Source organism: Pantoea sp. C2G6, assembly GCF_051336815.1.
Classification (GTDB): domain Bacteria; phylum Pseudomonadota; class Gammaproteobacteria; order Enterobacterales; family Enterobacteriaceae; genus Pantoea.
In genome coordinates this window covers 169,411-225,142 of record NZ_JBGMNJ010000006.1, presented here as the reverse complement: position 1 = coordinate 225,142, position 55,732 = coordinate 169,411, and the positions used below count along the sequence as shown (strand labels likewise).

Annotated in this window: 57 protein-coding genes and 1 CRISPR repeat array (2 of these 58 running past the window's edge); of the genes, 37 read left to right on the top strand and 20 right to left on the bottom strand. The window is 58.2% G+C overall.

From position 1 onward, the window contains the following. Positions 1 to 888, bottom strand: the 5' portion of a protein-coding gene (locus ACCW71_RS10990; RefSeq protein ID WP_436371287.1) for a pyridoxal phosphate-dependent aminotransferase. 258 nt of this gene lie to the left of the window's left edge; only the first 888 of its 1,146 coding nucleotides appear in the window; the start codon lies at positions 886 to 888; its stop codon lies beyond the left edge, outside the window. Positions 889 to 1,300: 412 nt separating this feature from the next. On the opposite strand from ACCW71_RS10990, the gene ACCW71_RS10985 reads away from it, so the two are divergent. The 3 genes from ACCW71_RS10985 to ACCW71_RS10975 are packed head-to-tail and all read left to right on the top strand — an operon-like array spanning position 1,301 to position 3,139. Continuing rightward, positions 1,301 to 1,915 (top strand): methylthioribulose 1-phosphate dehydratase, encoded by a 615-nt coding sequence (locus ACCW71_RS10985; RefSeq protein WP_436371240.1) that lies wholly within the window; start codon positions 1,301 to 1,303, stop codon positions 1,913 to 1,915. Next, entirely contained in the window at positions 1,912 to 2,595 is a 684-nt protein-coding gene (gene mtnC / locus ACCW71_RS10980; RefSeq protein ID WP_436371238.1) for an acireductone synthase, read from the top strand. The genes ACCW71_RS10985 and mtnC overlap by 4 nt, the downstream gene beginning before the upstream one ends. 1 nt (position 2,596) lies before the next feature. Then, the gene (locus ACCW71_RS10975) at positions 2,597 to 3,139 is read left to right on the top strand and encodes a 1,2-dihydroxy-3-keto-5-methylthiopentene dioxygenase (protein ID WP_436371237.1); all 543 of its coding nucleotides are present in this window, start codon (positions 2,597 to 2,599) and stop codon (positions 3,137 to 3,139) included. Positions 3,140 to 3,201: 62 nt separating this feature from the next. Here ACCW71_RS10975 and mtnA read toward each other — a convergent pair whose 3' ends face one another. Beyond that, the gene (mtnA, locus tag ACCW71_RS10970; RefSeq protein ID WP_436371235.1) at positions 3,202 to 4,224 is read right to left on the bottom strand and encodes an S-methyl-5-thioribose-1-phosphate isomerase; all 1,023 of its coding nucleotides are present in this window, start codon (positions 4,222 to 4,224) and stop codon (positions 3,202 to 3,204) included. A gap of 123 nt (positions 4,225 to 4,347) precedes the next feature. On the opposite strand from mtnA, the gene mtnK reads away from it, so the two are divergent. Further along, a complete protein-coding gene (gene mtnK, locus ACCW71_RS10965; RefSeq protein WP_436371233.1) occupies positions 4,348 to 5,547 on the top strand; it encodes an S-methyl-5-thioribose kinase in 1,200 nt (399 codons plus the stop codon). Positions 5,548 to 5,942: 395 nt separating this feature from the next. Here the strand turns inward: mtnK and fadE are convergent, their stop codons facing one another. After that, a complete protein-coding gene (gene fadE, locus ACCW71_RS10960; RefSeq protein ID WP_436371231.1) occupies positions 5,943 to 8,393 on the bottom strand; it encodes an acyl-CoA dehydrogenase FadE in 2,451 nt (816 codons plus the stop codon). Positions 8,394 to 8,642: 249 nt separating this feature from the next. Between fadE and lpcA the strand changes: the two genes are divergently transcribed. Beyond that, positions 8,643 to 9,221 (top strand): D-sedoheptulose 7-phosphate isomerase, encoded by a 579-nt coding sequence (gene lpcA / locus ACCW71_RS10955; protein ID WP_031374980.1) that lies wholly within the window; start codon positions 8,643 to 8,645, stop codon positions 9,219 to 9,221. Between the two features lie 51 nt (positions 9,222 to 9,272). Continuing rightward, positions 9,273 to 10,046, top strand: a complete 774-nt coding sequence (locus ACCW71_RS10950) for a class II glutamine amidotransferase (RefSeq protein WP_436371229.1) — start codon at positions 9,273 to 9,275, stop codon at positions 10,044 to 10,046. On the opposite strand, the gene dpaA is transcribed toward ACCW71_RS10950, so the two are convergent. Further along, positions 10,011 to 10,757, bottom strand: a complete 747-nt coding sequence (gene dpaA / locus ACCW71_RS10945) for a peptidoglycan meso-diaminopimelic acid protein amidase (protein ID WP_436371227.1) — start codon at positions 10,755 to 10,757, stop codon at positions 10,011 to 10,013. The two genes, ACCW71_RS10950 and dpaA, sit on opposite strands and share 36 nt — an antisense overlap. A 244-nt stretch (positions 10,758 to 11,001) precedes the next feature. Between dpaA and dinB the strand changes: the two genes are divergently transcribed. Continuing rightward, entirely contained in the window at positions 11,002 to 12,057 is a 1,056-nt protein-coding gene (dinB, locus tag ACCW71_RS10940; protein WP_436371225.1) for a DNA polymerase IV, read from the top strand. An 85-nt stretch (positions 12,058 to 12,142) separates the two neighbouring features. Here dinB and ACCW71_RS10935 read toward each other — a convergent pair whose 3' ends face one another. The 4 genes from ACCW71_RS10935 to pepD form a co-directional block, all read right to left on the bottom strand. Continuing rightward, complete coding sequence (locus ACCW71_RS10935; protein WP_436371224.1) at positions 12,143 to 13,210, bottom strand: sugar ABC transporter substrate-binding protein; 1,068 nt, start codon at positions 13,208 to 13,210, stop codon at positions 12,143 to 12,145. A 25-nt stretch (positions 13,211 to 13,235) separates the two neighbouring features. Beyond that, positions 13,236 to 14,237 (bottom strand): ABC transporter permease, encoded by a 1,002-nt coding sequence (locus ACCW71_RS10930; RefSeq protein ID WP_436371222.1) that lies wholly within the window; start codon positions 14,235 to 14,237, stop codon positions 13,236 to 13,238. Continuing rightward, on the bottom strand, positions 14,234 to 15,739 hold the full coding sequence (locus tag ACCW71_RS10925) for a sugar ABC transporter ATP-binding protein (RefSeq protein ID WP_436371220.1): 1,506 nt from the start codon (positions 15,737 to 15,739) through the stop codon (positions 14,234 to 14,236). Before ACCW71_RS10925 ends, ACCW71_RS10930 begins: the two co-directional genes overlap by 4 nt. Before the next feature lie 258 nt (positions 15,740 to 15,997). Then, positions 15,998 to 17,455, bottom strand: coding sequence for a beta-Ala-His dipeptidase (gene pepD, locus ACCW71_RS10920; RefSeq protein ID WP_436371218.1), 1,458 nt, complete (start codon positions 17,453 to 17,455; stop codon positions 15,998 to 16,000). Between the two features lie 253 nt (positions 17,456 to 17,708). On the opposite strand from pepD, the gene gpt reads away from it, so the two are divergent. From gpt to ACCW71_RS10890, 6 genes are all read left to right on the top strand, one after another. Next, positions 17,709 to 18,167, top strand: coding sequence for a xanthine phosphoribosyltransferase (gpt, locus tag ACCW71_RS10915; protein WP_128086044.1), 459 nt, complete (start codon positions 17,709 to 17,711; stop codon positions 18,165 to 18,167). Between the two features lie 117 nt (positions 18,168 to 18,284). Further along, complete coding sequence (frsA, locus tag ACCW71_RS10910; RefSeq protein ID WP_436371216.1) at positions 18,285 to 19,532, top strand: esterase FrsA; 1,248 nt, start codon at positions 18,285 to 18,287, stop codon at positions 19,530 to 19,532. 154 nt (positions 19,533 to 19,686) lie between these two features. Continuing rightward, complete coding sequence (gene crl / locus ACCW71_RS10905) at positions 19,687 to 20,088, top strand: sigma factor-binding protein Crl (protein WP_003851176.1); 402 nt, start codon at positions 19,687 to 19,689, stop codon at positions 20,086 to 20,088. 442 nt (positions 20,089 to 20,530) lie between these two features. Continuing rightward, a CRISPR array of direct repeats spans positions 20,531 to 21,291; the repeat unit is 29 nt; unit sequence GTGTTCCCCGCGTGAGCGGGGATAAACCG. A gap of 261 nt (positions 21,292 to 21,552) precedes the next feature. Continuing rightward, the gene (locus ACCW71_RS10900; RefSeq protein ID WP_436371213.1) at positions 21,553 to 22,044 is read left to right on the top strand and encodes an Hcp family type VI secretion system effector; all 492 of its coding nucleotides are present in this window, start codon (positions 21,553 to 21,555) and stop codon (positions 22,042 to 22,044) included. Positions 22,045 to 22,055: 11 nt separating this feature from the next. Further along, a complete protein-coding gene (locus tag ACCW71_RS10895; protein WP_436371211.1) occupies positions 22,056 to 22,418 on the top strand; it encodes a tlde1 domain-containing protein in 363 nt (120 codons plus the stop codon). 47 nt (positions 22,419 to 22,465) lie between these two features. Continuing rightward, positions 22,466 to 22,882, top strand: a complete 417-nt coding sequence (locus ACCW71_RS10890) for a hypothetical protein (RefSeq protein ID WP_436371209.1) — start codon at positions 22,466 to 22,468, stop codon at positions 22,880 to 22,882. Between the two features lie 254 nt (positions 22,883 to 23,136). Here the strand turns inward: ACCW71_RS10890 and ompC are convergent, their stop codons facing one another. Further along, on the bottom strand, positions 23,137 to 24,249 hold the full coding sequence (ompC, locus tag ACCW71_RS10885; RefSeq protein WP_436371207.1) for a porin OmpC: 1,113 nt from the start codon (positions 24,247 to 24,249) through the stop codon (positions 23,137 to 23,139). Between the two features lie 236 nt (positions 24,250 to 24,485). Between ompC and proB the strand changes: the two genes are divergently transcribed. The 12 genes from proB to ymcF all read left to right on the top strand — a co-directional run bounded on the left by proB (position 24,486) and on the right by ymcF (position 33,149). Beyond that, positions 24,486 to 25,589 (top strand): glutamate 5-kinase, encoded by a 1,104-nt coding sequence (gene proB / locus ACCW71_RS10880; protein WP_436371205.1) that lies wholly within the window; start codon positions 24,486 to 24,488, stop codon positions 25,587 to 25,589. A 10-nt stretch (positions 25,590 to 25,599) separates the two neighbouring features. Beyond that, a complete protein-coding gene (proA, locus tag ACCW71_RS10875; RefSeq protein ID WP_436371203.1) occupies positions 25,600 to 26,853 on the top strand; it encodes a glutamate-5-semialdehyde dehydrogenase in 1,254 nt (417 codons plus the stop codon). 360 nt (positions 26,854 to 27,213) lie between these two features. Next, a complete protein-coding gene (locus ACCW71_RS10870; protein WP_436371201.1) occupies positions 27,214 to 27,945 on the top strand; it encodes a S24 family peptidase in 732 nt (243 codons plus the stop codon). A gap of 422 nt (positions 27,946 to 28,367) precedes the next feature. Then, positions 28,368 to 28,646, top strand: a complete 279-nt coding sequence (locus tag ACCW71_RS10865; protein WP_436371199.1) for a hypothetical protein — start codon at positions 28,368 to 28,370, stop codon at positions 28,644 to 28,646. Positions 28,647 to 28,842: 196 nt separating this feature from the next. After that, on the top strand, positions 28,843 to 29,310 hold the full coding sequence (locus ACCW71_RS10860) for a lysozyme (protein WP_436371198.1): 468 nt from the start codon (positions 28,843 to 28,845) through the stop codon (positions 29,308 to 29,310). Continuing rightward, on the top strand, positions 29,307 to 29,654 hold the full coding sequence (locus ACCW71_RS10855; protein ID WP_436371196.1) for a hypothetical protein: 348 nt from the start codon (positions 29,307 to 29,309) through the stop codon (positions 29,652 to 29,654). The genes ACCW71_RS10860 and ACCW71_RS10855 overlap by 4 nt, the downstream gene beginning before the upstream one ends. Further along, positions 29,651 to 29,944, top strand: coding sequence for a hypothetical protein (locus ACCW71_RS10850; RefSeq protein WP_436371194.1), 294 nt, complete (start codon positions 29,651 to 29,653; stop codon positions 29,942 to 29,944). Before ACCW71_RS10855 ends, ACCW71_RS10850 begins: the two co-directional genes overlap by 4 nt. Positions 29,945 to 29,972: 28 nt before the next feature. Next, positions 29,973 to 30,101: a hypothetical protein gene (locus tag ACCW71_RS10845; protein ID WP_436371192.1), complete on the top strand. Its 129-nt coding sequence runs from the start codon at positions 29,973 to 29,975 to the stop codon at positions 30,099 to 30,101. A 47-nt stretch (positions 30,102 to 30,148) separates the two neighbouring features. After that, positions 30,149 to 31,903: a glycosyl hydrolase family 28-related protein gene (locus tag ACCW71_RS10840; RefSeq protein ID WP_436371191.1), complete on the top strand. Its 1,755-nt coding sequence runs from the start codon at positions 30,149 to 30,151 to the stop codon at positions 31,901 to 31,903. Positions 31,904 to 32,059: 156 nt separating this feature from the next. Beyond that, positions 32,060 to 32,482: an Ivy family c-type lysozyme inhibitor gene (locus ACCW71_RS10835; RefSeq protein WP_436371189.1), complete on the top strand. Its 423-nt coding sequence runs from the start codon at positions 32,060 to 32,062 to the stop codon at positions 32,480 to 32,482. Positions 32,483 to 32,762: 280 nt separating this feature from the next. After that, entirely contained in the window at positions 32,763 to 32,975 is a 213-nt protein-coding gene (gene cspE, locus ACCW71_RS10830; RefSeq protein ID WP_009091867.1) for a transcription antiterminator/RNA stability regulator CspE, read from the top strand. A 3-nt stretch (positions 32,976 to 32,978) separates the two neighbouring features. Next, positions 32,979 to 33,149 (top strand): cold shock small protein YmcF, encoded by a 171-nt coding sequence (ymcF, locus tag ACCW71_RS10825; RefSeq protein ID WP_436371285.1) that lies wholly within the window; start codon positions 32,979 to 32,981, stop codon positions 33,147 to 33,149. 202 nt (positions 33,150 to 33,351) lie between these two features. Here ymcF and ACCW71_RS10820 read toward each other — a convergent pair whose 3' ends face one another. From ACCW71_RS10820 to ACCW71_RS10810, 3 genes are all read right to left on the bottom strand, one after another. Beyond that, complete coding sequence (locus ACCW71_RS10820; protein ID WP_436371188.1) at positions 33,352 to 34,929, bottom strand: methyl-accepting chemotaxis protein; 1,578 nt, start codon at positions 34,927 to 34,929, stop codon at positions 33,352 to 33,354. A 305-nt stretch (positions 34,930 to 35,234) separates the two neighbouring features. Beyond that, a complete protein-coding gene (locus tag ACCW71_RS10815) occupies positions 35,235 to 35,369 on the bottom strand; it encodes a hypothetical protein (RefSeq protein WP_436371187.1) in 135 nt (44 codons plus the stop codon). 97 nt (positions 35,370 to 35,466) lie between these two features. Further along, entirely contained in the window at positions 35,467 to 36,429 is a 963-nt protein-coding gene (locus ACCW71_RS10810; RefSeq protein ID WP_436371186.1) for a chemotaxis protein, read from the bottom strand. Between the two features lie 167 nt (positions 36,430 to 36,596). On the opposite strand from ACCW71_RS10810, the gene ACCW71_RS10805 reads away from it, so the two are divergent. Further along, a complete protein-coding gene (locus ACCW71_RS10805; RefSeq protein ID WP_436371185.1) occupies positions 36,597 to 36,989 on the top strand; it encodes a YgiW/YdeI family stress tolerance OB fold protein in 393 nt (130 codons plus the stop codon). A 35-nt stretch (positions 36,990 to 37,024) separates the two neighbouring features. Here the strand turns inward: ACCW71_RS10805 and dbpA are convergent, their stop codons facing one another. After that, the gene (dbpA, locus tag ACCW71_RS10800) at positions 37,025 to 38,407 is read right to left on the bottom strand and encodes an ATP-dependent RNA helicase DbpA (RefSeq protein WP_436371184.1); all 1,383 of its coding nucleotides are present in this window, start codon (positions 38,405 to 38,407) and stop codon (positions 37,025 to 37,027) included. Positions 38,408 to 38,820: 413 nt separating this feature from the next. Between dbpA and ACCW71_RS10795 the strand changes: the two genes are divergently transcribed. Further along, positions 38,821 to 39,039: a hypothetical protein gene (locus tag ACCW71_RS10795; protein ID WP_013356919.1), complete on the top strand. Its 219-nt coding sequence runs from the start codon at positions 38,821 to 38,823 to the stop codon at positions 39,037 to 39,039. Between the two features lie 52 nt (positions 39,040 to 39,091). Here the strand turns inward: ACCW71_RS10795 and ACCW71_RS10790 are convergent, their stop codons facing one another. Together ACCW71_RS10790 and ACCW71_RS10785 are read right to left on the bottom strand one after the other, a co-directional pair. Next, positions 39,092 to 40,474, bottom strand: coding sequence for an amidohydrolase (locus tag ACCW71_RS10790; RefSeq protein WP_436371183.1), 1,383 nt, complete (start codon positions 40,472 to 40,474; stop codon positions 39,092 to 39,094). Between the two features lie 90 nt (positions 40,475 to 40,564). Further along, positions 40,565 to 41,425: a LysR family transcriptional regulator gene (locus ACCW71_RS10785; RefSeq protein ID WP_436371182.1), complete on the bottom strand. Its 861-nt coding sequence runs from the start codon at positions 41,423 to 41,425 to the stop codon at positions 40,565 to 40,567. Positions 41,426 to 41,512: 87 nt separating this feature from the next. Here ACCW71_RS10785 and ACCW71_RS10780 point away from each other — a divergent pair, with 87 nt between their 5' ends. The 6 genes from ACCW71_RS10780 (at position 41,513) to yniD (ending at position 47,216) form a co-directional block, all read left to right on the top strand. Next, positions 41,513 to 42,682 (top strand): cyanate transporter, encoded by a 1,170-nt coding sequence (locus ACCW71_RS10780; RefSeq protein ID WP_436371181.1) that lies wholly within the window; start codon positions 41,513 to 41,515, stop codon positions 42,680 to 42,682. A gap of 209 nt (positions 42,683 to 42,891) precedes the next feature. Continuing rightward, entirely contained in the window at positions 42,892 to 44,544 is a 1,653-nt protein-coding gene (gene lldP / locus ACCW71_RS10775; protein WP_436371180.1) for an L-lactate permease, read from the top strand. Next, positions 44,541 to 45,314, top strand: a complete 774-nt coding sequence (gene lldR / locus ACCW71_RS10770) for a transcriptional regulator LldR (protein WP_436371179.1) — start codon at positions 44,541 to 44,543, stop codon at positions 45,312 to 45,314. The genes lldP and lldR overlap by 4 nt, the downstream gene beginning before the upstream one ends. After that, positions 45,314 to 46,501, top strand: a complete 1,188-nt coding sequence (gene lldD, locus ACCW71_RS10765; RefSeq protein WP_436371178.1) for an FMN-dependent L-lactate dehydrogenase LldD — start codon at positions 45,314 to 45,316, stop codon at positions 46,499 to 46,501. Before lldR ends, lldD begins: the two co-directional genes overlap by 1 nt. A 58-nt stretch (positions 46,502 to 46,559) precedes the next feature. Further along, entirely contained in the window at positions 46,560 to 46,988 is a 429-nt protein-coding gene (locus ACCW71_RS10760; RefSeq protein WP_436371177.1) for an OsmC family protein, read from the top strand. 123 nt (positions 46,989 to 47,111) lie between these two features. Next, positions 47,112 to 47,216, top strand: coding sequence for a small membrane protein YniD (yniD, locus tag ACCW71_RS10755; protein ID WP_436371176.1), 105 nt, complete (start codon positions 47,112 to 47,114; stop codon positions 47,214 to 47,216). A 115-nt stretch (positions 47,217 to 47,331) separates the two neighbouring features. On the opposite strand, the gene ACCW71_RS10750 is transcribed toward yniD, so the two are convergent. The 3 genes from ACCW71_RS10750 to ACCW71_RS10740 form a co-directional block, all read right to left on the bottom strand. Then, positions 47,332 to 47,562: a hypothetical protein gene (locus ACCW71_RS10750; RefSeq protein WP_029519422.1), complete on the bottom strand. Its 231-nt coding sequence runs from the start codon at positions 47,560 to 47,562 to the stop codon at positions 47,332 to 47,334. A 99-nt stretch (positions 47,563 to 47,661) separates the two neighbouring features. Further along, positions 47,662 to 47,832: a hypothetical protein gene (locus ACCW71_RS10745; protein ID WP_436371175.1), complete on the bottom strand. Its 171-nt coding sequence runs from the start codon at positions 47,830 to 47,832 to the stop codon at positions 47,662 to 47,664. A 169-nt stretch (positions 47,833 to 48,001) separates the two neighbouring features. After that, the gene (locus tag ACCW71_RS10740; RefSeq protein WP_436371174.1) at positions 48,002 to 48,652 is read right to left on the bottom strand and encodes a CPBP family intramembrane glutamic endopeptidase; all 651 of its coding nucleotides are present in this window, start codon (positions 48,650 to 48,652) and stop codon (positions 48,002 to 48,004) included. A gap of 213 nt (positions 48,653 to 48,865) precedes the next feature. Here ACCW71_RS10740 and ACCW71_RS10735 point away from each other — a divergent pair, with 213 nt between their 5' ends. From ACCW71_RS10735 to ACCW71_RS10725, 3 genes are all read left to right on the top strand, one after another. Next, entirely contained in the window at positions 48,866 to 51,469 is a 2,604-nt protein-coding gene (locus ACCW71_RS10735; protein WP_436371173.1) for a bifunctional diguanylate cyclase/phosphodiesterase, read from the top strand. A 261-nt stretch (positions 51,470 to 51,730) separates the two neighbouring features. Then, positions 51,731 to 52,027 carry an I78 family peptidase inhibitor gene (locus ACCW71_RS10730; RefSeq protein WP_436371172.1) on the top strand — a complete coding sequence of 99 codons (297 nt, stop codon included), beginning with the start codon at positions 51,731 to 51,733 and terminating at the stop codon, positions 52,025 to 52,027. 160 nt (positions 52,028 to 52,187) lie between these two features. After that, positions 52,188 to 52,508: a hypothetical protein gene (locus ACCW71_RS10725; protein WP_436371171.1), complete on the top strand. Its 321-nt coding sequence runs from the start codon at positions 52,188 to 52,190 to the stop codon at positions 52,506 to 52,508. Between the two features lie 4 nt (positions 52,509 to 52,512). Here the strand turns inward: ACCW71_RS10725 and ACCW71_RS10720 are convergent, their stop codons facing one another. After that, the gene (locus ACCW71_RS10720) at positions 52,513 to 52,764 is read right to left on the bottom strand and encodes a biofilm development regulator YmgB/AriR family protein (RefSeq protein WP_436371170.1); all 252 of its coding nucleotides are present in this window, start codon (positions 52,762 to 52,764) and stop codon (positions 52,513 to 52,515) included. Between the two features lie 424 nt (positions 52,765 to 53,188). On the opposite strand from ACCW71_RS10720, the gene ACCW71_RS10715 reads away from it, so the two are divergent. Next, positions 53,189 to 54,463 (top strand): multidrug efflux MFS transporter, encoded by a 1,275-nt coding sequence (locus ACCW71_RS10715; RefSeq protein WP_436371169.1) that lies wholly within the window; start codon positions 53,189 to 53,191, stop codon positions 54,461 to 54,463. On the opposite strand, the gene ACCW71_RS10710 is transcribed toward ACCW71_RS10715, so the two are convergent. Continuing rightward, on the bottom strand, positions 54,345 to 55,732 hold the final stretch of the coding sequence (locus ACCW71_RS10710; protein WP_436371168.1) for a beta-galactosidase. The gene runs 1,750 nt beyond the window's last position; the window shows 1,388 of its 3,138 coding nt (coding positions 1,751-3,138); its start codon lies beyond the right edge, outside the window — the gene reads right to left on this strand; its stop codon occupies positions 54,345 to 54,347. The two genes, ACCW71_RS10715 and ACCW71_RS10710, sit on opposite strands and share 119 nt — an antisense overlap.

Here is a 55,732-nt window from a genome sequence, read left to right as displayed (position 1 = left end):
CCGATCACGCCGATCGCGATAGAAGGCGGGCAGCTCAAGATAGTGTTCCGCATGCTCACGCAGCATATCGGCAATCGCCAGTTGCGCCGGGGTATTGACCGAGAAGGTCAGGTACTGATGCACCTTGCGCAGTTCCGCACTGATCGCCGCAGGGGCGATGCAGTAGCCCACTTTCCAGCCGGTCATGTGGAAGGTCTTGCCAAACGACGACACGGCGATGGCGCGCTGACGCAGATCGGGATGTGCCAGCACGCTGGCGTGGCCCGCCTCAGCGAAGCAGATGTGCTCATAGACTTCGTCACTCAGTACATAGACCGGCCGCGCGGCGATCGCCTGCCACAGTGCGGCGTAATCCTCGCGCCGCCAGACGGTCGCCGATGGGTTGTGTGGGGTATTGAGGATCACCAGCCGGGTTTTCTCACCAACCAGCTCGCCAAACGCCTGCCAGTCGACCCGGAACGACGGCGGCTGCAACGCGATGCGTTTCAGGACGCCGCCCGACAGTTCTACTGCGGGCGCATAGCTGTCGTAGCTGGGATCAAAGCAGATCACCTCATCGCCCGGTCGCACCAGCGCGGTAATCGCGGCGTAGAGCGCCTCGGTGGCCCCGGCCGTCACGGTAATTTCGGCCTCGACATCAGGCAGATAGTCATAAAGCCGGGCGGTTTTCTCCGCAATCGCCTCGCGCAGCGGCAGGACACCGGTCATCGGCGCATACTGGTTCGCGCCCTGGCTGACGTGATACGCCAGCCGCTGTTGCAGATAGTCAGGTCCGCTAAAATCGGGAAAGCCCTGCGAAAGATTGATGGCGTTATGCTGCTGCGCCAGCGCACTCATCTGGCTGAAGATGGTGGTGCCGAGCGCGGGAAGTTTACTGTCGGGGATCAGGTTGTGCTGCGTCATGGTGTCAGGCCCTAAGCGCGAAGAGTGATGCGGTGTCACCCGGTGTTTGTGCCACTATAAACAGGATGGTAGTATTTGGCAATCAAGACGCTTAGACGGCTAAATGCGTCATGCTCCGCATCTCTTCTGCGTTGGCCGCGCTTGTCCTGCCGTCATGCTCCGCGCGTCAGCGGCGTTGGCTGCGCTTGCTTACCCCGGTCACTGACCAGTGTCAGCTCCCGGGGATAAGCGCGCTTGCCGTCTTGCTGACACACGGATCATTTGGCAGGACCCGGAGAATATGATGCAAAAGGCACACATGCTTACTGACTGTTTAACATTTTCAGGCTGTTGTACTTTTATAGCCATTACCATTATCTGAGCCACACGACATCACCTTTCACCGCAAGGAACCTTTATGTCGCAGAGTCTTCCGTTAGATCAGCTGGTCGCCGCCTGTCACTGGATTGGTGCGAAAGGCTGGGCGCCAGCCACCGGCGGCAATATGTCGGTGCGCCGCGATGAGCAGGTCTGCCTGCTGAGTGAGTCGGGAAAAGATAAAGGCACGCTGACGCGCGATGACTTTATCGAGGTTGATATTGCCACCAGCCAGTCGCTCTCCGGTCGCAAACCCTCAGCCGAAACCGCGCTGCACACCCTGATCTATCGCCTCTTCCCGGAGGCGGGCGCGGTGCTGCATACCCATACGGTGAATGCGACGGTGCTGTCGCGGGTGGAGCAGGGCGCGGCGCTGCTGCTGCACGGCTATGAGATGCAAAAATCGTTAAGCGGTCAGCACACCCATCTGGATACTGTCGCTATCCCGCTGTTCGACAACAGCCAGGATATGGCGGCACTGGCGTCAGAAATTGAAGATTATGCCGCCCGCTTTCCACTGCACTACGGCTTCCTGCTGCGCGGCCACGGTTTAACCTGCTGGGGCCGCGACGTCAGCGAAGCGCGCCGTCAGCTGGAAGGTCTGGAGTTTTTATTTGAATGTGAACGTCAACGTCGCCTGCTGGAGAAAGTATGATCCGCGCCATTGTCACTGATATTGAAGGCACCACCAGCGATATTCGCTTTGTCCACAACATCCTGTTCCCCTTTGCCCGTCAGCGGCTGGCCGCTTTTCTGGCGGAACATCAGCAGCAGCCTGAGGTGCAGGCGGCGATCCGGTCAGTACGCGAAGAGGCCGGGCAGCCCGCGGCCGATCTGACCGCGGTGACGCAGATCCTGCTGGGGTTTATGGACCAGGATCGAAAATCCACCGGCCTGAAAGCGTTGCAGGGGATGATCTGGCGCGATGGCTATCTCAACGGCAGTTTCACCGGTCATCTCTACCCCGACGTCGTGCCGGCGCTGACAAGCTGGCAGGCGCAGGGGCTTAAATTGTATGTATATTCCTCCGGCTCGGTTGCGGCGCAGAAATTGTTATTTGGCTACAGCGACGAAGGTGATATTACTGGCCTGTTCAGCGGCTATTTTGACACCCACGTCGGGGCCAAACGCGAGGTCGCGGCCTATCGCGCTATCGCCGCGCAGACAGGTCTGCCTGCGGAACAGCTGCTGTTTCTCTCCGATATTCATCAGGAGCTGGATGCGGCGGCAGAGGCTGGCTGGCAGACGGTACAACTGCTGCGTGGTGACGCGGACCCTGAAAGCCGTCACCGCCAGGTCACGGATTTTTCCCAGATTAACCCGGAGTCGATTTAAGATGAGTGCACTGACTATTTTTACCGACAGCGACGCCAGCCAGCCGATCTGGCACAGCAGCGAGCCGGAAGCGATTCGTGAACGTCTCAACGCCAAAGGGGTACGCTTTGAACGCTGGCAGGCCGATCGCGATTTGGGAGAGAACCCGGATGCGGAAACGGTGATCAACGCCTATCAGCATGCGATCGATCGGCTGGTGGCGGAGAAGGGCTATCAGAGCTGGGACGTGATTACCATGCGTGCCGATCATCCGCAGAAGACGGTGCTGCGTGAAAAGTTTCTCTCTGAACATACCCACGGCGAAGATGAGGTGCGTTTCTTTGTTGAGGGAGCCGGGCTGTTCTGCCTGCATCTGGAGGGGGAGATCCTGCAAATTCTCTGCGAAAAGAACGATCTGATCTCGGTCCCGGCCGGTACGCCACACTGGTTCGATATGGGCTCGTCGCCGCACTTCACCGCTATCCGTATTTTCGATAACCAGGAGGGCTGGGTGGCGAACTTCACTGGCGATAAGATCGCCGACGCCTATCCACGGCTGGTGTAACCGTCAGCGCCCGGCCAGCGCGGCTGGCCGGGGCTTTCACTCCGGCAGGGTAAACAGACCACTTACTGCGGCTGAAAGATCCCGGCCTGAACCTGTTCCGGGGTGACCACTCCGGTATCCAGCACCCAGCCGCTGATCAGCGCGGCAGGCGTGACATCAAACGCCGGGTTGTAAACCCTCGCCGCCTGCGGTGCCCACTCTACGCTGCCAAAACTGCCCGCCACGCCGGTCACTTCGCTGGCGGCGCGCTGCTCAATGGGGATCGCGGTGCCATCCGGGCAACTGCGATCCAGCGTGGTGTGCGGGGCCGCCACGTAAAACGGAATCTGATGATAATGGGCCAGCACCGCCAGGCTGTAGGTGCCGATCTTATTCGCCACATCGCCGTTGGCGGCAATCCGATCAGCGCCGACCCACACCGCGTCCACCTCTCCACGGGCCATCAGGCTGGCGGCCATCGAGTCGGTAATCAGGGTGTAGGGAACCGCCAGCTCACCCAGCTCCCAGGCGGTTAACCGGCCGCCCTGTAACAGCGGACGGGTTTCATCCACCCAGACATTTTTAATCAGACCCTGCTGATGGGCGCGGGCAATGACGCCGAGCGCGGTGCCGACCCCGGCTGTCGCCAGGCCGCCGGTGTTACAGTGGGTCAGCAGCTGGCTGCCCGGTTTCACCCGCGTACAGCCCGCGTCAGCGATGGCGTCACACAGCTGCTTATCTTCCTGCACCAGCCGCCAGGCTTCCTCAGCCAGCGCCGGGGCAAAGTCCGGTTGCGCCAGCGCCAGTTTCATCCGATCCAGATTGTTCATCAGATTAACGGCCGTCGGGCGGGCGGCGCGCAGGGTCTCCAGCGCCTGTGTCAGTTCCGCGCGCGGCAGCCCCTGTTCAGCCAGCAGCGCCAGCAGCAGCGAGGCGGAGAGGCCGATCAGCGGCGCACCGCGCACCCGCAGCGCATGGATATGGTCAATCAGCTGCGTGACGCTGTGCGCTGGCAGCCAGTTTTTTTGCTGCGGCAGCGCCTGCTGATCCAGGATCCAGAGCTGATTGTCACGAACCTGTAAACTGGTGGTTTGAAGTGTCTGCATTGTGGGTGAAATCCATGTTGCGTTAATGCTGCGTATTGTGCCAACATGCTGAACGGATGTATAGACGTCTGAACGGCTTATTAACCCTGGTTTATCCAGTCTCTGATTGATGAGGAACAGGCAATGTCACAATACCGTACCTTTACGGCGGCTGATGCTGTGGAGTATGCCCGACAATTTGGCGGCATTGAGGAACCTTCCACGCTGAGCAGCGCGGAAGAGATTGGTGATGGCAACCTCAACCTGGTGTTTAAAATTTATGATGACCAGGGCAATAGCCGGGTGGTGGTGAAGCAGGCGCTGCCGTATGTGCGCTGTGTGGGCGAGTCCTGGCCGCTGACGCTGGATCGGGCGCGGCTGGAAGCGCAGACGCTGGTGGAACACTACAAATATTGTCCGCAGCACACGGTGAAGATCACCCATTATGATGCGGAACTGGCGGTGATGGTGATGGAAGATCTCTCCAGTCACCGCATCTGGCGCAGTGAGCTGGTAAAGGGCGTTTACTATCCTGAGGCGGCGCAGCAGCTGGGAATTTATCTGGCGCAGACGCTGTTTCACACCTCCGATTTCATCCTGCATCCGCACCAGAAAAAAGCGGAAGTGGCGCGTTTCATTAACCCGGAAATGTGTGAAATCACCGAAGATCTCTTCTTTAACGATCCTTACACCGATCATGAGCGCAACAGCTATCCTGCGGCGCTTGAACCGCTGGTCGCCAGCCTGCGTGACGACGACGCGCTGCGTATCGCGGTGGGCGGTCTGAAACATCGCTTTTTTGCCCACGCCGAGGCGCTGCTGCATGGCGACATTCACAGCGGCTCGATTTTTGTGGCTGACGGCAGTCTGAAAGCGATCGATGCGGAGTTTGGCTATTTCGGGCCAATCGGTTTCGATGTCGGCACGGCGATAGGTAATCTGCTGATCAACTACTGCGCACTGCCGGGCCTGCTGGCGCCGCGTGAGGCGGCGGATGCCCGTGAGCAGCGCCTCAGCGATGTGCATACGCTCTGGTCGACGTTTTCCCGGCACTTCCTGGCGCTGGCGGCGGAGAAAACCCGCGATCCGGCGCTGGCTTATCCCGGCTATGCGGCGGCGTTTTTGCGTAAAGTGTGGGCCGATACCCTCGGCTACTGCGGCACGGAACTGATTCGCCGTACGGTAGGGATGTCACACGTGGCGGATATGAAGCTGATTGCCGATCCGGCGATGCGTACCGACTGCATCCGCAACGCGATTAACCTGGGACGCACGCTGATTCTGGCGGCCGATCATGTCGAAGATGGGGATGCGCTGATTGCCCGCATCCGTCAGGCGGGATAAAAAAAGCCGACGCGATGTCGGCTTTCAGGTAAATCAAAGGCTGGCTGTAAGAGTGTGCCCGCGCCGGAAATAGGGTCAGATCGGAAAGTCGCTAAAGCCATCCCTGGCTCGCTCGGCCCGCGCAATTACGCACCTCATCCCTGAGGTGCGCCCGTAAACGGGCCAACGCTTTGCGTTGTTCAAAAACGCTCCCGGCGTTTTTGTCCGTGGCACGGGATGCTTTCCTCTTCTGACCCTGTTCCCTGCGCCTTAAGCTAATCGATTGCGGTCAGTTTCACCTGGATTTGTCATTATCAGCTCTCTTTGGCCGGCGAGGCGCCGACCTCTGAAAACAGTGCTGACTCCCATCGCTTTACGTTCAGTACCCGGTGCCGACATCATATCGGCACTGAATCCTATGCTGCCTCACTCGCCCGTGACGCAGGCTGAGGCGCTTTCTCTGGCACCGGCACGGCCAGCGCATCAGGCTCAAAATCATCAACGTTAATTGAACGCAGACGGCTGGCTTCAGCCCGCTGCAACACCTCTGCTTCTTTCGCGTCAATCCAGCCCTGCTCCAGCGCCTGTTTCGCCAGCGCATCCAGACGGGTAAAGGAGAAGTGCTGTTTAGCCTGTTTGCACAAGCGGTCATGGATCACTTCTGCCGCCATCACATCCTGCAACGCCTGTTCCAGCTGACCGGCAGGGTTATGCTCACTCGGCGTCAGGTACATGCCACGGCCCAGACGGCTGCGGGTGGCTGACGGCTGTTGCAGCATTTTTGCCAGCTGATGATCGAGGCGGTCAGACGGCGCAGGGCAGTGATGACCACCTGCGAAAATGGTCATCCGCAGTGCGCCCGCCACCAGACGGTTCGGGAAGTTGCGCAGCAGATCGTCGATGGCAGCTTCCGCCTGATGCAGCGCATCCTGCACGCCCCAGTGAACCAGCGGCAGATCGGCTTCGTTGCGGCCTTCATCGTCATAGCGTTTCAGCGTCGCCGAGGCGAGGTAGAGCTGGCTCAGCACATCGCCCAGCCGCGCCGAAATACGCTCGCGACGTTTCAGGCTGCCGCCCAGCACCGCCATCGACACATCGGAGAGCAGCGCCAGGCTGGCACTGATGCGGTTGAGGTGCTGATAGTAGCGACGGGTGGCATCGCGGGTCGGGCTGGCGCTGGTGCGTCCACCGGTTAAGCCGAGCCACAGGCTGCGCATGGCGCTGCTGCCGACATGACCGATATGGCTGAACAGCGCCCGGTCAAAGGCGTTAACGTCATTGCTGGCGGCCGCCGCCATCTCCTGAAGCACATAAGGATGGCAACGAATCGCCCCCTGGCCAAAGATAATCATGCTGCGGGTCAGGATGTTGGCCCCTTCCACGGTGATGGCGATCGGGGCACCCTGATAGGCGCGCGCCAGGAAGTTGCTGTTGCCAAGCATAATCCCTTTGCCGCCGGCAATATCCATGGCGTCGATAATCGCGCGCTGACCGCGATGGGTGCAGTGATATTTCACAATCGCCGACAGTACCGCCGGTTTTTCACCCTGCATAATACCGGCGGTAATCAGCGTCGCGGCGGCATCCATTACATAGGCGTTACCGGCGATGCGCGCCAGCGGCTCCTCGATCCCTTCCATTTTACCGATAGAGACCCGGAACTGGCGGCGGATATGAGCATAGGCTCCGGTCGCCAGCGCCACGCTTTTCAGGCTGCCGGTTGAGTTCGACGGCAGGGTAATACCGCGACCCACCGACAGACACTCCACCAGCATCCGCCAGCCCTGACCGGCCATTTCCGGGCCGCCGATAATATAGTCGATCGGCACAAAGATATTGTTGCCACGGGTCGGTCCGTTCTGGAACGGCACGTTAAGCGGGAAGTGACGATGACCAATCTCCACGCCGGGGGTGTTGGTCGGGATCAGCGCACAGGTAATGCCAGGATTTTCGTTGTCGCTGAGCAGATGATCCGGGTCAGAGAGCTTAAAGGCCAGGCCCAGCACGGTGGCGATCGGAGCCAGCGTGATGTAGCGCTTATTCCAGGTGAGTCGCATACCCAGCACCTGCTGACCCTGCCACTCACCCATGCAGACCACACCGGTATCAGGAATCGCACCGGCATCTGAGCCCGCTTCCGGGCTGGTCAGGGCGAAGCAGGGGATCTCTTCACCGCGTGCCAGCCGTGGCAGATAGTGGTTTTTCTGCTCTTCAGTGCCGTAGTGTTGCAGCAGTTCACCGGGGCCGAGCGAGTTGGGCACGCCCACGGTAATCGCCAGAATGCCGGAGACGCCCGCCAGTTTTTGCAGCACGCAGGCCTGCGCATAGGCGGAGAAATCGAGACCGCCATACTCTTTCTTAATGATCATCGCGAAGAAGCGATGCTCTTTCAGATAGGCCCAGAGTTCCGGCGGCATATCGGCCAGCTCATGGGTAATCTGGAAATCGTTAGCCATGCGGCACGCCTCTTCCACCGGGCCAGCGAGAAACGCCTGCTCCTCGGCAGTCAGGCGCGGCTGCGGATAGTTATGCAGCTTCTGCCAGTCCGGCTTGCCCTGGAAGAGATCGCCTTCCCACCAGGTGGTGCCGGCGTCGATCGCCTCTTTCTCGGTGCGTGACATCGGCGGCATCACCTGCTGAAAGCGCTGGAACATCGGCTGTGAAAACAGGCTGCGACGCAGCGACGGCAGGTTAAACGGCAGCAGGATGATCGCCAGCGGCAGCAGGAGCCACGGCGTCCAGAGATGTGCGACAGCCATCGCTGCGGTCCACAGCAGCAGAATCGCGCTGCTCAGCCGCAGTGAGAGGCGGTGATAGAACAGGGCGCCAATCAGCGCCACCGTGGCAAGTATCGAAACAACCATCATAATGAACCGCTCCGCAAGCAAGTAGTAAGAGGTCTGACCTGTTATGCATAGAGGTTTAGAATAGTTGGCCGCATTTATCAATTCGTTTACATCACAATTACAACCTGTCTCACAAAATCGCGCTGCCGTCGCTTTTTTCATCATCCGCGGCCGGGCGGGGTCGTGCTACGTCATGGCATGAGGCTTTGCGCTGACCGGCCATTCCGTTAAACTTGCTGCGATTAACCTCTCCTAAAAAAGGACATTCCTATGTACCAGGACATCATCCGCTCTGAGCTTAATGAAGCTGCTGATACGCTGAATAAATTCCTCAGCGACGACGCCAATATCCATGCGATTCAACGTGCTGCGGTGCTGCTGGCTGACAGCTTCAAGGCGGGCGGCAAGGTGCTTTCCTGCGGCAACGGCGGTTCACACTGCGATGCGATGCACTTCGCGGAAGAGCTGACCGGCCGCTATCGTGAAAATCGTCCTGGCTATCCGGCGATTGCCATCTCCGATGTCAGCCATCTCTCCTGCGTCAGTAATGACTTTGGCTACGACTACGTTTTCTCACGCTATGTGGAAGCGGTAGGGCGTCCGGGCGACGTGCTACTGGGGCTTTCCACTTCCGGTAATTCGGCCAATATCATTAAAGCGATTGAGGCCGCCCGTGCGCAGGGAATGAAAGTGATCACCCTGACCGGCAAAGATGGCGGTAAGATGGCGGGCAGTGCTGACATTGAAATCCGGGTGCCTCACTTTGGCTATGCCGATCGCATCCAGGAGATCCACATTAAAGTGATCCACATCCTGATGCTGCTGATCGAAAAAGAGATGGTGAAGTAACAGCGTTGGCCTCCCGCCTGACGGGAGGCGTCCTGATTTAAGGCGGTGGCTATGTGCGAATTGCTCGGGATGAGCGCCAATGTTCCCACGGATATTTGTTTCAGCTTTACCGGACTGGTTCAGCGTGGCGGGGGAACCGGGCCTCACAAAGATGGCTGGGGTATTACCTTTTACGAAGATAAAGGCTGCCGTACCTTTAAAGATCCGCTGCCGAGCTTTAACTCACCGATTGCGCGGCTGGTGCAGGAGTATCCGATTAAATCCCATTCGGTGGTGGCGCATATCCGTCAGGCGAACCGGGGACAGGTGTCGCTGGAGAATACCCATCCCTTTACCCGCGAGCTGTGGGGCCGTAACTGGACCTATGCCCACAATGGTCAGCTCAAGGGGTATCGTCAGCTGGAGACCGGCACATTCCGGCCGGTGGGGGAGACCGACAGCGAAAAGGCGTTCTGCTGGATCCTGCATCAGCTGGCGACGCGCTACCCACGCACGCCGGGCAACTGGCCGGCGGTGTTTCGTTTCATCGGGGAGCTGGCCGGGACGCTGCGGCAGAAAGGGGTATTTAACATGCTGCTGTCAGATGGCCGCTATCTGATGGCCTTCTGCTCAACCAATCTGTTCTGGATCACCCGCCGTGCCCCCTTTGGCCGGGCGCAGCTGCTGGATCAGGATGTCGAGGTCGATTTCCAGCAGCACACCACGCCGCATGACGTGGTGACAGTGATTGCGACGCAGCCTCTGACGGCCAATGAAACCTGGCAGCGGATTGTGCCAGGCGAGTGGGCGTTATTCTGTCTTGGAGAGCGCCAGGAAGGAGCGTGACGCCGCTTCGGGATTGGTTAACACCGGTGCCGGGCTGCTGTTCATCACATACCTGCCGCTGGCGACATTCACCGTCGGCGGCTGGTGATATTTAGCAAAGTAAGCGTATCCCGGCTGCAACTGCTGCCAGAAACTGGCATCGCTGGAGTAGCGGTGGCGCTGCATGTTGCTGTCGGTCATGCGGAACGGGAAGATGCTGATGCTGACATCCTGCTGGCCGTTACGCAGCGCCGCGTTCACATAGGTAAAAATCTCATCCATATAGGCGTTGGTCATGGCATAGCAGCCAATCGACTTACAGTCGCCATGAATCATCAGGTAGTTGCCGCTGTAGCCCTGATTGCGGTCATACTGATTGGGAAAGCCGATATTGATCGCGCGATAAAAGCGGCTATCGGGCTTCAGCTGATTCAGCTTCACGTTATAAAAACCTTCCGGGCTTTTGAAATCGCCTTCACGACGTTTCGGGCCGAGGCCGCCAGAAAAGTTACAGATGCGGTAGGTATCCAGCAGACGATATTCGTTACCGATTTTGCCGTACAGCTCCAGCGTCCGCTCTTCCTTGAAGATCTGGATATAGACCGGGGTGCCGAGTAACTGCTTCTTTAATTCTTTGCTGACCGGTGCCGCCTGCTGCGCGGGTTCGGGTGTCATTGCCATGCTGAGGGCTGGCAGTAAAATCATCGCAAACAGGAGTGCGATTTTGCCCATGCTGTGTGTACCTTGAGGTGAAGAGAACATGACGCAAATTGTGCGTCTCTGCTTGCATTATCGGAACAGTCCGCTACCGCAGCGCAACATTAAACATTGTCTGTTTTTTTAGCAAGACGGTCGCCGCGAAATTAACGCTTTCCTCAACAGAATACGGCCAGATTTTTGTAAACTTTAATGGCATCTGCGACAGATATTGCAGTTACCTCTGCCAACTGTATACTTATCCAGTGCTGGAGGGGGTATGCGTAAAATCATTCATGTCGATATGGACTGTTTCTATGCCGCGGTGGAGATGCGTGATAATCCCCGATTGCGCGACATCCCGATCGCCATTGGCGGCAGCCGCGAACGGCGCGGGGTGATCAGTACCGCCAACTATCCGGCACGTAAATTTGGCGTGCGCAGCGCGATGCCGACCGGTATGGCGCTGAAGTTATGCCCCCATCTGCGCCTGCTGCCAGGACGCTTTGACGCCTATAAAGAAGCCTCGGCGCAGATCCGCGAAATCTTTACCCGTTACACCCCGCTGATTGAACCGCTCTCACTGGATGAAGCCTATCTGGATGTCACCGACAGCCCGCACTGCCACGGCTCCGCCACACTGATAGCCAGGGAGATCCGCGCCACTATCTACCGGGAAACCCGGCTCACCGCCTCGGCCGGTATCGCCCCGATTAAGTTTCTGGCTAAGATCGCCTCCGATTTAAACAAGCCCGACGGGCAGTTCGTGATCACTCCGCCAGAAATGGCCGGCTTTCTGCTGACCCTGCCGCTGGCGAAGATCCCAGGCGTCGGTAAGGTGTCGGCAAAGAAGCTGGAAGAGATGGGGCTGATAACCTGCGGTGACGTGCAGCAGGCGGATTTAGCCCAGTTGCTGAAGCGCTTTGGCAAGTTTGGCCGGGTGCTGTGGGAGCGCAGTCACGGCATTGATGAACGCGGCGTAATCGTCGAGCGGGAACGCAAATCGCTGGGGGTGGAGCGCACGCTGGCGGAGGATATTAGTGACTGGGATGCCTGCCTGGAGATTATCGATTTTCTCTATGAGGAACTCGATCGCCGCCTGACGCAGATCCGGCCCGACAAACAGGTGGCGCGTCAGGGGGTCAAACTGAAGTTCAGCGATTTCCAGCAGACTACTCAGGAGCACATCTGGCCGGTGCTGAACAAAGAGGACATGATTGCTATCGCCCGCAAAACCTGGGATGAGCGTCGCGCCGGGCGCGGCGTGCGGCTGGTGGGATTGCACGTCACGATGGTCGATCCCCAGCTTGAGCGGCAGTTACTGCTGGGACTGTAGTGCGGTTACAGGGTCAGCCTCACCGAACGGCGAGGCGGTGGGGCGGAAGCGGGCTTTACGGCCCGCGCCGCAACCTGACGCGTGATTACTTCTGATATTTCGCCGCGAGCGTGGCAAACCAGGGGGCCACGAAATCTTCATTGCCGCCCCAGCCGGGAACGATCTTATTCAGCGACGCGACGTTGACCGCCCCTGGCTGGCTGTTAAGCTGCTGCTGCGAGATTGACGCCGCTTTAAACTGGTAGCTGGCGGGGGTCTCTTCCCCGGCGATTTTCTTCGCCACCAGACGCATATTCACCGCGCCGATAGTTTTCGGGTCCACCGCTACCGTCTGCACCCACGGGCTGTTTTTCTCACGCATCAGTTGTAGATCCTGGTTGGAGACATCGATGCTGTAGAGTTTAATTTCGGTGCGTCCGTTCTCCTGGAGCGCTTTGTAAGCGCCCTGGCTGAAGGCGTCCCACGCTCCCCAGATGGCATCGATTTTCCCTTTCGGGTACTTCGCCAGAATCGCACCAATCTTGTTGGCGGTATCACCCTGAACGTCGCTGGAGACCGCGCCAATCGACTCCAGCTGATGAATGCCCGGATTCTCTTTCAGCAGTTTTTCATACACCACCTGACGGCGCTCCATCGGCGGGAAGCCGGCAACCCACAGCTTGACGATGTTCGCCTTGCCATGAAAATCGCTGATGAGCTGGCCCAGCGACAGCTGCGCCAGTGAAGCGTCATCCTGCGCGGTAACGGTGACGCCCGGCACTGGCGTGTCAACTGGGGTATCAAACACCGACAGTTTAATGCCCGCGTCGGCGATGCGCTTGACCAGATCGCTGGCGTAGGGCGCTTTACCGTGCGACAGCACGATGCCGTCATACTTCTGGCTGATCGCCTGATTCACGAAATCCTGGAAGCGCGCGTCGTCGCCGTTGCTCAGAAAGGTGCTGACCTTAAAGCCGAGCTGGCGACCCTGCTGAATCGCCCCGGCGACAAACTGGGTGGTGTTGTCATCGGAGCCGAGGTTGCGGATCACCGCGATGCGGATCGGCCCGCTGTGACTGGCGATAGCCGCGGGCACCGGGGTTACCGTTTCAGCGAAGGCGGCGCTGGCGTTCAGCAGGCTCAGCGCCAGCAGCGAAAGGGTTATTTTTTGCATGGTGATTAACTCCGGTAAGCGCGCCTCAGCGGCGCTGGATATAGGTTATTGCCAGTGCCAAAGCCAGCACCAGTCCTTTAATAATGTCCATCGCGTAATAGGGAACCGAGAGCATCACCAGGCCGTTCTGCAACACGCCAAGGATCACCGCGCCGATCAGCGTTCCCAGCGCGTTGGGTTTGCCTGAGCCCGCCAGCGAGAAGCCGATCCACGCGGCGGCCACCGCATCCATCAGGTAGCCCCCTCCGGCGTTAACCTGCGAGGAACCGATGCGTGAGGCGAGCAGAATGCCGCCCAGACCGGCCAGCAGTGAGGCGATGACGTAAGCCAGCACCCGATAGCGGGTGGTGCGGATGCCGGAAAGGCGCGCCGCTTCAGGATTACCGCCCAGCGCATACATCCGGCGGCCATGTTTGGTCAGCGACAGCGCCAGCTGTGCCACCACGGTAACCACCAGCATAATAATGACGATGGTCGGGACCTGACCCAGCAGGCTGAAGGCAGGCGGAATGGTGCCTTCCGCCATATCGCCGCTCGGCAGCACCATGTTGGTGGTGATCGATCCGCCAAAGCTGTAGGTCATCGCCACGCCCTGAATCACAAACAGCGTCGCCAGCGTCGCCAGCATGTCGGGTATACGCAGGATCACAATCAGGAAGGCGTTAAACAGCCCGACCAGGGTGCAGAGCGCCAGGGTGATCAGGATCGCGCTGGTGGTGCCGAAGCCGTACCAGACAAACAGCGAGATCACCAGCGCGTTGGCCAGCGAGGCGGTCGAGCCGACCGAGAGATCAAAACCGCCCACCGTCAGCGAGATCGAGACGCCGATCGCTATCACCGTCACAATCGCAATCGAGCGCAGGATATTGATGATGTTATTGGGTTCAAGGAAGCTGTCAGAGGCGAGGCCAAAAGCGGCGATCAGGATCACCACCGTCAGCAACATGCCCCATTTATAGAGAAAGTCGAACAGCTGGTGACGCCACGGTGACGCTGGCAGGTTCAGGCGGGTTTCTTTGCTGCTCACGCAGGGGTTCCTCCGGTGGAATAGAGCAAAAGCGTCTCTTCGGTAACGTCGCGTGCAGCCAGTTCAGCCACAATGCGTCCATCCCAGAGCACACAAATCCGGTCGCACAGACCGACCAGTTCAGAAAATTCACCCGACGCATAGATAATGCCTTTGCCTTCCCGCGCCAGGCTGTCGATCAGAGTAAAGAGTTCGGTTTTGGCCTTAATATCAACGCCTTTGGTCGGCTCATCGAAAATCAGTACGTCGGCGTTGTTGCGCAGCCATTTACCGATCGCCACCTTCTGCTGATTGCCGCCGGAGAGACGGCGCAGCGGCTGTGCCGGACCGGTGGTGCGCACCTTGAGCCGCTGAATGACCTGCTCCGCCCAGCGCCAGGCCTGGCGATGACCAAACAGGCTCCAGCGCGAAAAAGTGTCGTCCGCGCTGACGCTGAGGTTCATCGCCACCGACTCATCAATAAAGATCCCCTCTTTGCGCCGCTCTTCCGGCACCAGCGCCATGCGGCGGCTGACGGAGTCGTGCGGGGAACGGGGCCGCCACGGCTGACCATGCAGCTCCCCCCGGCTGACGCGGCTTTTGCTGGCACCAAACAGCGCCTTGCAGAGTTCGGTTTTACCGGCACCGGCCAGACCCGCAATCCCCAGTATTTCGCCTTTGTGCAGCCGCAGCGAGATAGCCTGTAGCCGCTGTTCATCGTGCAGATCCTCTACTGACAGCAGCACCGCGCCGGATGTGGGCGCGCGCCGGGCCGGGAAAATATCGGTGAGCTGATGGCCCAGCATCTTCTCCACGATCTGCTCGCCGCTCAGCGCCGCCATCGGGGCGCTCTCAATCAGCCGGCCATCGCGCAGCACCGTCAGACGATCGCAGATCGCTTTCAGTTCATGAATGCGGTGAGAGATAAACACCACGCCGATGCCGCTGGCCCGCAGGCGACGCACCACGGCAAACAGCCGTTCACTTTCATGCTGGTCGAGCGGGGCGGTGGGTTCATCCAGAATCAGAAAGCGGCAGCGATGCGACAGCGCCCGTGCCAGCAGGATTTGCTGCTTTTCCGCCAGGGTGCAGTGCCCGGCCAGCCGGTTGACGTCGAGCGTCACCTCAAGCTGCGCCAGCAGGGCACGCGCCTGACGACGGATCCCGCCCCAGCGATAGCGGTGGCCGGGCTCAGCCAGCTGATCCAGCAGGATGTTTTCCGCCACGCTGAGCTGCGGCACCAGCGCCACATCGACCTCCTGCTGCACCAGATGAATACCCAGCTGTTTAGCATCGCGCGGGGTGCGAATGGAAACCGGCTGACCGTCCAGCCGGATCTCGCCGCTGTAGTGGCTGTGCGCACCGGACAGGATCGCCATCAGCGTGGATTTACCCGCCCCGTTAGCGCCGGTCAGCGCGTGGACAGAATGGCCTTCACTGGTGAAATCCACCGACGACAGCGCGGCAAATCCGCCAAACGCGATGGAGATGTTACGCATCTCAAGGCGATTTATCCCAGGCATCTCATTACTCTCGTGAAGGATCGCTGGCCGCATTTTTTCCTGAACTTTCAGGCGCGGCAACAGCCGAAAGCGCATAAGCTAGCACGAAATCTTATTAGCCATCCAGACATCTGGACATAATGGTGGCTACTGCCAGCGAAGCGCGGAGAGGTGGCGGAATAGCAGGGTAACGGGCGGAAAAGGCAGCGAATTATGCTGGTGATAATGGGCAGGCATAAAAAAACCAGGCCGGGGCCTGGTTCGGTTTTTGCAGCGGAATTACTTTTCTGGCACCGCATTCAGCAGGGTGGTCAGCAGTTTCCAGTAAAGGCCAACGCTTTCGATATGTACCTGCTCATCGGGCGAGTGGGGACCAGTGATGGTCGGTCCGATCGACACCATGTCCATATCCGGGTAAGGCTTCTTAAACAGACCGCACTCCAGACCGGCGTGGATCACCTGAATGTTCGGCGTTTTGTCGAACAGGGCGATATAGGTCTGACGGGTCAGCGCCATGATCGGCGAGTCCGCGTCTGGCTGCCAGCCTGGGTAGCCACCTTTCGCTTTGGTCTGCGCGCCCGCCAGCTGGCCGAGCGAGGTCAGCATCTGCACCACATAATCGCGGCCGGTGTCGATCAGCGAACGGATCAGGCAGTTGATTTCCGCTTTGTCCGCGTCCATCGTCACCACGCCGATATTCAGCGAGGTCTCAACCACGCCTTTGGCGACGTCTGAATTGCGGATCACGCCGTTTGGCGTGCTGTTGAGCAGATTCAGGAAGCGATCGCGGCTGTCAGCGCTCAGCGCCTCACCCTGATGCGCCAGCGGCTCAGTGACCAGCGCGATGTTGGGCTCTTTGACGCCATGCTCATTTTTAATCGCACTCAGGAAATGCGCCGCGGCCGACTTCAGCGCATCCGCTTTGTGGCTGTCGACGGCCACGGTGGCGAAGGCTTCACGCGGGATGGCGTTACGCAGCGTGCCGCCGTTGAAGTCCAGCAGGCGCAGATCGAGATCGACCGCCTGGGCTGCCAGAAAGCGCGCCAGCAGTTTGTTGGCGTTGCCGAGGCCCATATGAATATCGGCACCGGAGTGACCGCCGCGCAGCCCTTTCAGCGTCAGCTTCAGGGTCTGGAACTCCGCTGGCACCGCTTCACGGGTCAGCGGCAGGGTGGTGACAAAGTCGATACCGCCCGCGCAACCCATGTAGATCTCACCTTCTTCTTCCGAATCGGTGTTGATCAGGATCTCCGCCTGCAACCAGTTGGGTTGCAGACCGAATGCGCCATCCATGCCGGTCTCTTCGGTCATGGTCAGCAGCACTTCCAGCGGGCCGTGCGTCAGGCTGCTGTCAGCCAGCACCGCCAGCGCCGAGGCCATGCCGATGCCGTTGTCCGCACCCAGCGTGGTGCCGCGCGCTTTTACCCACTCGCCATCGATCCACGGCTGAATCGGATCTTTGGTGAAGTCATGCACGGTGTCGTTGTTTTTCTGCGGCACCATATCCAGATGCGCCTGTAGCGCCACCGGGGTACGGTTTTCCATGCCAGCGGTGGCGGGCTTACGAATCAGGATGTTGCCGACCTGATCGCGCTCACACCAGAAGCCCTGCTCTTTAGCCCAGCCGACGATGTAGCTCGCCAGCGCTTCTTCATGAAAAGAGGGATGAGGAATAGAGCAGATCTTAGCGAAAATATCCCACAATGGCTGTGGAGAGAGTTGAGACAATTCAGACACGACAAGTCTCCTGTGTCAGTGCGCCGGACCAGCCGGTCATCGCGAGTTTGCAGTGAAAAATCGCCGTCAGAGGATCTGACGGCCAGGCCTGAGAATATCACTGTTTTTCACCAGGCGCGCTCTCAGCCGCGCTAAAAAGCCGCAACCAGCGCACGGATGCTGGTTTTTAGCGCGGCAACTCCTTATAATCTCGCGCAACCTTTTCCCCGTTGCACATTTTTAAGCCACTCCGGTTGGCTGGGATTTCTATTTTATGAGCGAAAAATACGTCGTTACCTGGGACATGCTGCAAATCCATGCCCGCAAACTGGCTCAGCGCCTGCTGCCTGTTGAACAGTGGAAAGGGATTATCGCGGTGAGCCGCGGCGGTCTGGTACCGGCATCGCTGCTGGCGCGTGAACTGGGTATTCGCTATGTCGATACCGTCTGCATCTCCAGCTACGACCACGATCATCAGCGCGAAATGAAAGTGCTGAAGCGCGCAGAGGGCGATGGCGAAGGCTTTATCGTGATCGACGACCTGGTGGACACCGGCGGCACCGCGCAGGCGATTCGCGAGATGTACCCGAAAGCGCGTTTCTGCACCATTTTCGCAAAACCGGCCGGTCGCGCGCTGGTTGACGACTATATCGTCGACATTCCGCAGGATACCTGGATCGAGCAGCCGTGGGACATGGGTGTGGTCTACATTCCACCGATTGTAAAAAGCTGATTGATACGCCTCAAAACAACGCCCGGTTTTCCGGGCGTTGTGCTTTCTGCGCCTCGCACCCCGCATTAGCGTACAGTACACTTAGCCATTGCCGTTTCTGCCGCAGGAGAAGTGAGTATGCCGAGCAAAAATCTCAGCGAAGAACTATTCAAGCCGCGCTTTAAACATCCCGAAACCTCTTCCCTGGTCCGCCGCCAGCATCACGCCACCCCGGAGGTGCACTCGACGCTGGATGGCGACAGTCAGCGCGGCTGGTATCGGATGCTGAATAAGGTGATGTGGGCCTGGCGCGGTCTGCCGCCGCAGGAGATCAGCGAAGTGCTGGCGCGCATCGCCATCAGTCGCGTTGAGCACACCGATGAGGCGCTGCTCGACACGGTTATCGGCTTTCGCGGCGGCAACTGGTCTTTTGAATGGAGCCGCCAGGCGGGGATCTGGCAGCAGCAAGCGCTGGAAACCCCCGACGACAGCGCGGCGGGTGAGTGCTGGCTGCACGCCGCCCATCTCTACAGCGTGGCCGCCTATCCCTATATCAAAGGCGATGAACTTGCGGACCAGGCGCAGACGCTGGCTAACCGCGCTTATGAAGAGGCGACGCAGCGGCTGCCGGGCGAACTGAAACCCCTGACGTTCGCCATCAGCGGTGGCTCGCCGGTCAGCGGCTTTCTGCATATGCCGCCTGGGGTTGAAGCGCCTTATCCGACGGTGCTGTTCTGCGGCGCGCTCGACTCGTTACAGAGCGATCACTATCGGCTGTTCCATGAATATCTGGCCCCGCGCGGCATCGCCATGCTGACAATTGATATGCCGTCAGTGGGCAACTCGGTGAAGTGGACGCTGAATCAGGACACCAGCTTCCTGCATCAGCAGGTGCTGCGCGATCTGCAAAATGTGCCCTGGGTCGATCACACCCGCGTGGCGGCGTTTGGCTTCCGCTTTGGCGCTAACGTGGCGGTGCGGCTGGCCTACCTTGAACCCCAGCGGCTGCGGGCGGTCGCCTGCCTTGGCCCAATCGTGCATGCTTTGCTGACCCAGACGGCGTTGCAGGATGCGATCCCCGATATGTATATGGATATGCTGGCGAGCCGGCTCGGTATGGCCTCTACCTCTGATGCCGCGCTGCGCACCGAGCTTAACCGCTATTCGCTGAAAACCCAGGGCTTGCTGGGGCGCCGGACGCCGACGCCGATGTTGTCGGGTTACTGGCAGAACGATCTCTTCAGCCCGGAGGAAGATAGCCGTCTCATCGCCAGCTCCTCGGCGCAGGGCAAAGCGCTGCCGATTCCGCTGAAACCGATGATGGCCAGTTTTGACCGGGCGCTGAATGAAATTTGCGACTGGCTGGAGAAGCGTTTAAAAAGGTAACTGGAAATATTTACACTCTTTGCTACAACTAGTAGCGGAATTCTTCCGGCTGGCCGTCAGACGGCACGCGATGTGACCTGCCCCTGAAGCCGGGCAGGACAGCGGCAGGCCGGAAATCAGGCTGTATAGCGGTCAAAACCTATGGAGAATCAGCATGACGTTACCAAGTGGTCATCCCCGCAGTCGCCTGCTTAAGCGCTTCACGGAGCTGGGGCCTTATATCCGGGATGGAAAATGTGGCGAAACCCGCTTCTTTTTCGACTGCCTGGCTGCCTGCGTGAATGTAAAACCGGCACCGGAGTTGCGTGAGTTCTGGGGCTGGTGGATGGAGCTGGAGGCACAGGCCGACCACTTTACCTATGTTTATCACATCGGCCTGTTCGACAAAGAGGGCGACTGGTCAGTGGCAACTATCAAAGGTAAAGAGAACACGGCTCGGGTGGAGGAGACCTTACGGAATTTCCATACCCGCCTGAAGGCGATGCTGAAGGAGTTCGAACTGGACCTTATTCCGGCCAGCGATTTTGATGAAAAACCGGTGAAGCTGAGCGCCTGACAGGGTGATGCAGCGTTAAAAAGGGCGAGTGGAAACACTCGCCCTTTTTGTTGGCAAAGTCTGGCCTGATACGCTGTGCAACCGAATCTGCGCAGGCAATCCGATCAGAGTGGAAAGAGGTTAACGTCAGCCTCTGGCCGTCCATCCCGCGCAATTACGCACCTTATTCCTGATGTGGGCCTGTAGCCGGGCCAGGCGCCTGGCGTTTTTCCCGGGCAGCCGGATGTTTTCCTCTTTTCCCTGCGCACTGACTTTATACGTTGCTGCAAGGTTCATTCTGATTTGGGGTTGCCAACACCCTCCAGGCTTCCGTTGCGGGCGCTTTTTTTCGCCAGATTTTGTATCGCAGAATAAATGTGCATTTGGGGTAAGTGCGTGTGTAAAATTCGGTGGAATTATCTGGTGTGGAAAAACGCTTTGTAATCAGCCTGATAATTTTAGAGTGTTCCCCGCGTGAGCGGGGATAAACCGTTACATAATTACATTTTTGACCCCCCCATATAGTGTTCCCCGCGTGAGCGGGGATAAACCGTTTGAGATAGACTGGCTTTGGTCGTTCTTGACGTGTTCCCCGCGTGAGCGGGGATAAACCGCAGGACTGGCGTGCTGGTTGGCTGCAAGTTTGGTGTTCCCCGCGTGAGCGGGGATAAACCGGGACAGGAAAATTCAAACAGCACCCGTTAAAGGTGTTCCCCGCGTGAGCGGGGATAAACCGTCTATCGCATGGCGCTGGACAACGCTGGCGTAGTGTTCCCCGCGTGAGCGGGGATAAACCGATTTATCTGGTTGTAAAGCTGATTTATATGGTGTGTTCCCCGCGTGAGCGGGGATAAACCGAAGGCAATCGCGGCAGGATTGACGACTTCTGAGTGTTCCCCGCGCGAGCGGGGATAAACCGGTCATCGCGGAGGTGATTCGTCCTGACGCTCGGTGTTCCCCGCGCGAGCGGGGATAAACCGTGCTCTGTCGGCGCGTCAGCAATATTCCGGCAGTGTTCCCCGCGTGAGCGGAGATAAACCGACGGCGGCGGGCGACGCGGTGTGGACCCTGATGTGTTCCCCACGTGAGCGGGGATAAACCGGTCAATGGGTTTAGCCTGAATCTTGTAAGTCTGTGTTCCCCGCGTGAGTGGGGATAAACCGGCCGGGCTGAAGTATGTTGGTGTAAACTATGAGTGTTCCTCGCGCGAGCGGGGATAAACCGTATTGATGCAGAACTAAAATAATTAAAAAATGAATGAAATCCCTTTAGGAGTTTGACGTCCAGTTGAACGTAATCTCACGTTAAGAGGTTTAAATATGAAAAGAAAAATAGCAAAGAATATAGGTGTATTCTACACCACGTAATCCCTTCTGAAACGTAAAGGATTTTGATTGAAGTCAATAATATTTTAAGTGACATTTCCGTCTTAAGGAACAGAGGGTAATAATTATTCTCCTTAATCACGGAAAAGGATTTCGTTTAATGGCTATACCTGTTTATTTATGGTTAAAGGACGACGGTGGATATCCCGTAAAAGGCTCTGTTGATGTGCAGCAACGTGAGGGAAGCATAGAGATAACCGCACTCGCTCACGGCGTATCTCTCCCTACAGATGACCTGTCCGGTAAGATAACGGCAACTCATGAACATTGTCCCTTTATCCTAACTAAAGCACTAGACTCTTCCAGTCCGTATCTATACCAGTTCGTTAGTTCCGGTAAGATTTTAAAGTCTGCCGAGCTTAAATTTTATCGTATTAATTATGTCGGACTGGAAGAAGAATATTTCAACGTGCTGCTTGAAAATGCCCGAATCAGCAGTGTCGTACCCTTTATGGAAGATGTGAAAGCTCCAGGCTACAAACGTCACGCTCACCTTGAATTGCTCGAAATGACGTATGAAAAAATCACCTGGAAATACCTGGATGGCAATATTATTCATTCTGATTGCTGGAATGAACGCAGCGTGGCATAGGAGAATAGCATATGGCATGTATATACCACCAAAGCACTGGCGAATTGTGGCACAACGGTAAGTTAATGGGTAAAGGTTATTCAGGGAATCTGACCAACAAAAACAACCCGGACAGGCAACATGTTAAAGGTATGGGACCCATTCCCCGGGGAACGTATCGCATTGGTGGATATACAAACTCAAAGGGGCCAATGACAATCACTTTAACTCAAACGTCTGACGAGAGTTTCGGGCGCTCCCTGTTTCGTATCCACGGCGAGAAGAAGCCGCCGAAAGTGGCTGGATTTGCATCTGAGGGCTGCATAATCATGGGGCCAGTCGTGCGTGGAAAAATCATTCATTCTATTGATAACGAGTTAGAGGTTGTCAGATGATCAGCCGAGGCCTCTTTCTTGCGACTTGTATTCTTTCGGTCTCCTGTATGGCATCAGATAGCAACTGGGATACTTTCATTAAGCTGGTAGCCCGCGCTGATCCGGTGACAATTCAGGCATTGCCAGCGAAGATTAAAAGCATTGGTGACAGCATGGATGATGATCACGCAGAACAACTGACGACCGCTATAAGTATGACTCTTATTAAGGAGCCGGTAGCTGTGCTGAATGTCACTAATCAATTTAAGACGAGCACAGACCGCCTACAGCAGCGATTTGGCACATTATTGATATGTAGCATTCCACTGATGACTAAAGCTACAACGACACAAGTTGAGGCGTATTTCGTAAAGGCAGAACCCGTGCTGGAAAAGGCTGGAACTCCTGCCGCAGAATGTCTCAGTAACATGCGTGACACGATAGACGAAATCAGACGAGAGACTGCACAAAAAAAATCAGATTAGGTACAGAACCTTTTCGCCGCGATCGCGCGAGTTAAGGGATATAGTGCCGTGCCTGACGTTGCATCATGTCAAAACGATTAGGCATTACTTCGGGACAGTACTTTACGTTCCGCTGGTCTGGCCGCTTAAGCCTCTTAATATCATCAAACAACGGCGAAACGAGGGTTCCCCGTGCGAGCGGAGAGAGCCAGGCTTTGTCAGCACTCTGTGCCTGAAGCCTGGCTCCGCTCATGCTACGTGGCGCGGGCCTGAAATCAGAACTGGTAGGTCATCCCCACCGCCACCACGTCGTCGTTGTTAAGTGACAGCGCGTTGTCGTCATCCAGCTGGTTGATTTTGTAGTCGACAAAGGCGGACATATTCTTGTTGAAGTAGTAGGTGGCACCCACGTCGATATATTTCACCAGATCCGCATCGCCGATATCGTTTTCAATATCTTTGCCTTTGGTCTGCACGTAGCCGATAGAAGGACGCAGGCCAAAGTCGAACTGATACTGCGCCACCAGTTCGATGTTCTGCGCTTTATTGGCTGCGCCCGCCACGGCTGCGCCGGTGTTGCGGTTGGTGCTGCTGATTGGCGTCATGTTGCGGGTATCGGTGTAGATCGCCGCCAGGTAGATGCTGTTAGCGTCATACTTCACGCCCGCGCCCCAGGAGTCGGCCCGCTCACCGCGGCCATAGGCACGCGCCTGCTGCTGGTTGGTGCGGTCAGACGAGGTGATGGCACTCATCAGGCTGACGCCGGAGTCACCCAGACTGTAACCAAGTGAAGCACCGTAGCCATCGCCATTCTGACGGTTAATGTCGGCACGGCTGTTGGCGCTGCTGGCGTCGTTCTTGCCCTGATACTGCAACGCGAATTTCAGCCCATCCACCAGACCAAAGAAGTTACTGTTGCGGTAGGTGGCGACGCCGGTGGCGCGCTGGGTCATAAAGTTATCAGAACGGGCCGTACCGTCACCGCCAAATTCCGGGAAGACGTCGGTCCAGGCTTCAACGTCATACAGCACGCCATAGTTACGGCCATAATCCACCGAACCATACTGCGAAAATTTCAGACCGGCAAAGCCAAGACGGGTTTTGTTACCGTTGTTGGCGTCGCTGCCTTCGGAGTTGTTGACGTTGTACTGATATTCCCACTGACCATAACCGGTCATCAGGTCGTTAATCTGCGTCTGGCCTTTAAAACCGATGCGGGTATAGGATTTGTCACCGTCTGAGCTGGCGTTATCGCTGAAGTAGTGTTCAGCTTTAACTTTGCCGTAGAAGTCCAGTTTATTGCCATCTTTGTTATAGACTTCGGCAGCCTGCGCGGCAGAGGCCAGCGTCAGCGTGGAGAGGATCATTGCCAGTGTACTTTTCTTCATTTGCTATCAATCCCGATATAGACGCCAAAAAGGTAAAAGTTTTTGTAAAACACCGACTTTTTACCGGGATGTGATGAAGTTTTTATGACACTTTTCCTGATTTCTTGTTAATGCTGAACTTTTGGTCTACGCCCTTGTCGGCGTAATTTCGTGCTTTTCCCCCGCTGGCTGTTGGCTTCCGTATCGACTCCTGTTAAAACGTCCTTTCGCAAAAATTTTTCATTACGGCAGGAAATATGAGTGGCAGTCAGACCTTAGTGGTCAAGTTGGGTACCAGCGTGCTTACCGGCGGCTCCCGTCGGTTGAATCGGGCGCATATGGTGGAACTGGTCCGGCAGTGTGCGCAGCAGCACGCGGCGGGCCACCGCATCGTGATCGTCACCTCCGGCGCGATGGCCGCCGGACGCGAACATCTGGGCTACCCCGAACTGCCGCCGACCATCGCCTCAAAGCAGCTGCTGGCTGCGGTGGGGCAGAGCCGTCTGATCCAGCTGTGGGAACAGCTCTTCTCCATTTATGGCATTCACATCGGCCAGATGCTGCTGACCCGCGCCGACATGGAAGATCGTGAGCGCTTTCTAAACGCCCGCGACACCCTGCGCGCGCTGCTCGATAACCACATTGTGCCGGTCATCAATGAGAACGACGCCGTGGCGACCGCCGAAATTAAGGTGGGCGATAACGACAACCTCTCAGCGCTGGCGGCGATGCTCGGCGGGGCCGACAAGCTGCTGTTGCTGACCGATCAGCAGGGGCTGTTTACCGCTGATCCGCGCAATAACCCGGCGGCTGAGCTGATCAGCGACGTGCACGTCATTGATGATGCGTTACGCTCATTAGCCGGGGGCAGCGTTTCCGGTCTTGGCACCGGGGGAATGTCGACCAAGTTGCAGGCGGCGGATGTCGCCTGTCGGGCCGGTATCGACGTGATTATCGCCTCAGGCAGCCGCAGCGGCGTGATCGCCGATGTGATTGAGGGCCGGCCGGTCGGCACCCATTTTCATGCTCAGCAGTCGCCGCTGGAAAACCGTAAACGCTGGATTTTTGGCGCGCCACCCGCAGGCGAACTCACCGTGGATGATGGCGCGCTGGCGGCGATCCTCGAACGCGGCAGCTCCCTGCTGCCAAAAGGCATCCGGGCCATTCAGGGCAATTTCTCGCGCGGTGAAGTGATCCGCATCCGCAGCCTGGAGGGACGGGATATTGCCCACGGCGTTTCACGCTACAACAGCGACGCGATGCGCATGATTGCCGGCCATCACAGCCAGCAGATCAGCGAAATTCTGGGCTATGAATATGGCCCGGTCGCGGTTCACCGCGATGACATGATTGTCAGTTAAGGAGCGGACAATGCTTGAAGAGATGGGAAAAGCGGCCCGTGCCGCGGCTTATACCCTGGCCGAACTGACCACCGCCGAAAAGAATCAGGTTCTGATGACCATCGCCGACCGTCTGGAGGCGGAGAGCGCGGAGATTCTGGCGGCCAATGCGCTGGATTTAGCCGATGCGCGCCAGAATAACATGAGCGCCGCACTGCTCGACCGGCTGACCCTCACGCCGCAACGGCTGAGCGCTATCGCCAGCGATGTGCGTCAGGTGTGCCAGCTGGCCGATCCGGTCGGACAGCTGATCGATGGCGGACAGCTCGACAGCGGACTGCGCATCGAACGGCGTCGCGTGCCGCTGGGCGTGGTGGCAGTGATTTATGAGGCGCGTCCTAATGTCACGGTGGATGTCGCCAGCCTGTGCCTGAAAACCGGCAACGCCGCCATTCTGCGCGGCGGCAAAGAGACCTGGCGTACCAACGCCGCCACGGTGCGGGTCATTCAGAACGCGCTGAAGCAGCATGGTCTGCCCGCGGCCATCGTGCAGGCGATTGAAAACCCGGACCGCGAGCTGGTGAATCAGCTGCTGAAGCTGGATCGCTATGTCGATATGCTGATCCCGCGCGGCGGAGCCGGACTGCACAAGCTGTGCCGGGAAAACTCCACCATTCCGGTGATCACCGGCGGCATCGGCGTCTGTCATATCTACATTGATGAGACGATGGAGATTGAACCGGCGCTTGAGCTGATCGTCAACGCCAAGAAACAGCGCCCCAGCGCCTGTAACTCGCTGGAGACGCTGCTAGTGGATCGGGCGATTGCCGATCGTTTTCTGCCCGCTTTCAGCGCACGCATGGCACAGGAAGGGATCGTGCTGCACGCCGACAGCAACGTGCTGGCGCAGTTGCAGGCGGGCCCGGCGCAGGTCACGCTGGTGGAACCGCAGCAGTATGAGGATGAGTGGCTGTCGCTCGACCTTAACGTCAGGCTGGTGGCGGATATGGATGAGGCGATCGACCATATCCGTACTTACGGCACCCAGCACTCCGACGCGATTCTGACCCGCGACATCCGCAACGCCAACCGCTTTATCCGCCAGGTCGACTCCTCGGCCGTTTACGTTAACGCCAGCACCCGCTTTACCGACGGGGGTGAGTTCGGGCTGGGCGCGGAAGTGGCGGTCAGTACCCAGAAACTGCACGCGCGCGGTCCGATGGGATTAGAGGCGCTGACCACCTACAAATGGATTGCCTGGGGCGACGACACGCTCCGCGCATAACCTCACAGATTTTTAACAAAACGGGAGTCTTTCACAGACTCCCGTTTTTTTTAGCGCGCCATTCCGGTCCAGTGAAAACTGGAGTTTTCTGCACATCAGATTTCTCTCCCTCCCGATCGTGCCGCTACCGGCCAGAAAGCTGTCTGAATTTCACGCAGTTTCCTACGGAAGATTCCTGAAAGCCGGGGCTGCACGCGGCCTGAGGCGATATTTTTTGTTCAGCTGCAACCTGAAGCGGATAATGATAATCAGAAATGCTTGATAAAGCGGTTAGGTAGTAAACGGGCGGTAATATAAAATGAACTGGTAGCAATAATGAAAATAACATCCAGTATCTCTTCTATGGCTGATTATTAACTAATGGTTAAAAAAGAAAGTACAAGACAAGCCTTCACTGCCAGGCTGATCGCGGCCTGTGAGAGCGCCGGCATTGCCGGACATGGACGAAACAAGCAGGTTGCCAGGGCGCTGCAACAGCAGGGCTGTAAAATTTCAACGCCAGGAGTGTGGAAGTGGTTTAACGCGCAGTCGCTGCCTGACGGTGGCAATCTGCTGGCGCTCAGCCAGCTGCTGGGCGTCAGGGTTGAGTGGCTACAGTATGGCATGGAGCAGCCAGCTGAACCCGTGGCGCTCAGTGCGCTGACCGGCCGGAAGAATGTCTTTCGGGTGGATAGCCTCGACATCGGACAACGCAGCGCGGCGGGATTGCCTGCGCGCGATGAGTTTGTCGAGACGATTCAGGCGATCGAATATGGTCAGGATGAGGCGCGGGTGCTGTTCAACGGCCGCCCGGCGGAAAATATCCGGTTAATCGCCATCAACAGTGATTCGATGGCGGACACCTTTGCGCCCCGCGATCAGCTGTTTGTCGACATCAGCGTGCGGATGTTTGACGGGGACGGCATCTATATTTTTACGCTTGATGAACAGCTCTATCTCAAACGCTTACAGTTACAGCATAAGAAAATCGCTGTGATTTCAGACAATAAGCGCTATGAAACCTGGTATCTCAACCGTGATGATGTCACCAGCCTGAAGGTGCTGGCAAAAGTGATCATGAGCCAGGCGCGCCACTATCAAATTCTCGGCTAAGGCCGCTTTCGCCGCCTCTTCTTCGCCGGCTGCAAAAAAATAATCGGCATAAATTCATAAATTTAACCAGCGGTAAATAAAAAATTAACCAACAGTGTTTGATAATGCATAAGAACCTGTTAATAATTTGGATATGGATGAACGACGCAGTTCTTTCACGGATGAACCGCTCTTAAACAATTGAGGCGCTGCACAAGCGCGAATCATACCACCCAAAAGTCAGTGAACTTTGGGATGGGGTGGATGCGCAAAATGCAGCGTCGTCAGATGCCGTTTATTTCCCCTCTCTTACTTTCCACCCGACTGTTAACGCAGCCGGGCGGCGAGTGTGCGAGCGTGAAACTCGACATTCGGGCCCGTTCGGTTCTCCGAAAGCTCGCGCCTGCCACCCCATCGCCAAAGACTCATTCACAGGAGGAGTTATGGCGATAATTCACTATGGCAAAAGCGTTTTTATGGGCAACGCACGTACTCGCCGCCATCGGCGGCGCCAGCCTCTCAACAGCCTGAAACAGAGCATCGACCAGGCCCTGAACTTCCCACCCGAAACACCTAACCTGCGGCGCGCGGAACAGATCTGCCAGCGTCAGGTTATTCCGCGCGTCGACCGCGCAATCACCGCGCCACGCGCTAAACATCAGGAAACACCCAGTTTCGATAACTGCTGCCTGCCACACGTTCATCTCTACGCCGTGGGCTGAGCCGCGCCGATCCTTTCCGCTTTCCATCCTTCGCCTGCCTGCCATCACCTCCAGCTCTCACTGGACGTAATCTGCTGCATTACTGTTCAGTTTCGTTGCAGCGTTCTGCCGGGGTGAGGGCGGGTAATGATCAGCAGGCGTTATGTATTTTTTTGCACAGGGCTGAGTTGCTCTGACCCGTCACTAAGGAGTCGTTATGAGCCAGATAATTGCAGTGCTGAATTTTGAAGAGGGGTATGTCGACACGCCTTATCTCGACACGCTGGGCTTTCCCACGGTCGCCGGCGGGATCCGCATCGGACCGAAAGGAGCCTCGCTGAGCAATTACGCTTTCCGCGTGCCGCGGCGCGTGGGGGATCTCTGGAAGCAGTGCATCCTGGAAAACAAAATTCAGGAGATGCAGAGCAGGGAACTGCTGCGCAGCGCGCTGGCGAAGTGCAACGACGCCCGCACCGATGTGCTGATCAGCATGGCCTATCAGCTGGGGGTCGATGGCGTGATGCAGTTTAAAAACATGCTTACCGCCATCGTCAGCGAACAGTTCAGCGAGGCGGCCGACGCCATGATGAACAGCCTCTGGTCACGTCAGACGCCGGGCCGCGCCAGACGTCATGCTGAAGTGATGCGCAGCGGAACCTACGCGGTCTACCGGGGGTTGCTATGAAATGGTTGCTGTTTCTGAGCGCCGTGCTGACGGCGATCGTCATTGTGCTGCTGTTGCAGCGTTTTACCACCCTCCAGTTTGTCTCACACGCCCGCCTGTTATTTAAAACCTGGTCGGTCTGGCTCGCGTCGCTCGGCTCGATGCTCAGCGCCTGGGCGCAGTCGTTTCCCTCGGCGGCAATTGATGCCTGGAGCGCGCTGCCCGAGGACGTGAAGTCGTTCCTGCCACACAACTACCTGGGAATGATCGGCGCCTTCATGGTGGCGATGGGGGTGATTGCCCAGTTTGTTCGTCAGAAAAGCCTGCTCAATGAAAAGCAGGGCAGCGGAGGAACACAACCATGAGTCTGATCACCACTCTGCTGGGCGGCGGCTGGCACTGGATTGCCGCCCTGGCCGCCGTCGTCGCGGCGCTGGGCGCCAGTTATTTCGGCGGCAGGAAAATCGGCAAGGTACAGCAAAAAGCGCGCTCCGATGTGGAGAACGCGCACCAGGAGGCGTCCCGCGTTGAGGCGGTGGCGCAACAGCAACAACATAACCGTGAGGAGGCTAACCGTGTGGCGACTGACAACCACAGCCTTGATGACGCTGCTGCTCGCGACAAGTTGCAGCAGTCGAAATACCACAAACCCTGAGCCGGTGGCGATCACCGACTCTGCCTGTGTGCTTTTTTCCCCTCTTTATACCTACGGCGATGACGCGCAAAAAATGGACATCCGTACCGTGCGCGCCATTAACACCCACAACGACATGTGGGACACCCTCTGCGGCCATCCGGCCAAAGCTAAGTAACCTGCTGATAATCAGCGACTTATCTAAGTGATCCTGAGGAGGATACGATGATCGAAGTTAACTCTTTTGCTGAACTGCGCACCACAGTCCCTTCAAAATCAGGTGAAGTTGCGATTTTGAAACGCTACTACGACAAAGACTCCAGCTTTCGCGGCGGTGCTGACTTTGTCGGCTTTCTCAGTTCCACCATCCTGAAAGATGATGGCGGTACGGTGGCGGTGGGCAACGGTTTTTACTGGAAACGCACCATCAACGATCCCACTGAAGTGAATATCCTGCACTTTGGCGCGAAAGGGGATGGCGTTACCGATGATACCGATGCTTTCAGACGCATGCTGGCATGGACGCAGACTTACAACACCTATGCGAAAGCGATTCCAGTGCGTTTTCCGGGTGGACGTTTCCTGATCTCTCCCATCGATCTCACCGATACGGAGCTGCCATTCTTTGGCTTGTTAGGGGATGACATTGATCTCGGATCGTCACCGCGTACCACCATTGTCTCTGACAAAAGCGCAAATACGGTGTTTAAGGTTAATGCGCGCAAAATCGTCATTAAAGGCATCTGCTGGCACGGACAGGCTAACGCCGGGACTGTCGACACCTCTCAGAAAGTCACCGTCGCGCCTGAACAGTGCAGCAACGTTCAACCGTTCTTCGAAAACATCATCGTCGGAGGGCAGATCGTCAACATCTTCTGCTTCAAGGCGCAAAGTACCGGGGGAACCGTCTTTAAGCTACAGGATACCCTCGACAGTAAGTTCGATCAGATTTACAGCTCCAGTACCTTTTCACGGGTGTTTGATGTCGGCTGGTCAAACACACCGAAGGGGAACTGGGATCACTCAACCGCCATTGAGCTCTGTAATGCCAACTTCCAGTCGGGCTATGGCGACGCCACGCTCTATATGCCGCGCGTCACCCAGGGAATCATGCGCAACGTCTGGATTGAGCACACCACCAACCCAGGGGATCTGTCGGACGGCGGCTGGAACATTGAAACGCTCAACATTGAAGATTGCGGCACGCCGCTCAATCTCAACAATGCCCGCGTGGTGATGCGGCATATTAACCTTCAGGCCGGGGCGAAAATCACCAATGACATAGCCGGAAGCAAATGGTTATCGACCTTTGAATATGGCTATCGCCGGGATGAGAACTACGGCAGCTTCATGACCGGCTCGCTGCGGGCTGGCTATTACAGCGGCTATAAAGTGGTGAACAACACCGACACCGATAACTGGTATCGGCTGGGCCAGCTCTATTTCCCTGCGCCTAACCAGCAGTGGGTGATGGAGCTGATTGGTAAAGCGGATGCCACCACGCCGTCCGGCACCGCCGGTTCACCGGTAAACGTGGTGGGCACCGGTAAAACCCTGATCAACCTGCAACGGCTGGAGACGGTGTGGGCGGATGCTTACCACATGGGGCAGCCTTCGGTGCTGGACATCCGTTATGGCCGGGTAGGGACCACCTATGCCGTCATCTGGGTCAAGCTGAAAGCCAAAAGCGGCGAGACCATGTTCAACCTGAAAACCACCGGGCCGACCCGCTTCGATACCGGTTCCTGCTCGCTGTTCCAGTCCGATATGTCGGTGGTCACGGATGTCACCAACATCAGTAACCTGAAACCGGCGGCACGCTTCGGTATGCACAACGGACTGGCGGGCATCGGGGCCAACGAAAAAGGGGTGGTAACGCTCGCCACGGCAGCGGGAACGCCGGCGAATAAAACCGCCCCGACCGGTTTTGTGCTGATCAATATCAACGGCGTTGACCGTAAGGTCCCTTACTACGATTGATGATGAGCACTCTCTGGGCGAGGCGGCGGCCTCGCCCTTTTTTGATCTGACTCACCGCAACCTCAACGACAACGGTGTTGCGCCTGACAAATTCGCGCAAACCCGCTACTGTCGCGCGGTATGCTGAAAACCGCAGAGAGAAGAGGAGATCAGGCAATGAAAAAACGATTTCTGCTGGCGGCACTCGCCGCTATGCCGCTGCTGGCGACTGCCGCCGCGCAGCCCTACTTATTCGATTTTATTCAGGGCAAACAGACCGGACAGGCTTATCGCCAGCTGATCGCCGGGCACGCCTTTCCCGCCTGGGTGAGCCAGGGCGGCACCAGTTCACCGGCCAATACCCTCACCATTAAAGGCGTGCGCTATCAGGCGCTCTTTGGTTGCAAGCCGCACAACTGTCCGGCGCAATCTATCGCGATCCTCTACTCCCCGGAGCGGGGGGATATTCATGGTGTTTATTCCCGGTATGATGAGAAAAGCGATCGCCAGACGCTGACCTGGCTGAATCTCGATGCGACGGATGATGCCGCAATGCGAAAAATTCTGTTCAACCGGCTGAATGGCGACGTTGTGGAGTAATGCACGCTTAACGCCGCGGCGCGGGTGAAACGCTTCCAGCGGCCCCGTCGCCCGGCTATCTGTAATTAATTTAAATGGTGGCTTGCGTCGCCGGGATAAGTGTGGCTTAATGAATCCGTCGGTTTGATTAACAGACACTATCAAAGTAAGTAACCAAAGCAGTTCTCATCTCTAAGTTTGTCGCGAGACATCCCTTCTTTTTGAGTCTTCTCTTACGTTCTGATTAAAATCTGTTCTCAGGCCATTATGCCGGAAGGCTCGATATATTAAGGATTTAAGCATGTCTAACAAAATTCGCGGTACCGTTAAATGGTTTAACGCAGAGAAAGGCTTCGGTTTCATCTCTCCTCAGGACGGCAGCAAAGATGTATTCGTACACTTCTCTGCAATCCAGGGCACCGATTTCCGTTCATTAGACGAAGGTCAGCAAGTTGAATTCACAGTAGAAAATGGCGCCAAAGGCCCAGCTGCTGCGAACGTTGTTGGTCTCTAAGGACTGAAAATTACTTTTAAATGCCCACACTGTCATGGCTCACAGTTTCGTACATCACATTTTGATGTTACAAGAGCCAACCCGCATGGAGCGAAATGCATTTTCTGCAAATCTGTTGTCGTTCAGGTGAACGCGGCGAGGATTGCAATTCAGAGCCAGCCTCGCGCCCTCTGATAAGGCTAGTGAGCTTTGTCGCGTAGTTGCATTTACAGTAATAAAAGGCTGCCTCTGGCAGCCTTTTTTGTTTCTGCGTTTTCCCTCCCCGCGTTCCATCCCTTTTACCGATCCTGCCTTTAACCCGAAACCGATCCTCCTGCTCTTTCGCTATCCCTGCCTTAGCGGGCACCAGGACCTGCCGCAGCAGGCCCTGTCGGGGTCAGATTGCTGTGGTTTGCAGCGAAAGTTTGCCGGTATTAAACACGCTCATCGCCTGCGCCATCCGCTCAGCCTGATCCTGCAACGCCTGAGAGGCGGCTGAGGCTTCCTGCACCAGCGCGGCGTTCTGTTGGGTCACCGCTTCCATCTGGGTAATCGCCTGATTGATCTCACTGATGCCGCTGCTCTGCTCGCTGCTGGCAATGGTGATTTCGCTCATGATATTCGCCACGCTCTGCACACTGTTCACCACTTCACCAATGGTTGAACCGGCATGAGTTACCAGCTTGCTGCCTTCGTCCACTTTGGCGACAGAATCCTCAATCAGCAGTTTGATCTCCTTCGCTGCCGAAGCGGAACGTTGCGCCAGGTTACGCACTTCGCTGGCGACCACGGCAAAGCCGCGACCCTGCTCACCGGCGCGCGCCGCTTCCACCGCGGCATTCAGTGACAGGATATTGGTCTGGAAGGCGATGGAGTCGATGACGCTGATAATATCGACAATCTTTCTGGAAGAGAGGGCGATCGCCTCCATCTTCTCGATCACCTGTTCCATCACCACGCCGCCTTCCCGCGCCACGCTGGAGGTGGTCGAAACCAGATGATTTGCTTCGCGCGCGTTATCGGCGTTGTGTTTTACCGTCGAGGTCATCTGCTCCATGGCAGAGGCGGTCTCCTCCAGCGAACTCGCCTGCTGTTCGGTGCGGGTTGAGAGATCAAGGTTGCCGCTGGAGATCTGATTCGAGGCCACCGCAATAGTGTCGGAGCCGGTGCGCACTTCGGTCACAATCGACAGCAGATTATCGTTCATCCGTTGCAGCGCCTGCATCAGGACACCGGTCTCGTCGCGCGACGTGACCTGCATCTGCGAACTGAGATCGCCCGCCGCCACGCGCTCAGCCACCTCAACCGCCGCCACCAGCGGACGCACAATCGAGCGGGTCAGGAAGAAGCCCAGCATGATCGCCGCCAGAATCGCCAGCGCGGAGAAAATCAGAGTGAGGGTGATGGCAGACTGGCCATTTTCCACAATCCCCTGACCTTCGCTGCGCAGCTGCGAGTCCTGAGAGTTAGCAAAATTCACCGCATCCTGCAAAAATTTATTCTGAGTGGCGGTCATGGATTTCAGCACATAGGCGCTGGCGGCATCAAAATTGCCCGCTTTCACCAGCTCGATCAGCTCCGCTTTCACCTTCTCAAACGCCTGGGAAGAGGCGAGCAGACCGGCGATCTTCTTCTTACCTATCGGGGTGACCTGAATATCTTCGATCTTCTTCATCGCCACATTGGTGCGCTGTGTCGCTTCATCCAGCTGACCATAACGTTTCGCGTTCAGCTCCGGGCGGGTGGTATCGATCACCATGCCGCGCAGGTATTTGATCTGATCGTTGACGCCATCGCGCACATCAAATGCCAGTCGCACTTTTACATAACGATCGTCAATGATCGAGGCGATCGCCGTATTAATATTGTTAATCCTGGTGATAGATGTTACGCCAATCACTATCAGTAACGTCACAACAATACCGAAGGCCGCAGCGAGCCGCATCCCCACCTTCATATTCTTGATACTGAACATGTTATCTTCCCCGTTTTATTATTAATCAGTTTTTTAGCAGCAATCCGTTTCCTTGCCGTCGTGCACGACGCCTGACTGAAGTTCAGGGTGAGGGCCGCAGGCAACAAGGTGATGCCGCGCATACAGTTATCGGACCTCTCATCTGTACCTTTAATATTTTTTAAGTAATCCGGTGCAGAAGAGGGCAGGAGAGGGTTAATGGTTAATGAATATTAATAGTTTCAGGAAGTGATCAGCGCGGCAGATGTGATCAGACAGGCCGTCAGTGAGGTGCTGACGGCCTGTAGAGAAGGTGTGGGATGAATTCAGAAGAATAAAAAGTAGAGACCGACCCAGAACACGGCGCTGAAGGTACAGGCACTGATCCAGGCCAGTTGGCGCAAACGGCCACGCAGCAGATTCTGACGGGCGGTAACAGGTAAAGTTTCAGTATGCATCATGGGGTTCCTGTCCGGGTTAAGGGGTATAAGGGGCAAAAGGCTGAATAAAAAGGTGTTCAGCGGGCCGACAGGTCAGCGGTCGGCCCGGTTTATTTGCTTAGCGGGCGGTTTCGAGCACGTTAGAAATGACGTCAGAGAGTTCATTCAGCTCAAACTTTGCCACATAGCCATCGGCACCCACTTTGCGCACGTGATCTTCGTTGGCGCTGCCGGAAAGCGAGGAGTGGATCACCACCGGCAGCACTTTCAGGATTGGGTCACGCTTGATATTGCGGGTCAGGGTGAAGCCATCCATCTCTGGCATCTCCAGATCGGTCAGCACCAGGGCAATTTTGTCGTGAATCGACTGACCGGTCGCCTGCGCTTCCTGACTCATCAGCTTGATCTTTTCCCATGCTTCCAGACCGGTGTTAAACATCAGCGCCGGAATGCCCATGCTCTTCAGGCCCTGCTCCAGCAGCTGACGCGCCACTTTGGAATCTTCCGCCACAATGGCAACGGCACCGGGGCGAAAATGGAAGGTACGGGCTTTGGTCTCTTCAGGTTCGACACCGCGCACCGAGGGGATGATGTCATACAGGATCTGCTCGACATCCAGCACCATCGCCAGATCGTTGCTCTGCTTGTCGCTGTCGAGGCAGGCGATGCTGGTGATATTGCGGCCGCCGATACCGGCTTCGGCGGTATGCACCTGGCTCCAGTCGAGACGCACAATATTCTCGACCGACTCCACGGCAAACGCCTGGGTGTTGCGCGCGTACTCTGTCACCAGCAGCAGGTTCAGGCCGGTTTCCGGCACGCAACCGGCCACGGCGGGCAGATCGATTACCGGAATAAACTGGCCGCGAATGCTCGCCATGCCCAGCAGCGGGGAACGCATGCCCGCCGCTTTGGTGATAGGCGGCATCGGCACAATTTCACGCAGCTTGAAGACGTTAATGCCAAACAGCTCTGACTTGCCTTTCAGCTGATCGGAACCTAAGCGAAACAGCAACAGTTCAAACTTGTTTGATAACGCGAGGTTCGCTCTTTCATCGATCTCTTTTTGAAAATTATCCATGGTTGCCTCTGCATTAACGCAGCTGGTGAAATAGGGTGTGAACAGGTTATCGGCAGCAATGAGAAAAAAGTGAGAAGAGAAGGGTGAAATAAAACGGACGGCCATTATTGTGCCAGGCTTAAGTCTGAAGGTTCGACATGGATACCTTTCCACTAAAGGAGTGTGAAATGAAAAAAGTGATTTTAGCGTCGCTGCTGGTGATGATGAGTGCCGGCGTCATGGCCGAAGAGGGTGGATACAAGGCTGGCGACACGCCGCCGCCGCAGCACAAGCAGGATGCGGGCTATAAGGGATCGGAAGATACCGGCCAGACACACATCGATCAGATTCGCGATTTCCGTCAGGGCGGCTATGTCACGCTGGAAGGCTATATCGTGAAGAAAGAGCAGGGCGAGCGCTATCAGTTCCGTGATAACACCGGCACGATACCGATTATCGCCGCGAAGAAAACGTTCGATGGTAAAACCTACACCGCTGATGACAAGGTGCGCGTCAGTGGCAAGGTGCAGGGCAGAGGGGATAAAACCACGCTGCATGTGATGCGTATCGACGAACCCTGACAGAAGAGGGCGAGGCGGCTGCCTCGCCCTTTTTTTTAATCCTTCAGCAGGATCGCCCGGCAGGTTTTGCCTTTGATTTTGCCCTGCTTCAGTTTCACCAGCGCCGCTTTCGCCTGGTTCGCTTCAATCGCCACGTAGGCGTGGGTCGGGGTCAGAACGATTTTCCCGATCTGCTCGGCGCGGAATCCCGCTTCTCCGGTCAGTGCCCCCAGAATATCCCCCGGACGGATTTTGGCTTTACGGCCACCATCAATGCACAGGGTCATCATGGCCGCGGGCAGCGGCTTACTGCTGCCTTTTTTCAGCGTGCTGGCAGCGACCCACGGCAGTTTCTGTTGCAGGAAATCTTCCAGCGCATGGGCGCGTGCCATCTCATCGGCCGCCACCAGGCTGACCGCCACACCATGTTCGCCGGCACGCGCCGTCCGACCAATGCGGTGCAGATGCACTTCAGGGTCCCAGGCGAGCTGGTAGTTAACTACCATCGCCAGTGATTTGATGTCGAGTCCGCGTGCCGCAACGTCGGTGGCAACCAGCACTCGTCCGCTGCCGTTGGCGAAGCGGATCAGCACCCGTTCGCGATCGCGCTGCTCCAGATCGCCATGCAGCGGCAGCGCGCTGATGTCACGCGCGTTCAGGGCCGTCGCAACATCATCACATTCACGTTTGGTGTTACAGAAGACCACACAGGATGAGGGCTGACGATCGCTGAGCAGCGCAATCAGCAGCCCCAGTTTTTCATTGTGGCTGGCTTCAAAAAATTGCTGATCGATCGAGGGCAGTTCGCTCACCTCTTCCGTCACCACGCTCAGCGCGTCACGCTGGAAGCGGCTGCTGATGGCGGTGATGCCATCGGGCCAGGTGGCGGAAAAGAGCAGCGTCTGGCGGGCGGCGGGCGTGGCTTCGATGATCGTTTCCATATCGTTCAGGAAGCCCATCTCCAGCATCCGATCCGCCTCATCCAGCACCAGGGTTTTGAGCTGGTCGAGCTTGAGGTTTTCCCGATGAATGTGGTCGAGGATACGACCCGGCGTGCCCACCACAATGTGCGGTGGATGCACCAGCGAGTCACGCTGCGCGCTCATCGGCTGTCCGCCACACAGGGTCAGCACCTTGATATTGCGGGTGAAGCGCGCCAGCTGACGCAGCACATTGCCGACCTGATCCGCCAGTTCGCGGGTCGGACAGAGGATCAATGCCTGGGTCTGAAAGCGGGTGCTGTCGATATGATGCAGTAAACCAATCCCAAAGGCGGCCGTTTTACCGCTGCCGGTTTTCGCCTGCGCACGCACGTCGCGTCCCTGCAAAATGGCGGGCAGCGTGGCGGCCTGCACCGGCGTCATGCTGGTGTAGCCCATCTCGCGCAGGTTATCGAGCTGGCTGTCGGGAAGCGAATTGAGGGTAGAAAAAGCGGTCACGGGCGCGGCCTCTGAGGCTGAAAGTGTAGGGCATGATTGCGCGGCAAGTCTGGCAGAAAGCGCGCCTCACAGCAACGGGAACCTTGATGGTAAGCCCCGTGAAACTATCCCCCACTGCACCTCTAAGAATAAGCTGAAGTTTCCCGGAAAAAGGTGGTTTTTTTTAATCGGTTGCTGCGATGTGTGTGTTATTTGTCCGAATTGGGGATTTATCAAGGCCAGCTATTATTTTATAACTCACGGTTTTTGAAAATTTATTTCATTGTTAATCAGATAACTCCTTAATAGCGACTCCAGTAATAGAATTAATCATTAAAAAATATCACCCGTCGTGCCGATAAAAATGTGGAGCTAATTGCTTTATATTTAGCGCGCCATATTCCTGGTACAACGACCGGTAGAGGGTATTTGCATTGAGTAATAGCATCCAGGGACCACATGAAAATGTGCTTAAAATAGTAGGCCGCGCCGTACTGACACTGCATGTTCATGGAGAGAGTTTATCTGCGGATAAGATCGCCTCGATGATCGGCTGTTATGCGGAAGATGAGCCCTGTGATCAGGAAGATCGTCGCTTATATGCGCTGGCAATGGAATTGATGTCGAATGACCAATGGGCGAAAAGCGCATAACAGGCGATTCGCACAGGTAAATGCAGAGCCTCCTGAGGGAGGCTCTGTTGTTTCAGGCCGCTGTCCGCACAAAGACCGCTTTACCGCGTGAAAAGGTCGCCACGACTGGCGAAATCCGCGCCACCGCTTCAGCGGAGCAGCTGGCGGCAACCAGCATCATGCTGGCTTCATCCCCCACCTCCGGCCACTGACGCTTGCCCTGCGCTGACAGGGGCAGCCGATCGTCAGTGGCGATCGCCAGCGCCCGCGACAGGGAAAACTCATCCGATCCGCGATAGAGCTGCGCATAGAGATTCGCTTTTTCCAGCATGCTGCCGCTGCCAAACGGCGACCAGTGATCGATCACGCTGTCGGTGCCGGTCATCACCTTCACCCCCGCCGCCTGTAACTGCGGGATCGGCATGGTCAGTTTGCCGAGCGGCAGGGTTGAGGCGACGCTGAACTGCTGCTCCGCCAGCCCCTCAATCATCTTTTGCAGCGCGCTGCCACTCAGGGTCGCCAGCGCAAAGCCGTGGCTCAGGGTCACTTTCCCCTTCAGCGAGGGGTTTTTTGCCACCGTGTCGATCATATAGTGCATCGCCGCGACGCCCGCCGCAGAGGTTTCATGCAGGTGAATATCGACGCCGCGCTGGTAGTCGAGCGCAATCTGGAACATCGCATCCAGCGACTTCTCCATCGCACCATCCACACTGGTGGGATCGAGTCCGCCGACATACTCCACGCCGCGCTGCATCGCCTCGCGCATCAGGCCATCCACCTGCGAATGCAGCAGGCCATGCTGGGGAAAGGCGACGATCTCGCAGGGAAAGTCGGGATGATTCGCCAGCGCCGCCTGCAAATGTTCCAGACTCTGCAAACCGCTGACCGGATCGATATTGCAGTGGCTGCGGGCGCGGGTGGTGCCTTTGGCGTGCAGCAGGGCGATCAACCCTTCGGCGCGCGCCTGTGAGTGCGGCAGCAGCTGCGGGATCAGCACCTGCTCGCGCGCAATCATATCCATAATGGTTTTGCCCTGACGCGGACGCGGTGCCTGCCACGGGCCGCCATAGAAGGTCTTATCCAGATGGATATGCATATCCTGAGTGGCGGGCAGCAGCAGGGCATCTCCGGCATCCCATGAGGGCAGCGTGCTGTCGCCCTCGCCAGCTGGTTGCAGCTGGTCAAATTTACCGTTGCGCACGCTGATGTCATAGCGGCCGGTCCGGGTGGCGACGATCTCATTATCTTCACGGATAAACCCCTCTTCCAGCCGCACGTTGCGCAGCAGATAGTGATCCTGCTGCGGCAGGGCGGCGGGCTGGTCAGGGAGAGAGGAGGACGGGCGCGCAGGGCTCGCTGCGCTGGCAAGGCCCGCGGCCAGCAGCCCGCCAGCGGCGGTCCAGCGGACGCTCTGGCCGAGGAAATCACGACGGCTCGGAGAAGGGGAAAGGGACATCAGAGGCTCCTGCAAAGTGAACAAAAGCTTAATCTGACAAAGGCTGCGTCAGCCTGCTGCGTTATTTTCCACTGGCAGCTATTCGATAGCTCACTGCCAGCGCAGCTGGCTGAAGGTGGCCAGGGCTTCCGCCAGTTCTCGTTGCAGCGCATCCTGCGGCTGGCGGCAGAACAGCGCCAGTTCAAAGGTATCAATCACCGGCAGACCCGCTTCGCTGCCCAGCACCCGATGCTGCGGCAGACGGCAGCTGGCGGGCAGCAGGGTCAGACCGAGTCCCTGCGCGCTGGCGGCGGCGAGGGCGACCAGGCTGGCGCTGCTGTAACTGATGCGCCAGCTACGGCCCAGCGCGTCAAGCGTCTGGCACACCTCGTCGCGATAGAGCCCCTGCTGCGGAAACAGCACCAGCGGCACCGGGGTCTGTTCAAAGCAGGGCCAGGCGGCGCTGTCGAGCCACAGCAGCGGCTCCGGGCGCGACGCCAGCGGACGTTCGCCAGCGGGCTGTTTAATCAGCATAATATCCAGCTCCTCACGCTGCCAGGCGCGGCGCAGCTCCACCTGCATGCCGCTCATCACGTCCAGCCGCAGCTGAGGATGGTCGCGGCTGAAATGGGCCAGCAGACCGGCGGTGGGGGCGGCGAAATCTTCCGGCACGCCCAGCCGCAGCACCCCGTCGCGCCATTTATCGCTCAGCACATCGTGGGCTTCCCCGTTCAGGGCGATGATCCGCCGGGCGTAGCCTAAAAGTTTCTCCCCCTCTTCGGTGATCTGCACCTGATGCGAGGAGCGCACCAGCAGATCCTTGCCAACCATCTCCTCCAGCCGTCGCACCTGCTGACTGACGGTGGACTGCGACAGATGGACCCGCTCAGCCGCGCGGGTAAAGCTGCGCGTTTCGCACACCGCCACAAAGCTGAGCAGCTGCTGCGGCGTAAACATCGGCTGACGATTCATTTTTCCACTACCTGGCAGAGTCATATTTCATTTCCAGATAGTAACGGCTGCTGGCAGGCTGACAACTTTTAAATCTGCGGATCTGTGATGAACAAAGATAACAACCTGCTGCTGGCGGCACTGGTGCTGGCCGGGCTTAATATGCGCCCCCTGATGACCTCGGTCAGTCCGTTACTCGGCCAGCTGCGGCACAGCATCGGCCTCTCACCGCTGGCGGCGTCGCTGCTGCCTGCGCTGCCGATGATGATGATGGGCGGCATCGCGCTGGTCAGCGCCCCGCTGATGCAGCGTTTTACGGTGCGCACGCTGCTGCTGGGCGGATCAGCGCTGCTGCTGCTGGCGCTGCTGAGCCGGCTGTTTCTCACTGACGGAGGCGGGCTGGTACTGAGCACGGTTCCGGGCGGCGCGGGCATCGGCATGGTGCAGATGGCGATGCCGGGCCTGATCCGTCAGCGCTTCGCTGCCCGCAGCGCGCCAGTGACCGGCTTATGGGCGGCGGCGCTGATGGGCGGCGGTGGGATTGGCGCGGCGATAACGCCCTGGCTGGCGGCGCAGGTCGGCTGGCAGGGCGCGCTGAGCGGCTGGGCGCTGCCGGTGGTGCTGGCGCTGTTGCTGTGGTTGTTTATCACCACGCCCGCGGCAGCGGGCCGTGACGCGGCAGAGCTGCCTTCGCTATGGCGCAAGCCCCGCGCCTGGACGCTGGCGCTGAGCTTTGGCCTGGTAAATGGCGGCTATGCGATCTGCGTCGCCTGGCTGCCCGACTTCTATCATCAGCTCGGCTGGAGCGCCCAGGCGGGCGGCTCGCTGCTTGGGGTGATGATCGGCTGTCAGGTGATGGGTGCACTGCTGCTGCCGTTGCTGGCGCGCGGGCGCGATCGTCGTCCGCTGCTGCTGCTGACGCTGGCTTTGCAGTTCAGCGGCATGCTCGGCTTTCTGCTGGCACCCGGACTGGCGCCCTGGCTCTGGGCGGGGATCGCGGGTGCCGGACTGGGTGGGGCGTTTCCGCTGGCGCTGGTGCTGGCGCTGGATCACCTGGCTCAGCCGCAGGCCGCGGCCCGGCTGGTGGCCTTTATGCAGGGCGTCGGCTTTATCATCGCTGGCTGCATGCCGTTTATCGCCGGGCAGCTTCATCAGCTCACCGGTCACTTCACCAGCGTCTGGCTGCTTCAGGCGGCGGTGACACTGCTGCTGGTCGGGCTGAACCTGCGTTTTCATCCCCGCAGCTATCCGCGTGCCTTCCCGGAAGAAAATCGATGATTTTGGTCCGACCAATAGCGGCAATATTTTTCTCTGGTTCACACAACGCGAAAAATCACTTAACTTCTGTTGCCACTGGTTAACAATGCATTAACTATCTCTTGCCATAAGCGCCGCATAACCATTTTGGTCGGACCAATCCGGCGGCGCAGCTGGCGCGTGGCATGGCGACCGCGCGCCACATTTCTTCCACTCCTGGAGATACCGGCATGCAGATCTGGCAACAAAACTACGATCCGCTGGGCAATATCTGGCTTTCGAGCCTGGTCGCACTGATCCCGATTCTGTTTTTCTTCTTCGCGCTGATTAAGCTGAAGATGAAGGGCTACCTGGCCGCCACCGCCACCGTGGGGCTGGCGCTGCTGGTGGCGCTGTTTCTCTATCAGATGCCGACAGCGCAGGCACTGGCCGCCGTGGTGTATGGCTTTCTCTATGGTCTCTGGCCGATCGCCTGGATTATTGTCGCGGCGGTCTTTGTCTATAAGATCTCGGTCAAAACCGGCCAGTTCGATATTATCCGCGCTTCGATCCTGTCGATTACCCCGGATCAGCGGCTGCAAATGCTGATTGTCGGCTTCTCGTTTGGTGCCTTTCTGGAAGGTGCGGCGGGCTTTGGCGCACCGGTGGCGATCACCGCCGCGCTGCTGGTCGGGCTGGGCTTTAATCCGCTCTACGCCGCCGGACTCTGCCTGATTGTGAATACCGCGCCGGTCGCCTTTGGCGCGATGGGCATTCCGATTATCGTGGCCGGGCAGGTCACCGGGCTGGACAGCTTCGCCATCGGGCAGATGGCCGGCCGCCAGCTGCCGCTGCTGACCCTGATTGTGCTGTTCTGGATTATGGCGATCATGGATGGCTGGCGCGGGGTGAAAGAGACCTGGCCGGCAGTGGTGGTGGCGGGGGGCTCCTTTGCTATCGCCCAGTTCCTCAGCTCCAACTTCCTCGGCCCGGAACTGCCCGATATTATCTCGTCGCTCGCCTCGCTGATTTCGCTGACGCTGTTTCTGAAGGTCTGGAAACCGGTGCGTATCTTCCGCTTCGCCAGCGCCGACGCGCAGCCCGATCCGGCGCTGCCGGTGCAGCACTACCGGCTGGGGCAGATTGTTCGCGCCTGGATGCCGTTCCTGTTCCTCACCGCCACCGTTACGCTCTGGAGCATTCCGCCGTTTAAAGCGCTGTTCGCCAAAGGTGGCGCGCTTTACGACTGGGTGCTGAGCGTGCCGGTGCCGCTGCTGAATGAGCTGGTGGCGCGGATGCCGCCGGTGGTGGGCAGCGCCACGCCTTATCCGGCGATCTTTAAGCTCGACCTGGTTTCCGCTACCGGCACCGCCATCTTAATTGCGGCGATCATGGCGATGGTGCTGCTGCGCATGAAGCCAAAAGCGGCGCTGCGCACCTTTGGTGAGACGCTGAAAGAGCTGGCGCTGCCGATCTACTCCATCGGCATGGTGCTGGCCTTTGCCTTTATCTCCAACTACTCCGGCCTCTCCGCGACCCTGGCGCTGGCACTGGCCCACACCGGCCATGCTTTCACCTTCTTTTCGCCGTTCCTCGGCTGGCTGGGGGTTTTTCTGACCGGGTCAGACACCTCCTCCAACGCGCTGTTTGCGGCTTTACAGGCCACTACCGCGCAGCAGATTGGCGTCTCCGATATTCTGCTGGTGGCGGCTAATACCACCGGCGGCGTCACCGGTAAGATGATCTCGCCGCAGTCGATCGCCATCGCCTGTGCGGCGGTCGGACTGGTGGGGAAAGAGTCCGATCTGTTCCGCTTTACGGTTAAACACAGCCTGATTTTCACCTGCCTGGTGGGGATCATTACCACCCTTCAGGCTTACGTATTCCCCTGGATGATCCCATGAACCCGACTGTTTCACCGCTGGTGGCGCGCCTGCGGGCTTATATCAGCGAACATCAGCTCACCGCGGGGATGCGCCTGCCCGCCGAACGCCAGCTGGCGGCGGAACTGGGCGTCTCCCGCTCCTCGCTGCGCGAAGCGCTTCAGCAGCTGATCAGCAGCGGGATGCTGATCAGCCGACGCGGCGGCGGCACCTGGGTGCGTCAGCAGCTGGCTCCCTGGTCGGAACAGCGCATCGTCGAGCCGATTCGCCAGCTGCTGCATGACGATCCTGACTACCGCTACGACATCCTGGAAGCGCGCCACGCGATTGAGGCCAGCACCGCCTGGCACGCCGCGCTGCGCGCCAGCGACGCCGATAAAGAGAAGCTGCAATACGCCTTTGACGCCACGCTGAAGCTCAAAGAGAGTGACGATCCCGATCTCGCGGCCCAGGCGGATGTGCGCTTCCATCTGGCGATTGCCGAGGCGTCGCACAATGTGGTGCTGTTGCAGACCATGCGCGGCTTTTTTGAGCTGTTGCAGTCGTCGGTGATGCAGAGCCGCCAGCGTATGTATACCCAGCCAGCGATTTTTGCCCGCCTGACCGAACAGCATCAGGCGCTGCTCAACGCCATTCTCGCCGGTGAGGCTGAAGCCGCCCGCCAGGCGGCGATGCAGCATCTGGGCTTTGTTCACACCACCATGAAAAGCCTGCATGAAGATGAAGCGCGCCAGGCGCGCATCACCCGCTTACCGGATAACGACACACGCAACCCAAAGGAATCTGACTGATGATTATCTCAGCTGCCAGTGACTATCGCGCCGCCGCGCAACGTATCCTGCCACCGTTCCTGTTCCACTATCTGGATGGCGGTGCCTATGCCGAACATACGCTGCGGCGTAACGTGGAAGATCTCTCCGACGTGGCGCTGCGCCAGCGCATTCTGAAGAACATGTCGGAACTGAGTCTTGAAACAAAATTATTCAATGAAACCCTGTCGATGCCGGTGGCGCTGGCCCCGGTCGGGCTGTGCGGGATGTACGCCCGCCGTGGGGAGGTGCAGGCGGCGCGCGCCGCCGCCCTGAAGGGCATCCCGTTTACCCTCTCGACCGTCTCGGTCTGTCCGATTGAAGAGGTGGCCCCGCAGATTAACCGGCCGATGTGGTTCCAGCTCTACGTGCTGCGCGATCGCGGCTTTATGCGCAATGCGCTGGAGCGCGCCAAAGCCGCTGGTTGTTCAACACTGGTGTTTACCGTCGATATGCCGACACCGGGCGCACGCTACCGTGACGCCCACTCCGGCATGAGCGGCAATCACGCGGCGCTGCGTCGTTACTGGCAGGCCGTGACCCATCCGCAGTGGGCGCTGGATGTGGGGTTGCAGGGCCGTCCCCACGATCTGGGAAACATCTCCGCCTATCTGGGCAAACCCACCGGGCTGGAAGATTACATCGGCTGGCTGGCCAACAACTTCGATCCCTCCATCAGCTGGAAAGATCTGGAGTGGATCCGGGAGTTCTGGGATGGGCCGATGGTGATCAAGGGCATTCTCGATGCGGAAGATGCGCGCGATGCGGTGCGCTTCGGCGCAGATGGCATCGTGGTTTCCAACCACGGCGGTCGCCAGCTGGATGGCGTGCTCTCATCGGCGCGCGCGCTGCCCGCCATCGCCCATGCGGTGAAAGGCGACATCACCATCCTGGCCGACAGCGGCATCCGCAACGGACTGGATGTGGTGCGGATGATTGCGCTGGGCGCAGACAGCGTGCTGCTGGGACGCGCCTTTATCTATGCGCTGGCCACCCACGGTCAGCGCGGCGTGGAGAACCTGCTGAACCTGATTGAGAAAGAGATGCGCGTTGCCATGACCCTGACCGGGGCGAAGTCGATCGGCGAGATCACCCGCGATTCGCTGGTGCAGGCGGAGGCGCTGCTGACGCCGCAAAGCCCGCCGCCGCGTCCCCGCGCGGTGAGTTAACCCGGCGAAACTGAATCGCCTGGCTATACTTAACTTCTTTACCAACAGGAGGAACGAGATGACCATTCATAAGAAAGGTTCAGCACATTGGGAAGGCGATATTAAAGGCAAAGGTACGGTCAGTACCGAGAGCGGCGTACTGAGCCAGCAGCCCTATGGCTTTAACACCCGTTTTGAAGGCGGTAAAGGCACTAACCCGGAAGAGCTGATTGGCGCGGCGCATGCGGCCTGTTTCTCGATGGCGTTATCGCTGATGCTGGGTCAGGCGGGCCATCCGCCAGAAAGCATCGATACCACCGCAGATGTGTCACTGGATAAGAAAGGTGAAGGCTTTGCCATCACCAAAGTGGCGCTGACCAGCACCATCTCTCTGCCAGGCATTGATGAGTCGACCTTCGATGAGATCATCAATAAAGCCAAAGCGGGCTGTCCGGTTTCTCAGCTGCTGAACGCAGAGATTACGCTGGATTACACCCTGAACAACTGATGCCGTAACGGGTCGCCTTTTGGCGGCCCTGGCAGTATGCTAAGCACCAGCGGTCCTGTTGTTGACCGAAACAGATGCGCCTTCTGGCGCATCTTCGCTTTCTGACAGGGAGAAAAGCGGCGTATGAGATCCCGTACGGCGAAAAAACAGTGGAAAATGGTGCTGGTATTGCTCTGCATCTGCGGCGCGCTGCTGCTGATCCGCTGGGCGGCGATGATCTGGGCCTGACGTAATGAAGGGGATAGGCCGCCACACGCTCGGCATACTACTGATGGTGATTATCGTGCTGGAAGCTGTGCACTTCCTGCTGACCGCCTCCTGGCTGCCGTGGCGATAATCTGACTCAGACAAACGCATCCTCACGCCGCTTAGCCCGCACGTCGCTGCGCGCAATGCGATAAGCCTTGCGTGGATCGCCCACCACGAACTCAAAGGTCGGGGTGTAGTAAAAGGGCAACCAGCCGCCATAACTGCTCTCCCACTCCCAGCGAACGGGGCAGGGCCACAGAATGCCATCATATAAAAGATAATATACCCAGCGTCCACCAGGACGACGGGGGCGTGATGTTTTCATGGGATTCACAACGGTAATGGGTAACAACAGCTTATATTTTGTACGCTAAAGCGCCAGCTTGCAATGTTGCAGCCGAGCTTTATTGCGGCTGGCCCTGATTTAGCGATGCACTTCACCACACAGCAGGACCACATTCGGCCTGACTTTATGAATACGGTTGGCCATGGTTTCACAGGCCACTTTAGTCGGGTAGATGCGCTCGGAAACCGGCAGCGCCTCACAGGCGTCGTAGCCGCACGCACTGACTAACAACACAAATCCTATCAACATGCTCGTCTCCTTTACACGGTCTGGTGGTGCGGACTGTGAGTCTTTTCATTCCTTTTTACCAACCAGTATAGACAAACGTGACGGGGCGGCTTTATCAGCGGGAGCGGTGCGCCCTTCGGCGGGCGTCAGGCCGGGCGGATCATCCTGACGCGCAGAGCCGTGCGGCGGTTCAGCCCGCGAAATACCAGGCGGGCAGCAGCGCAATCAGGTTATTCAGGGTGTGCAGGAAGATCGGCAGCGCCAGGCTGTTGCTGCGCAGGCGCGCATAGCAGAGCAGCAGCGAGAAGAGCGTCAGGGCGATAATGGTCTGCCAGTGCACATACTGGGTGTGCATCGCCGCGAACAGCAGCGAGGTCAGCAGCATACAGGCGAAGCGGCTGCGCGGCGCCCACAGCAGAAAGCCCTGTAAGAGGAAACCGCGAAACAGCACCTCTTCAAACACCGGTGCCAGCAGCACGGCGGTCAGCAGCAAAATCAGCAGTGAGTTGCGTCCCTGCTGCGCCTGCATCACCAGCCAGCCTTCCGGCTGCATGAACTGCGTCTGCGCCGCCATCAGAATAAACAGCACGCCAATAAACAGCAGGGTTTGCAGCATACGCAGTTCGCCCAGCGGCAAATCGCTGCGGCGCTGGCAGTAAAAACGGTAGAGCGGGTAGATCACCGCAAATTCGAACAGGCAGAGCACCGGCACCAGCAGGCCGTCATTGCGCAGCACGCCGTAATTGGGAAACAGCGTGATCAGCATGGTGATCAGGTAATAAACCACAAAGCTGCCGACGTAGAACAGCGTCAGGGTCACTTTGTCGGAAATGGTGTTCATAGGCGACTCAGCCAGCGAAGGTTAGCGCATAGTAGCAATGCGCCTGATCGCTGTCGAGTCAGCCAATAACACAATATTTACGCGCTAAATTTTAGCCGCAGACTAAACACCAGAGCGAGTGAGCCGATAACAGAGGAAACTAATCTGGCCCATCTGACACGCTGTGTTGCAGGCCCGGTATCTGAAACCCTGGTTGTGTAGTGAGCACTCTTAATGACTTTTGATCCACCGGCAGCGCCGCCATCATCGTTTACACATGCAGCAGAAGACCGCACTGTCCGCTTTACGCGGCGCAGTCTGCGCACGCTTTCGCTGCTGCTGTTTGGCGTGCTGGTGCTCTCGATGCTGATGGTGCTGACCATTGCGCAGCGGCAAAACAGCGTCTCGGTTGAGCATGACCATCTGCTGATGGAGCAGGCGTGGAAAAATCGCCAGGAAGCGATGATCACCGACATCCGTGATTATGCCTTCTGGGGCGAAGCCTGGCGCAATCTGCACCTGAAAGTAGATAAGGTCTGGGCGTTTAACGAAGAGAATTTCGGCCCAGGGCTCTATCAGGAGTATCATTACGAAGGGGTGTTTGTCGTCGATGGCGAGGGACGCACCAGCTACGCGGTGATTAACGGCCAGCTGGCGAATACCCCGCTGGAGGCCTGGCTGGGCAGGCAGACCAGCGGGATGATTGCCGCCGCGCGCCAGCTCAATAACGCCGCCCTGACCCGTAATGCCATCATTAATCATCAGGCGGCGATTGTGGTCGCCGCACCAATCAGCCGTGGCAAAGTGACCGGGCTGCCCACCAAAGCGGGACCGCCGTCGATCATGGTGTTTGTGAATCTGTTCACCCCAGCCAAGCTGCAAGAGCTGGGCGTGACGCTGGATGTGCGCGACCCCCGCAACCCCACCAGCGCAGAGGATGCCATACGTGAGCCGCGCATGCTCCAGCCGGTCGCCGGTGGCGAACCGGTGGTGCTGCGCTGGACGCCTAAAATGCCGGGCATGGGCCTGATCCTGTTTCTGCTGCCGCTGCTGCTGCTGATGGCGATTATCATCGGCCTGATCACCCGCCGCGTCAGCCGGCACGCCTTATATAACGCGATTCTTTCGGACCGGCGTTTCGCCCTGCTGACCATCAGCCAGCAGGAGCTGGCCAGCAGTGAGGCGCGCTTCCGCGATCTCGCGGAGGCGGCGTCAGACTGGATCTGGGAAACGGATGAAGAGGGCCGCCTGATCTATCTCTCCTCACGTTTCGAGGCGGTGACCGGCCATGAAATCGCCCACTGGCTGGGGCGACATCTCGACCATCTGCTGACCCACCCCAGCCACTCTCTGGTTGCCTGGCTGCTGCGCCAGCAACAGGAGCCGCAACCGATGCCACTGCGCTGTCAGTTTATGTCGGCACAGGGCGACCGGCGCATTGGTCAGCTGGTGGCGAAAACCATCTGGCAGGATGCGCGGCGCATCGGGTTTCGCGGTACGGTGTCGGACATTACCCAGGGGATGGAAGCGGAAGCGCGCATCCAGTTCCTGTCGCGCCACGATGTCCTGACCGGTTTATCAAATCGCCTCCAGTTGCAGGAGTTCCTGACGCTGCACTTTGAGCAGCGCGAGGAGGCCACGCCGCTGACCCTGATTACGCTCGATCTCGATCAGTTCCGGCCCATCAATGAAACCTGGGGCCACGCGGTGGGTGACGAGGTGCTGAGCCAGATAGCCCAGCGGCTGAAGCGCTCTATCGGTCCGCACGAACTGGTGGCGCGACTGGGCGGCGATGAGTTCGTGCTGGTGTTGCGGGAGGCGAACCGGGATCGGGTCGATCAGCGCTGTGCCCAGCTGGTGCATGAGATGCAGCAGCCGGTCAGCACCGGTCAGCATGTCCACTATCTTACTATCAGCATGGGGATCGCCTGCGCGCCGCAGGACTCCACTCATGCGGAAATGCTGTTGCGGATGTCAGATATTGCGCTGAATGAAGCGCGTGAAGCGGGGCGCAATCAGTGGGTCTGGTACGCCAATGAGATGGCGAGTCAGCATGACGACAAGCGCGAACTCTCCCGGCGCATTGAGAAGGCGCTGAAGAATAATGAGTTTCGCCTGCACTATCAGCCGCGCTATCAGCTGCTGAGCGGACAACTGGCGGGGGCCGAGGCGCTGATTCGCTGGCAGATCGCTCCCGATCAGTGGATCACCCCGGATCGCTTTATTCCGCTGGCGGAAGAGAGTGGTCTGATCGCCACCATCAGCGACTGGGTACTGATGCGCGCCTGCGAAGATGCGCTGGGGTGGGGCGGCGATCGCTACGTCTCGGTCAATATCTCCCCGATGGAGTTCCGCACCAGCGATCTGGTACAGCGGGTCGCCAGCGCGCTGGAGAGAAGCGGCCTGCCCGCGACCCGGCTGGAGCTGGAGATCACCGAAAACGTTACTTTTGAACATCCCCAGCATGCGCTGGAGGTGATGCAGGGCTTACGATCGCTGGGCGTGCGCCTGACGGTTGACGATTTCGGCACCGGCTATGCGGCGCTGGGCTATCTGAAAACCTTCCCGTTTAACGGCCTGAAGATTGACCGCTCATGGATGAAAGATTTCCCGGAGTCGCAGCAGGCGCAGTCGGTGGTGGCGGGGATTATCGCGCTGGCGCGCGCCTTTGCGCTGACCATTACGGCGGAGGGGATTGAGACAGAAGCGCAGCTGAACCAGCTCAAACAGCTCTCGTGCGAAGAGGGGCAAGGCTACTTCCTCGGTCGGCCGATGCCGCTGGCCGCATTCAGTACGCTTCTGGAAAGAACCGCGCAAAACCCGACAGAGCGGGATTAACGCACTTTGACCGCCACGGCGGTCATCAGCATGGCGCAGACGATAAAAATAATCAGTTCCATCATTACCTCTCTGGACTCAGCAAAGTTTACGAACAGACTGTATTTATTTTAGGCAGTGAGTGCGATTATTCCTAAAATTTCCTGTGACTGGCGCGCCTGTTTTACCCGGCTGTAACAACTTTACCTTTCCGGGGTTCAGGTCGGCTGGCACGTTTTGCTACTCTTGAAACAGGTTTACCCGTTCAACAGGAGAAAAAACGTGAAATTTTATGGAAAAGGGCTGCTGGTTATCGGGCTGTTTGCTTTAACCGCCTGTCAGTCTGCCAGCAAACCCGACACCGCCAGTGTGCCGCACGATCCTGACGCTGACCGCTGTGGCGCTTCGCAGTTTCAGAGCTACGTCGGTAAACCCTTAACGGCGCTCCAGGGGCAGCACTTTGAGCAGCAGGTCCGCGCGATCCCCTACAACTCGGCGGTTACCATGGACTTCAACCTTAACCGGCTTAACTTCCTGGCCGATAAAAGCGGCAACATCAGTTCCGTCTACTGTGGCTAGCGGCAAAAGCTGAGGCGCTGTCATCCTCCTGTCATCCAGGCAGGCGAGGATAAGCGGGCGTTTCGGCATTTTCCCGTCACTCAAAAGAGTATGCTCGTCTTGTTTATTCCCGCCCCGGCGGGAATTTTTTTAGCGGCGTCGGGCCGCGACAGGAGTGGAAATGAAACGGTTATCGGGCGTGGGGTTGGCTGCGCTGCTGCTCAGCAGCGCACTGGCGCAGGCTTCCAGCGAGCAGGCCTGGCAGCAGAGTCATCAGGTGATGGTACAGGCCTGTATCAACGCCAGTCACCTCAGCAAAGTGAAGGTGCTGGGGGAGGCGATCGAGTATGACGATAGCGTGGGTTACAGCGCGCTGTTGCTGGAGGGGCGTTATCCCCAGCGACAGATGAAGAATAAGCGCGGACGGGAACTCTGCCTGTTTCAGCGCAGCAGCGGACGGGCCAGCGTCAGTGAAACGGATAAGCTGCGCTGGGTGAAGTAGGGGCTTACTCCTCTGGGCGCGTCTCCATCAGCTGAGCCAGCAGGGTACGGTAAGCATGCAGCCGCTGTTCATCGCCTTCCACCTCCAGCCTGGCGATCACCCGCGCCACCACGGCTTTGTTGGTGGCGGGCTGACCCGCCTCCATCAGCTCGCGCAGAATCACCGCCAGCAGGTCAGATTCCGGCGGCACCCGCCAGTCCGGGCTATTGAAATAGTCGGTGATAGCTCGGCTGGCGCTGTTAGGTTGCACTCTCATTCCCTACCTCCGCTAAAACAACAACGCATCCCTTACGCGACAGCATAAGGGAGGATGAGTGATGGGTTGAACCGGAACGCCTCAGCGCTGACGCAGCCTCTGCGCCGCTTTTGCTAAAGCGTCTGCGTCGATCAGGAAGATCGCCGCTTCGCCTGGAACTGGCGGTTTTTTAAACATAGAAGGCGCGCGAATAATTGTCAGTAACAGCCTGACATATTTTTTTATATTGATGGCCGCGCCTGCTTCACTTCACGCCGGGGCGCAGGATCCATGCGGTAAAAGGCGGCTGTGAGGTTGTTTGCTGCCGCTCATGGCGGCAACTGGAGTGAAATCGGGCGTTTTAGCGGATGTGCCATGTTTTGTCAGTCCCCGCGGGCCACTGCGCGTTACACTTCCCATTCCGTTTCCTGTTAATCATCTCCTCATGCCACGTGCTATTGAACCCTGGAAGATAAACCTGATTTCGGTCTGGTTTGGCTGTTTTTTTACCGGACTGGCGATCAGCCAGATTATTCCCTTTCTGCCGCTCTACCTTGAACAGCTTGGCGTCTCTGGCGGTGAGTCGCTGAGCCTCTGGTCGGGGCTGACCTTCAGCATCACCTTCGTCATCTCCGCCGCAGTGGCCCCGCTGTGGGGCAGTCTGGCCGACCGCAAAGGCCGCAAGCTGATGCTGCTGCGCGCAGCATTGGGGATGGCGCTGGTGATCCTGCTTCAGGCGTTTGTCACCGAAGCCTGGCAGCTGCTGCTGCTGCGCGCGCTGATGGGGCTGACCTCAGGCTATATTCCCAACGCCATGGCGCTGGTGGCGGCGCAGGTACCGCGTGAACGCAGCGGCTGGGCGCTGAGCTGCGTTTCAACCGGGCAGATTGGCGGGGTGATCCTCGGGCCGATGCTGGGAGGGCTGCTGGCGGACTGGGTTGGCCTGCGCACGGTATTTATCGTCACCGCCGCGCTGCTGATGATCAGCTTTCTGGTGACGCTGTTCCTGATAAAAGAGATCGGTTATGTCCCGGTAAGCAAAAAAGATAAGCTCAGCGGACGCGAGGTTTTCCGCTCACTGGACAATCCAAAGCTGATGCTCTGCCTTTTTTGCACCACTATGGTGATCCAGATGTGCAACGGTTCGGTGAATCCGATTCTGACGCTGTTTGTGCGCGAGCTGGCACCTCACGCCGAAAATATCGCCTTTCTGAGCGGCGTGATTGCCGCCTTACCCGGCGTGTCCGCGCTGATGGCTGCGCCCCAGCTCGGGCGACTGGGCGATCGCATCGGCACTCAGCGCATTCTGCTGGCGACCATGGTAATCGCGCTGCTGCTGTTTATCGCCATGTCCTTTGTCACCAGCGCGACGCAGCTCGGGGTGTTACGTTTTCTGCTCGGCTTCGCCGATGGGGCCATGATGCCGGCGGTGCAGACTCTGCTGGTGCGCCACTCGCGCGACACGATCACCGGCCGGATTTTCGGCTACAACCAGTCGTTTATGTATCTCGGCAATGTCGCCGGTCCGCTGCTGGGGGCCGCGGTTTCGGCGGTGGCGGGCTTCCGCTGGGTCTTCTTTGCCACCGCCGTGGTGGTGCTGATTAACGTGCTGTTTCTGAAGCGCTTTTACCGCCGTCCGCAAACGGAGCTGCCAGCCTCCGCTGTGCGATCCGCAGCGTCCCCTGCCAGCGCTGCTGAGTCAGCAGAAACTCAGGACTGACGCTGGGGCTCCAGGAGTCATCGCCACCGACGCCCATATGGGCGATGTCCAGATGGAGCCAGCAGCCCGCTTCCGGGCGCAGAAGGTGGCGATGCGACGCCTCGCGCAGCTGCTCCAGGCTGAAGCGGCCCAGAGAGAAGGCGAAATCGCCGTTGACCTGCCAGCTGCCGCTGTCGAGCTGACGGGTACCGCAGCGCAGCCCGTTCTCACCCGGAAAGACATAGGGGGTGAAAAGCTGTTCCAGCGGCAGCTGCCAGCGGGAAAACTGCGCCGCCAGCTGGCGATCGGGATAATTTTCATGCGGGCCCAGGCCGAGCCAGCTCACCTGCTGCGGGATCTGCGCCAGCTGACAGCGTAATCCGATGCGGGCCGGTGGCGGCAGGCCGCGGGAGTGCTCAACACTGAACAGAAGCTCCAGTTCACCCTCTGCGGTGATCTGAAAGCGTTTACGGCTGATAAAGGCGAGCTGGCCATTGGCGTGCCAGCCGTGCAGCGTCTCTACCTGTACCGCATGCGACAACGCATCCGCCTCGATAGAGACCAGACGGCTGCTCATCTGGTCATAGCCCGCCGCTTTCCAGCGCTCGACCCAGGCGTTGGGATCGACCCGCTCCGCTTCACTGGTGCCAATGTCATTATCCAGCGGGGCGCGAATAAAGCACGCCTGTAAAGGGGAGAGCAGCGTCGGCTGATCCTCCACAAACCACTGAACCAGCTCCCCGCTGTGGCGTGAAAAATGCCAGCGCTGCTGCTGATGCGTCACGATAATCTCGTCCGCCTCGTGGCGCAGCTGGGGTGCCTCGCCCGCTGCTGGCGGCTCAGGTAGCGCCAGCGCCGACGGCAGCGCCCATTGATCCCAGGCGACGCGCCAGCCTGCTTCGCTCCAGCGGGTCGGCCGAAGCTGATGCACCGCGACGCTGAGCCAGCATTCACCTTGTAAGGCAGGGGGCGACGGCAGCGTAATCCGCTGCTGACCCTGCGCCGGAATATCCAGCAAAATTTCCCCCTCGCTGACAGGCTGGCCCGCCTGCTCAATGCGCCAGCGCAGCTGTTCATTATCACTGTGGCGGAACAGATATTCGCTGCTGACGGTAAAGGTCAGCGGATCGCTGGGATCGACCTTAAACTGCCAGAACTGCTGGGCGCGCTGCGCCTCATAGAGCGCCGGATGCGGTGTGCGATCGGCAAACACCAGTCCGTTCATGCAGAACTGACGGTCATTGGGCTTATCACCAAAATCGCCGCCATAGGCCTGCCACGGCTGGCCCC

Coding starts and splice junctions, on each gene's coding strand:
- ACCW71_RS10985 (WP_436371240.1), top strand. CDS start 1,301: ATGTCGCAGAGTCTTCCGTTAGATCAGCTGGTCGCCGCCTGTCACTGG.
- mtnC (WP_436371238.1), top strand. CDS start 1,912: ATGATCCGCGCCATTGTCACTGATATTGAAGGCACCACCAGCGATATT.
- ACCW71_RS10975 (WP_436371237.1), top strand. CDS start 2,597: ATGAGTGCACTGACTATTTTTACCGACAGCGACGCCAGCCAGCCGATC.
- mtnA (WP_436371235.1), bottom strand. CDS start 4,224: ATGCAGACACTTCAAACCACCAGTTTACAGGTTCGTGACAATCAGCTC.
- mtnK (WP_436371233.1), top strand. CDS start 4,348: ATGTCACAATACCGTACCTTTACGGCGGCTGATGCTGTGGAGTATGCC.
- fadE (WP_436371231.1), bottom strand. CDS start 8,393: ATGATGGTTGTTTCGATACTTGCCACGGTGGCGCTGATTGGCGCCCTG.
- lpcA (WP_031374980.1), top strand. CDS start 8,643: ATGTACCAGGACATCATCCGCTCTGAGCTTAATGAAGCTGCTGATACG.
- ACCW71_RS10950 (WP_436371229.1), top strand. CDS start 9,273: ATGTGCGAATTGCTCGGGATGAGCGCCAATGTTCCCACGGATATTTGT.
- dpaA (WP_436371227.1), bottom strand. CDS start 10,757: ATGGGCAAAATCGCACTCCTGTTTGCGATGATTTTACTGCCAGCCCTC.
- dinB (WP_436371225.1), top strand. CDS start 11,002: ATGCGTAAAATCATTCATGTCGATATGGACTGTTTCTATGCCGCGGTG.
- ACCW71_RS10935 (WP_436371224.1), bottom strand. CDS start 13,210: ATGCAAAAAATAACCCTTTCGCTGCTGGCGCTGAGCCTGCTGAACGCC.
- ACCW71_RS10925 (WP_436371220.1), bottom strand. CDS start 15,739: ATGCCTGGGATAAATCGCCTTGAGATGCGTAACATCTCCATCGCGTTT.
- gpt (WP_128086044.1), top strand. CDS start 17,709: ATGAGCGAAAAATACGTCGTTACCTGGGACATGCTGCAAATCCATGCC.
- frsA (WP_436371216.1), top strand. CDS start 18,285: ATGCCGAGCAAAAATCTCAGCGAAGAACTATTCAAGCCGCGCTTTAAA.
- crl (WP_003851176.1), top strand. CDS start 19,687: ATGACGTTACCAAGTGGTCATCCCCGCAGTCGCCTGCTTAAGCGCTTC.
- ACCW71_RS10900 (WP_436371213.1), top strand. CDS start 21,553: ATGGCTATACCTGTTTATTTATGGTTAAAGGACGACGGTGGATATCCC.
- ACCW71_RS10895 (WP_436371211.1), top strand. CDS start 22,056: ATGGCATGTATATACCACCAAAGCACTGGCGAATTGTGGCACAACGGT.
- ACCW71_RS10890 (WP_436371209.1), top strand. CDS start 22,466: ATGGCATCAGATAGCAACTGGGATACTTTCATTAAGCTGGTAGCCCGC.
- ompC (WP_436371207.1), bottom strand. CDS start 24,249: ATGAAGAAAAGTACACTGGCAATGATCCTCTCCACGCTGACGCTGGCC.
- proB (WP_436371205.1), top strand. CDS start 24,486: ATGAGTGGCAGTCAGACCTTAGTGGTCAAGTTGGGTACCAGCGTGCTT.
- proA (WP_436371203.1), top strand. CDS start 25,600: ATGCTTGAAGAGATGGGAAAAGCGGCCCGTGCCGCGGCTTATACCCTG.
- ACCW71_RS10870 (WP_436371201.1), top strand. CDS start 27,214: ATGGTTAAAAAAGAAAGTACAAGACAAGCCTTCACTGCCAGGCTGATC.
- ACCW71_RS10865 (WP_436371199.1), top strand. CDS start 28,368: ATGGCGATAATTCACTATGGCAAAAGCGTTTTTATGGGCAACGCACGT.
- ACCW71_RS10860 (WP_436371198.1), top strand. CDS start 28,843: ATGAGCCAGATAATTGCAGTGCTGAATTTTGAAGAGGGGTATGTCGAC.
- ACCW71_RS10855 (WP_436371196.1), top strand. CDS start 29,307: ATGAAATGGTTGCTGTTTCTGAGCGCCGTGCTGACGGCGATCGTCATT.
- ACCW71_RS10850 (WP_436371194.1), top strand. CDS start 29,651: ATGAGTCTGATCACCACTCTGCTGGGCGGCGGCTGGCACTGGATTGCC.
- ACCW71_RS10840 (WP_436371191.1), top strand. CDS start 30,149: ATGATCGAAGTTAACTCTTTTGCTGAACTGCGCACCACAGTCCCTTCA.
- ACCW71_RS10835 (WP_436371189.1), top strand. CDS start 32,060: ATGAAAAAACGATTTCTGCTGGCGGCACTCGCCGCTATGCCGCTGCTG.
- cspE (WP_009091867.1), top strand. CDS start 32,763: ATGTCTAACAAAATTCGCGGTACCGTTAAATGGTTTAACGCAGAGAAA.
- ACCW71_RS10820 (WP_436371188.1), bottom strand. CDS start 34,929: ATGTTCAGTATCAAGAATATGAAGGTGGGGATGCGGCTCGCTGCGGCC.
- ACCW71_RS10815 (WP_436371187.1), bottom strand. CDS start 35,369: ATGATGCATACTGAAACTTTACCTGTTACCGCCCGTCAGAATCTGCTG.
- ACCW71_RS10810 (WP_436371186.1), bottom strand. CDS start 36,429: ATGGATAATTTTCAAAAAGAGATCGATGAAAGAGCGAACCTCGCGTTA.
- ACCW71_RS10805 (WP_436371185.1), top strand. CDS start 36,597: ATGAAAAAAGTGATTTTAGCGTCGCTGCTGGTGATGATGAGTGCCGGC.
- ACCW71_RS10790 (WP_436371183.1), bottom strand. CDS start 40,474: ATGTCCCTTTCCCCTTCTCCGAGCCGTCGTGATTTCCTCGGCCAGAGC.
- ACCW71_RS10785 (WP_436371182.1), bottom strand. CDS start 41,425: ATGAATCGTCAGCCGATGTTTACGCCGCAGCAGCTGCTCAGCTTTGTG.
- ACCW71_RS10780 (WP_436371181.1), top strand. CDS start 41,513: ATGAACAAAGATAACAACCTGCTGCTGGCGGCACTGGTGCTGGCCGGG.
- lldP (WP_436371180.1), top strand. CDS start 42,892: ATGCAGATCTGGCAACAAAACTACGATCCGCTGGGCAATATCTGGCTT.
- lldR (WP_436371179.1), top strand. CDS start 44,541: ATGAACCCGACTGTTTCACCGCTGGTGGCGCGCCTGCGGGCTTATATC.
- lldD (WP_436371178.1), top strand. CDS start 45,314: ATGATTATCTCAGCTGCCAGTGACTATCGCGCCGCCGCGCAACGTATC.
- ACCW71_RS10760 (WP_436371177.1), top strand. CDS start 46,560: ATGACCATTCATAAGAAAGGTTCAGCACATTGGGAAGGCGATATTAAA.
- yniD (WP_436371176.1), top strand. CDS start 47,112: ATGAGATCCCGTACGGCGAAAAAACAGTGGAAAATGGTGCTGGTATTG.
- ACCW71_RS10750 (WP_029519422.1), bottom strand. CDS start 47,562: ATGAAAACATCACGCCCCCGTCGTCCTGGTGGACGCTGGGTATATTAT.
- ACCW71_RS10745 (WP_436371175.1), bottom strand. CDS start 47,832: ATGTTGATAGGATTTGTGTTGTTAGTCAGTGCGTGCGGCTACGACGCC.
- ACCW71_RS10740 (WP_436371174.1), bottom strand. CDS start 48,652: ATGAACACCATTTCCGACAAAGTGACCCTGACGCTGTTCTACGTCGGC.
- ACCW71_RS10735 (WP_436371173.1), top strand. CDS start 48,866: ATGACTTTTGATCCACCGGCAGCGCCGCCATCATCGTTTACACATGCA.
- ACCW71_RS10725 (WP_436371171.1), top strand. CDS start 52,188: ATGAAACGGTTATCGGGCGTGGGGTTGGCTGCGCTGCTGCTCAGCAGC.
- ACCW71_RS10720 (WP_436371170.1), bottom strand. CDS start 52,764: ATGAGAGTGCAACCTAACAGCGCCAGCCGAGCTATCACCGACTATTTC.
- ACCW71_RS10715 (WP_436371169.1), top strand. CDS start 53,189: ATGCCACGTGCTATTGAACCCTGGAAGATAAACCTGATTTCGGTCTGG.